The 57,483-nt window shown below is 63.9% G+C and carries 49 protein-coding genes and 2 pseudogenes (1 of these 51 only partly in view); 36 read left to right on the forward strand and 15 right to left on the reverse strand.

Annotated elements, in window-relative coordinates:
- The 4 genes and pseudogenes from E1N52_RS35300 to E1N52_RS35315 all read left to right on the forward strand — a co-directional run.
- A pseudogene (locus E1N52_RS35300) lies at positions 1–287 on the forward strand (hopanoid biosynthesis associated radical SAM protein HpnJ); the annotation flags it as partial.
- Complete coding sequence (hpnI, locus tag E1N52_RS35305) at positions 287–1,552, forward strand: bacteriohopanetetrol glucosamine biosynthesis glycosyltransferase HpnI (protein ID WP_425468191.1); 1,266 nt, start codon at positions 287–289, stop codon at positions 1,550–1,552. The pseudogene E1N52_RS35300 and the gene hpnI, both read left to right, overlap by 1 nt.
- A 59-nt stretch (positions 1,553–1,611) precedes the next feature.
- On the forward strand, positions 1,612–2,622 hold the full coding sequence (locus E1N52_RS35310; protein ID WP_133188553.1) for a lysylphosphatidylglycerol synthase domain-containing protein: 1,011 nt from the start codon (positions 1,612–1,614) through the stop codon (positions 2,620–2,622).
- Between the two features lie 77 nt (positions 2,623–2,699).
- Positions 2,700–3,563, forward strand: coding sequence for a YopT-type cysteine protease domain-containing protein (locus tag E1N52_RS35315; RefSeq protein WP_133188555.1), 864 nt, complete (start codon positions 2,700–2,702; stop codon positions 3,561–3,563).
- 31 nt (positions 3,564–3,594) lie between these two features.
- Here E1N52_RS35315 and E1N52_RS35320 read toward each other — a convergent pair whose 3' ends face one another.
- Positions 3,595–4,281 carry a hypothetical protein gene (locus E1N52_RS35320; RefSeq protein WP_133188557.1) on the reverse strand — a complete coding sequence of 229 codons (687 nt, stop codon included), beginning with the start codon at positions 4,279–4,281 and terminating at the stop codon, positions 3,595–3,597.
- 184 nt (positions 4,282–4,465) lie between these two features.
- Between E1N52_RS35320 and E1N52_RS35325 the strand changes: the two genes are divergently transcribed.
- From E1N52_RS35325 to tagF, 15 genes are all read left to right on the forward strand, one after another.
- Positions 4,466–4,969, forward strand: a complete 504-nt coding sequence (locus E1N52_RS35325; protein WP_133188559.1) for a DUF3455 domain-containing protein — start codon at positions 4,466–4,468, stop codon at positions 4,967–4,969.
- Positions 4,970–5,051: 82 nt separating this feature from the next.
- The gene (gene tssA / locus E1N52_RS35330; protein ID WP_133188561.1) at positions 5,052–6,101 is read left to right on the forward strand and encodes a type VI secretion system protein TssA; all 1,050 of its coding nucleotides are present in this window, start codon (positions 5,052–5,054) and stop codon (positions 6,099–6,101) included.
- Positions 6,102–6,144: 43 nt separating this feature from the next.
- Positions 6,145–6,660 carry a type VI secretion system contractile sheath small subunit gene (gene tssB, locus E1N52_RS35335; RefSeq protein WP_133188563.1) on the forward strand — a complete coding sequence of 172 codons (516 nt, stop codon included), beginning with the start codon at positions 6,145–6,147 and terminating at the stop codon, positions 6,658–6,660.
- A 10-nt stretch (positions 6,661–6,670) separates the two neighbouring features.
- Entirely contained in the window at positions 6,671–8,185 is a 1,515-nt protein-coding gene (gene tssC, locus E1N52_RS35340) for a type VI secretion system contractile sheath large subunit (RefSeq protein ID WP_133188565.1), read from the forward strand.
- A gap of 50 nt (positions 8,186–8,235) precedes the next feature.
- Positions 8,236–8,727 carry an Hcp family type VI secretion system effector gene (locus tag E1N52_RS35345; protein WP_133188567.1) on the forward strand — a complete coding sequence of 164 codons (492 nt, stop codon included), beginning with the start codon at positions 8,236–8,238 and terminating at the stop codon, positions 8,725–8,727.
- A 7-nt stretch (positions 8,728–8,734) separates the two neighbouring features.
- On the forward strand, positions 8,735–9,244 hold the full coding sequence (gene tssE / locus E1N52_RS35350) for a type VI secretion system baseplate subunit TssE (protein ID WP_133188569.1): 510 nt from the start codon (positions 8,735–8,737) through the stop codon (positions 9,242–9,244).
- A complete protein-coding gene (gene tssF, locus E1N52_RS35355; protein WP_133188571.1) occupies positions 9,241–11,091 on the forward strand; it encodes a type VI secretion system baseplate subunit TssF in 1,851 nt (616 codons plus the stop codon). Before tssE ends, tssF begins: the two co-directional genes overlap by 4 nt.
- Complete coding sequence (gene tssG / locus E1N52_RS35360; protein ID WP_133188573.1) at positions 11,076–12,092, forward strand: type VI secretion system baseplate subunit TssG; 1,017 nt, start codon at positions 11,076–11,078, stop codon at positions 12,090–12,092. The genes tssF and tssG overlap by 16 nt, the downstream gene beginning before the upstream one ends.
- Positions 12,093–12,096: 4 nt before the next feature.
- On the forward strand, positions 12,097–14,700 hold the full coding sequence (gene tssH, locus E1N52_RS35365) for a type VI secretion system ATPase TssH (protein WP_133188575.1): 2,604 nt from the start codon (positions 12,097–12,099) through the stop codon (positions 14,698–14,700).
- Positions 14,687–16,672 carry a type VI secretion system Vgr family protein gene (locus tag E1N52_RS35370; RefSeq protein ID WP_133188577.1) on the forward strand — a complete coding sequence of 662 codons (1,986 nt, stop codon included), beginning with the start codon at positions 14,687–14,689 and terminating at the stop codon, positions 16,670–16,672. Before tssH ends, E1N52_RS35370 begins: the two co-directional genes overlap by 14 nt.
- Positions 16,669–18,030, forward strand: a complete 1,362-nt coding sequence (tagH, locus tag E1N52_RS35375) for a type VI secretion system-associated FHA domain protein TagH (protein ID WP_133188579.1) — start codon at positions 16,669–16,671, stop codon at positions 18,028–18,030. The genes E1N52_RS35370 and tagH overlap by 4 nt, the downstream gene beginning before the upstream one ends.
- Before the next feature lie 8 nt (positions 18,031–18,038).
- Positions 18,039–19,373 carry a type VI secretion system baseplate subunit TssK gene (gene tssK, locus E1N52_RS35380; RefSeq protein WP_133188581.1) on the forward strand — a complete coding sequence of 445 codons (1,335 nt, stop codon included), beginning with the start codon at positions 18,039–18,041 and terminating at the stop codon, positions 19,371–19,373.
- A gap of 25 nt (positions 19,374–19,398) precedes the next feature.
- Positions 19,399–20,751: a type VI secretion system protein TssL, long form gene (gene tssL, locus E1N52_RS35385; protein WP_133188583.1), complete on the forward strand. Its 1,353-nt coding sequence runs from the start codon at positions 19,399–19,401 to the stop codon at positions 20,749–20,751.
- The gene (gene tssM / locus E1N52_RS35390; RefSeq protein WP_133188585.1) at positions 20,748–24,272 is read left to right on the forward strand and encodes a type VI secretion system membrane subunit TssM; all 3,525 of its coding nucleotides are present in this window, start codon (positions 20,748–20,750) and stop codon (positions 24,270–24,272) included. Before tssL ends, tssM begins: the two co-directional genes overlap by 4 nt.
- Positions 24,269–24,829 carry a type VI secretion system-associated protein TagF gene (tagF, locus tag E1N52_RS35395; protein ID WP_133188587.1) on the forward strand — a complete coding sequence of 187 codons (561 nt, stop codon included), beginning with the start codon at positions 24,269–24,271 and terminating at the stop codon, positions 24,827–24,829. Before tssM ends, tagF begins: the two co-directional genes overlap by 4 nt.
- Here the strand turns inward: tagF and E1N52_RS35400 are convergent.
- The 6 genes from E1N52_RS35400 to E1N52_RS35425 all read right to left on the reverse strand — a co-directional run bounded on the left by E1N52_RS35400 (position 24,826) and on the right by E1N52_RS35425 (position 30,726).
- A complete protein-coding gene (locus E1N52_RS35400; RefSeq protein WP_133188589.1) occupies positions 24,826–26,163 on the reverse strand; it encodes a serine/threonine-protein kinase in 1,338 nt (445 codons plus the stop codon). The genes tagF and E1N52_RS35400 overlap by 4 nt on opposite strands.
- 3 nt (positions 26,164–26,166) lie before the next feature.
- Entirely contained in the window at positions 26,167–27,060 is an 894-nt protein-coding gene (locus tag E1N52_RS35405; protein WP_133188591.1) for a c-type heme family protein, read from the reverse strand.
- A 19-nt stretch (positions 27,061–27,079) separates the two neighbouring features.
- Positions 27,080–27,916: a hypothetical protein gene (locus E1N52_RS35410; RefSeq protein WP_133188593.1), complete on the reverse strand. Its 837-nt coding sequence runs from the start codon at positions 27,914–27,916 to the stop codon at positions 27,080–27,082.
- Between the two features lie 72 nt (positions 27,917–27,988).
- Positions 27,989–28,939: an anti-sigma factor gene (locus E1N52_RS35415; RefSeq protein WP_133188595.1), complete on the reverse strand. Its 951-nt coding sequence runs from the start codon at positions 28,937–28,939 to the stop codon at positions 27,989–27,991.
- A complete protein-coding gene (locus E1N52_RS35420; RefSeq protein ID WP_133188597.1) occupies positions 28,936–29,481 on the reverse strand; it encodes an RNA polymerase sigma factor in 546 nt (181 codons plus the stop codon). The genes E1N52_RS35415 and E1N52_RS35420 overlap by 4 nt, the downstream gene beginning before the upstream one ends.
- A 174-nt stretch (positions 29,482–29,655) precedes the next feature.
- Entirely contained in the window at positions 29,656–30,726 is a 1,071-nt protein-coding gene (locus tag E1N52_RS35425) for a catalase family peroxidase (RefSeq protein ID WP_133188599.1), read from the reverse strand.
- Between the two features lie 394 nt (positions 30,727–31,120).
- Here E1N52_RS35425 and E1N52_RS35430 point away from each other — a divergent pair, with 394 nt between their 5' ends.
- The 9 genes from E1N52_RS35430 (at position 31,121) to E1N52_RS35470 (ending at position 39,534) form a co-directional block, all read left to right on the forward strand.
- Entirely contained in the window at positions 31,121–31,615 is a 495-nt protein-coding gene (locus tag E1N52_RS35430; protein ID WP_133188601.1) for a DUF3331 domain-containing protein, read from the forward strand.
- Positions 31,616–31,946: 331 nt separating this feature from the next.
- The gene (locus E1N52_RS35435) at positions 31,947–32,618 is read left to right on the forward strand and encodes a response regulator transcription factor (RefSeq protein ID WP_133188603.1); all 672 of its coding nucleotides are present in this window, start codon (positions 31,947–31,949) and stop codon (positions 32,616–32,618) included.
- A 125-nt stretch (positions 32,619–32,743) separates the two neighbouring features.
- On the forward strand, positions 32,744–33,211 hold the full coding sequence (locus tag E1N52_RS35440; RefSeq protein ID WP_133188605.1) for a RidA family protein: 468 nt from the start codon (positions 32,744–32,746) through the stop codon (positions 33,209–33,211).
- 233 nt (positions 33,212–33,444) lie between these two features.
- Positions 33,445–35,682 (forward strand): PAS domain-containing protein, encoded by a 2,238-nt coding sequence (locus tag E1N52_RS35445; RefSeq protein WP_133188607.1) that lies wholly within the window; start codon positions 33,445–33,447, stop codon positions 35,680–35,682.
- Between the two features lie 146 nt (positions 35,683–35,828).
- Positions 35,829–36,560 (forward strand): response regulator transcription factor, encoded by a 732-nt coding sequence (locus E1N52_RS35450; protein ID WP_133188609.1) that lies wholly within the window; start codon positions 35,829–35,831, stop codon positions 36,558–36,560.
- Positions 36,561–36,702: 142 nt separating this feature from the next.
- Positions 36,703–37,062, forward strand: a complete 360-nt coding sequence (locus E1N52_RS35455; RefSeq protein ID WP_133188651.1) for a response regulator transcription factor — start codon at positions 36,703–36,705, stop codon at positions 37,060–37,062.
- Between the two features lie 77 nt (positions 37,063–37,139).
- On the forward strand, positions 37,140–37,787 hold the full coding sequence (locus tag E1N52_RS35460; protein WP_133188611.1) for a response regulator transcription factor: 648 nt from the start codon (positions 37,140–37,142) through the stop codon (positions 37,785–37,787).
- Between the two features lie 128 nt (positions 37,788–37,915).
- Positions 37,916–38,929 (forward strand): alpha/beta fold hydrolase, encoded by a 1,014-nt coding sequence (locus E1N52_RS35465; RefSeq protein WP_133188613.1) that lies wholly within the window; start codon positions 37,916–37,918, stop codon positions 38,927–38,929.
- A gap of 239 nt (positions 38,930–39,168) precedes the next feature.
- Complete coding sequence (locus E1N52_RS35470) at positions 39,169–39,534, forward strand: cupin domain-containing protein (RefSeq protein WP_246089347.1); 366 nt, start codon at positions 39,169–39,171, stop codon at positions 39,532–39,534.
- A gap of 30 nt (positions 39,535–39,564) precedes the next feature.
- Here E1N52_RS35470 and E1N52_RS35475 read toward each other — a convergent pair whose 3' ends face one another.
- The gene (locus E1N52_RS35475; RefSeq protein ID WP_133188617.1) at positions 39,565–40,767 is read right to left on the reverse strand and encodes a cytochrome P450; all 1,203 of its coding nucleotides are present in this window, start codon (positions 40,765–40,767) and stop codon (positions 39,565–39,567) included.
- A gap of 160 nt (positions 40,768–40,927) precedes the next feature.
- Here E1N52_RS35475 and E1N52_RS45035 point away from each other — a divergent pair.
- Positions 40,928–41,026 (forward strand): annotated as a pseudogene (locus E1N52_RS45035) (DNA-binding response regulator); the annotation flags it as partial.
- 58 nt (positions 41,027–41,084) lie between these two features.
- On the opposite strand, the gene E1N52_RS35485 reads toward E1N52_RS45035, so the two are convergent.
- Both E1N52_RS35485 and E1N52_RS35490 read right to left on the reverse strand, forming a co-directional pair.
- Positions 41,085–41,414, reverse strand: a complete 330-nt coding sequence (locus E1N52_RS35485) for a DUF4148 domain-containing protein (RefSeq protein ID WP_133188619.1) — start codon at positions 41,412–41,414, stop codon at positions 41,085–41,087.
- Positions 41,415–41,620: 206 nt separating this feature from the next.
- Complete coding sequence (locus E1N52_RS35490; protein ID WP_133188621.1) at positions 41,621–42,412, reverse strand: response regulator; 792 nt, start codon at positions 42,410–42,412, stop codon at positions 41,621–41,623.
- 334 nt (positions 42,413–42,746) lie between these two features.
- Between E1N52_RS35490 and E1N52_RS35495 the strand changes: the two genes are divergently transcribed.
- Together E1N52_RS35495 and E1N52_RS35500 are read left to right on the forward strand one after the other, a co-directional pair.
- Positions 42,747–44,027 carry an epoxide hydrolase family protein gene (locus E1N52_RS35495; RefSeq protein ID WP_133188623.1) on the forward strand — a complete coding sequence of 427 codons (1,281 nt, stop codon included), beginning with the start codon at positions 42,747–42,749 and terminating at the stop codon, positions 44,025–44,027.
- Positions 44,028–44,281: 254 nt separating this feature from the next.
- Positions 44,282–45,325 carry a sensor histidine kinase gene (locus E1N52_RS35500; RefSeq protein WP_133188625.1) on the forward strand — a complete coding sequence of 348 codons (1,044 nt, stop codon included), beginning with the start codon at positions 44,282–44,284 and terminating at the stop codon, positions 45,323–45,325.
- Positions 45,326–45,372: 47 nt separating this feature from the next.
- On the opposite strand, the gene E1N52_RS35505 is transcribed toward E1N52_RS35500, so the two are convergent.
- The 3 genes from E1N52_RS35505 to E1N52_RS35515 all read right to left on the reverse strand — a co-directional run bounded on the left by E1N52_RS35505 (position 45,373) and on the right by E1N52_RS35515 (position 47,530).
- On the reverse strand, positions 45,373–45,822 hold the full coding sequence (locus E1N52_RS35505) for a universal stress protein (protein WP_246089348.1): 450 nt from the start codon (positions 45,820–45,822) through the stop codon (positions 45,373–45,375).
- Between the two features lie 230 nt (positions 45,823–46,052).
- Complete coding sequence (locus E1N52_RS35510; RefSeq protein WP_133188627.1) at positions 46,053–46,982, reverse strand: anti-sigma factor family protein; 930 nt, start codon at positions 46,980–46,982, stop codon at positions 46,053–46,055.
- Positions 46,979–47,530 (reverse strand): RNA polymerase sigma factor, encoded by a 552-nt coding sequence (locus E1N52_RS35515; protein ID WP_133188655.1) that lies wholly within the window; start codon positions 47,528–47,530, stop codon positions 46,979–46,981. The genes E1N52_RS35510 and E1N52_RS35515 overlap by 4 nt, the downstream gene beginning before the upstream one ends.
- A 371-nt stretch (positions 47,531–47,901) precedes the next feature.
- Here E1N52_RS35515 and E1N52_RS35520 point away from each other — a divergent pair, with 371 nt between their 5' ends.
- Positions 47,902–49,170: a condensation domain-containing protein gene (locus E1N52_RS35520; protein ID WP_133188629.1), complete on the forward strand. Its 1,269-nt coding sequence runs from the start codon at positions 47,902–47,904 to the stop codon at positions 49,168–49,170.
- A 71-nt stretch (positions 49,171–49,241) separates the two neighbouring features.
- Here the strand turns inward: E1N52_RS35520 and E1N52_RS35525 are convergent, their stop codons facing one another.
- Positions 49,242–49,604 (reverse strand): BON domain-containing protein, encoded by a 363-nt coding sequence (locus E1N52_RS35525; protein ID WP_133188631.1) that lies wholly within the window; start codon positions 49,602–49,604, stop codon positions 49,242–49,244.
- 163 nt (positions 49,605–49,767) lie between these two features.
- Positions 49,768–50,142 (reverse strand): response regulator transcription factor, encoded by a 375-nt coding sequence (locus E1N52_RS35530; RefSeq protein ID WP_133188633.1) that lies wholly within the window; start codon positions 50,140–50,142, stop codon positions 49,768–49,770.
- 281 nt (positions 50,143–50,423) lie between these two features.
- Between E1N52_RS35530 and E1N52_RS35535 the strand changes: the two genes are divergently transcribed.
- The 4 genes in view from E1N52_RS35535 to E1N52_RS35550 are tightly spaced (at most 44 nt apart) and all read left to right on the forward strand, a layout consistent with a single transcriptional unit that may run on beyond the window.
- Positions 50,424–50,621 (forward strand): cupin domain-containing protein, encoded by a 198-nt coding sequence (locus E1N52_RS35535; RefSeq protein WP_133188635.1) that lies wholly within the window; start codon positions 50,424–50,426, stop codon positions 50,619–50,621.
- 44 nt (positions 50,622–50,665) lie between these two features.
- Positions 50,666–51,352: a response regulator transcription factor gene (locus tag E1N52_RS35540; RefSeq protein ID WP_246089349.1), complete on the forward strand. Its 687-nt coding sequence runs from the start codon at positions 50,666–50,668 to the stop codon at positions 51,350–51,352.
- 44 nt (positions 51,353–51,396) lie between these two features.
- Entirely contained in the window at positions 51,397–52,053 is a 657-nt protein-coding gene (locus E1N52_RS35545; RefSeq protein WP_133188637.1) for a response regulator transcription factor, read from the forward strand.
- 42 nt (positions 52,054–52,095) lie between these two features.
- Positions 52,096–57,483, forward strand: partial view of a trifunctional serine/threonine-protein kinase/ATP-binding protein/sensor histidine kinase gene (locus E1N52_RS35550; protein WP_165979513.1) — the 5' portion only. It continues 639 nt past the right edge of the window; only the first 5,388 of its 6,027 coding nucleotides appear in the window; its start codon is at positions 52,096–52,098; its stop codon lies beyond the right edge, outside the window.

Below are 57,483 nucleotides of genomic sequence, written 5' to 3' on the forward strand. Positions count from 1 at the left end.
CGGGCACGACGCTGTACAAGCAGGCCGTGGAAAACGGCTGGATGGAAGAGAACAAGACCATCAACCTGGTGAGCAAGGAAGGCGTGCAGCTCGCGGCGATCGGTTATGCGCATCTGTCGCGTGACGAGATCTATCACCACCTGGAGCAGTTCTATCGCCAGTTCTATTTCCGGCCGTCGAAGATCTGGGAGATCGTGCGCGAGATGCTCACGAGCTGGGACATGATGAAGCGGCGTCTGCGCGAAGGCGTGGAGTTCTTCCGCTTCCTGCGCGCACACGAGGCATGATGGACCGCTCGCACGCGACGGGGCGAACGGGCGCCATCGTTGCGATGGCCGTGACGGTGCTTGCCGTTGCTTCTGCGGCAATCGAAGTCATGCGTGTTGAATTGCCCGGGTTCTCGCATCTGCTTTTCGATGCGCTCGCGGTCCTGAGCGGTCTTTGCGCCGTGGTCGGCATCATCTATACCTGCACGGCGAGCGTGCTGGTCGGCCGGTTCTTCGCGCGCGAGGTGCCGACGCCGCGGCACTTTCCGGCCATCACGCTCGCGAAGCCGCTGCACGGCGATGAATGGCACCTCGAGGAGCACCTCGCCAGCTTTTTCGAGCAGGACTACCCCGGACAAGTCCAGTATCTCTTCGGCGTTCACGATGCGCGTGACGAAGCGCTCAATGCGATCGAGCGGCTACGCACACGTTATCCCGATGCACACATCACCGTCGTCGCCGATTCGCGCCTATACGGTCCCAACCGCAAGATCGCGAATCTCGTGAACATGCTCGAACAGGCCGAGCACGACGTGCTGTGCTTCGCCGATAGCGACGTGCTCGTCGACAAGAACTATCTGCGCCAGGTGGTCGGGGCGCTGCAGCAACCGGGCGTCGGCCTCGTGAGCGCGGTTTATCGGGGCCTGTGCGCGCCCGGATTCTGGCCGCGCGTGGCGTCGGCCTTGACCAACTATCATTTCCTGCCCGGCGTCGTCACGGGGCTCGCCATCGGCCGCGCGCGGCCGTGCTTTGGCCAGTCCATCGCCATGACGCGTGAAATGCTCGACCGCATCGGCGGTCTGGCGCAATTCGCGCATCACCTCGCCGAAGACCATGCAATTGGTGAAGCCGTGCGCCGCGCCGGTGCGGAAGTGTCTATTCCGCCCATTCTCGTGCGACACGCGTGTGTGGAGAATACGTTCGCGAAGCTCTTTGCGCACGAATTGCGCTGGAGCCGGACCGTTCGCGCGGCGGACCGTTCGGGACATCTGGGCGCCGTGCTGATGCATCCGTTCGCGCTCGCCATGCTTGCCGTGGCGTTGTCCGGCGGCGCAGCTCCCGCGTGGATACTGGCCGCCGTGGCGCTGTGCGCGCGGGCGTGGCTGATCTGGAGGACCGATCGCGCGACCGGCGACAAGTCCAGCGGACTGTTATGCTTACCCCTTTGGGAAATGGTCCAGTTCGCGATCTATGTCGCGAGCTTTTGTTCGTCTGGCGTCGTTTGGCGCGGCACGCGCTTTCGCGTCGACAGGAATGGCATGCTTTCGCCAGTCCACGAGACCTGAGCGTCACAGTAGATGGGGGGCACAATGAGACGGGAGCATCCACTAGAGAGCACCCGCAGATGAAGCACATGGGACGTATCGCCGCCCTGGTCGGTCTCGCGATCGCCGTGTGGCTCGTATGGCGCGAGCATCCCGCAGCGGTGCTGCAACTGTTGCGCGGCGCGGGCATGGGCCTCGTGCTGGCGGCGGCCGTGCATATCATGCCGATGTGCGCGAATGCGTGGGACTGGCGCAGCCTGATTCGCGCGGCGCAGCGTCCGTCGTTCACGACGATGCTCAAACTCGTGTGGATTCGCGAGTCGATCAACGGCTTGCTGCCGGTCGCGCGCGTGGGCGGGGAACTCGTTTCGTTCCGGCTGCTTGGCCGTGCGGGCGTACGGCCGGCCACGGCGGTGGCGAGCCTCATCGCCGACATGCAACTCACGCTGATCAGTCAGGTGCTGTTTGCGTTGCTCGCAGCCGGCTATCTGCTCGAACATTCCTCTTCCGATACCGCGCGGATCGTGGGGCGGCTCGCATGGGGCCTGGCGGGCTTCATCCCGCTGCTCGTGCTGTTTGCACTCGTGCAGCATGCGCGGCCGTTCGAGCGCGCGGCACGCACGCTCAACCGCGTGACGAGCGGCAAGGTCGTCGATCTCGTGGGCAAGTCCGCGCGCGTCGATTTATCCCTCAAGCTGATCTGGCGGCAGACCGGCGTGATCGTGCGCTACGTGCTCGTCTGGCAAACGCTGCAATGCCTCGGCTACGCGCTCGAGATCTGGATCGCGTTGCGCGTGCTCGGCACGGACGCGACCTTCGTGCAGGCGTTCGTGATCGAAGCCCTGATCCAGATGCTGAGCAGCATCGCGTTTCTCGTGCCAGCCGGCCTTGGCGTGCAGGAGGGCGGCTTCGTCGTGATCGGTGGACTGCTGGGGTTCGACGCGCCCACATGCCTCGCGCTCGCGGGCGCAAGACGCGTGCGCGATCTGATGTTCTATTTGCCCGGCCTGCTTGCCTGGCAGGCGGCCGAGTATGGCTGGCCGTCACGACGCCGCACAGAAGGTACGGCCACGCGCGCCCGCACGGAATAATCCCGGAAGTGACCTGTTATTGAATACAGGTCGCTTCACATTGCTCTATTGTCGGCAATTGCCCGAAAGGTCTCGACATGGCAAGGGATTTCAGCGCGCTGAACAAGCACGCTCATCGCGAATACAAATTCGTTCAGGCCGATTCATATCGTCAGGTCAGCGAGACCTACGGGACAGCTATGGATGGCGGGGTGTGCATGGGCGTCGTGTTGAATTGGGTCAAGGAGAAGTTGTCGACCTCGAGGGGACCGCTTCGTCCTGATGGTCCCCTGCGTAATCCGGCCGTCAAGCATTTTTCAAATCCACTCAATCCCCTTTCTCGCATTCGCAACGGCATCTCCCCGCCCACGGATTCCGTGCTGGGGAAACTCATGGGCAAGCAAGCCGGGCAACCACGCGGCAGAAAGAGCGGGGCGCGCAACGAAGCGGCCATGCTGGAGGGCGCGAAGACCCACGAGAATTACCGCTACAAGACCACTGACGAGTTGGTCGCTGAGCTCAAGCTCGATCAGGGCGGATATACGCCAGAAGAAAAAACGCGCAAGGTAAAGCATGTCGAGCAGAATGCTGGCACAAACCGCCCGCAGGAGAGTTTCGTAGCCGAGCGCGTGGACGACGCCACGATTGCCGGAGCCGGGGAGCAGTTACCCAAGGGCAATGCAATCGTGCTCGATTTGAAGCAAGAGGCTGGTGGTCTCGGGCACGCCGTTGCGTTTTACAAGAGCCGGGGAGGCACGCTCTATTTTTTCGACCCGAACGCCGGCGTGTACGAGATATCTCGTCCGTACGAGAAACACGTTCTGGGATTCGTGCAGGCGTGGCTCGATGTCTACACGAAGGACCAGGACCAGAACGGCGTGCCGGCTCCAACAAACTGGAAGACGAAGGATGAGCACCGCTGGTATTCGGTTTATACGCGCACTACCCCCACGGAAGACTAACGCCTGAAAGAACCCGGAGCCCTCGCGGGCATTAACCGTGACTCGTGCGCAATTGAAAGCGCCAACGCTCGAGGTTCGAGAGTTCATCCACGGTCTTCTTCTCGATGTCGCCGCGAATCAGGTGATGAATCGTGAGCCGACCCTGCTGCGTCTCCAGGATCTGCACTAGCCGTGCGCGCTCCTGCTGGCCCTTGAAGCCCAGATCGAAATAGATGACGCGGCGACGCGTATCCCCGATGACGAGGCTCAAGCCACCCCCGCCGCCCGACCCGCCAAGGACACCCATTTGGGGAATATCCCGTATGTGGAGATTCCAGCTGAAGCCATTGCGCGCGATCCACTTCTTTGCATCCTCCTCGCGCTTCGTGGCCATGAGCGCAGCGGGCGGATGGTTGGTCACATCGGTCGCGATCGTATAGCGCGACCTGTGCCAATTCCTGAAGGTATTCGACTCCCGATTGTGCGCATACATGTTTCTCTCGATTTTGCCTTCGAAGTCCCATTGCTGCGTCACGGTGTCGAACCTGAACCATTCGATGCACTCGTTCCACTCCAGTTGGGGGCATTCGATGTCATCGGCCATGAGCTTGCCGAGCATGGGCGCCTTTACCTCGGCGCGAAACGTCAGGTCGAATTGATGACCGGCGGTGGCAGTGGAAGAGCGCCCGCCAATGGGTTTGATCCGCTCCACGGGCACAGCAAGATTGGAAATCGTCATGCGGGCTTTCATGGCTCACCTCTGTGCAATTCGGGATGCAGCGATAACAGCTGAACGTTTCCAGATATTCCCTCCCATGCCCGGCGACAGGCTGCAAAAAACAAATGGAATAGTTCTCCTCGCCGGGCTGTTGTGGAAGAGCGGATCGAACTGGATCGACCCGTTGGGCTAAAGGAGCTTCTCCATGAATCACCTCTCACGCGGGAAGCATATTGCGATTGGGGCTGGGCTGATTTCGATGATGAGTGGGCCTTCCGCGCAGGCCGAATCGATCGATGTGCCTGGCGTGCAGCCGTTCCTGAAAACGACCGCAGCGGGGGTGCAGATCTACGTCTGCGAGTACGGTGCGGATCACACGCTCGACTGGGTCTTCCGGCAGCCGCGCGCCACGCTCTACGACGCGCACGGCGCCGAGGTGATCGAGCATTCGGCCGGCCCGTCGTGGCAAGCGCGCGATGGCAGCCGCATCGAGGGAAAGGTCGTCGCGCAGGAACCCAGCGATACGCCCGGCAGCGTGCCGCAACTGCTGCTCGAGGCGCACTCCGCCGGATCACCGGGCATGCTCGCATCTGTGCGCTACGTGCAGCGGGTCAGGACGGTTGGCGGCGTGAAGCCGGCCGCGCCGTGCACAGTCGAGCACGAGTCGGGTAGCTCGCCTTATATCGCGACTTACATCTTTTATAAGTAAGAAGACAGATCATAGGACGGTCTCTCTGGAACGGTACGCCGTCAATTAATTCGGAATGCGAATTTAAAACAGTCAAAGCGCCATGCCCATCGAATTCATCACGCATCAGGACTGGACCGAGTGGCTCGAACCCCTCACGCAAGCACAGCCGTGCGGCCCAGACCTCGAATATGACGCGCAATTTCGCGAACTCGAGGAAGCGGTCAGCGGACGTCCGGAAGCCGAGTATGGCGACACGCTCGTGGCTGCGGTCCCGCCCGACTGGGAAGCCGCCGACGCGCTTGGCACCGCATTGATGGCCCGCACGCGAGACCTTCGCGTGGTGATGCATCTGGCGCGAGCGCGCTGGGTTCGCGAAGGCATTACCGGTCTCGCGGACGGCCTCGTCTTGACCGCCGCACTGCTGGAACGCCACTGGGAGCACGTGCATCCGCAACTCGACACCAGCGACGGCGACGACGCGACGGCCCGGATCAACGCGCTTGCCGCGTGGACGGAGGCCGGCGGCGTGCTCGCCGGTCTCATGGATAGCCCGCTGCTGCAAGGCCGCTCTCCGGTCACGCTGCGCGAGTGGTCGTATGCGAATGGCGAAGCCGTCGCGCCAGAAGGGCACACGATGATGAGTCTCACGGCGATCGAAGCGTCGATCGCCGTGTCGCCCGATGCGGCGCGCAGCGCGAAGAAGGCGTTCGATGCCGCACACCACGGCGTCCGCGCAATCGAAGCGACGCTTGCCGAACGGATAGGCGCCACCCAATCGCTCGATTTCGCTTCGTTGAAGGCATTGCTGGAGCGCGCCTCGACGCTGCTTGCAACGGGCGTGGGCGAGCACCCGGACGATGCGCAAGTGCATTACGCAGACGAGCCCGGTGTCGCGTCGCCTGCCGCCGCCATCGGCAACGCATCCTCCAGCGCGATCAGCAACCGCGCCGACGTGGCCGCCACGCTGCAGCGGATCTGCGCCTGGTACGCGCAACACGAACCTGCGAGCCCGGTGCCGTTACTGCTCGAAAGGGCGCGCGGCCTCGTCGAGAAGTCTTTTGTCGATCTTTTGAAGGACCTCGCACCAGAAGGGCTCGCGCAACTTACCCAGGTGGTCGGTACGGCTGCCGTCGAAACGCCGGTGGAATGATCCAAGCCGCACTGCAACGCAGTTCAACCAGGAGAACGGTCAAATGGCCAAGGAGAGCAGTCAGAAGTTCATTGCGCGCAATCGGGCGCCGCGCGTGCAGATCGAGTACGACGTGGAAGTGTACGGCTCGGAAAGGAAGGTCAACTTGCCCTTCGTGATGGGCGTGCTGTCCGATCTCTCGGGGCAGCCGCAGGAAGCGCTGCCGCCCGTTGCGGAACGCAAGTTTCTGGAGATCGACATCGACAACTTCGACGAACGGCTGCGCTCCATGAAGCCGCGCGTCGCGATGCAGGTCGACAACACGCTGACCGGCGAGGGCAAGATCGGCGTGGACATGACCTTCTCGAGCATGGACGACTTCGAGCCGGCCGCGATCGCGCGCAACGTCGAACCGCTCGCAAGGCTGCTTGAAACGCGCAGTCAGTTGCAGAACCTGCTGACCTATATGGACGGCAAGACCGACGCGGAAAAGCTCGTCGCCCGCTTGCTCGAAGACCCTGCGCTGATGAATGCGCTCGCCGCCGCGCCGAAGCCCGAGGGCGCGCCCGACTCCGAATAGAGGACCCAAGATGGCAGACACCCAACTCGATCCATCCGCGTTCGCGCAGCCGGAAAGGCAAGAAGCCGACGCGGCGAGCCCTTCCGGCGAGTTTCAACAACTCCTGCAGAAGGCATTCCGGCCGCGCACGGAGAAAGCACGCGAAGCGGTGGAAAGCGCCGTGCGCACGCTCGCGGAGCAGGCGCTGCTCGACACGCACCGCGTGTCCGACGATGCACTCGCGACCATCGAAGCGCTGATCGCGCGCATCGACGAAAAGCTGAGCGCGCAGATCAACGTGATCCTGCATGCAGAGCCGTTCCAGCAGCTCGAAAGCGCGTGGCGGGGGCTCCACTACCTCGTCACCAACACCGAGAGCGACGAGAGCCTCAAGCTGCGCGTGATGAACATTTCGAAGGCCGACCTGCACCGGTCGCTGCGCAAGTACAAGGGCGTGGCGTGGGACCAGAGCCCGCTCTTCAAGCGGCTTTACGAGGAAGAGTACGGCCAGTTCGGCGGTGAGCCTTACGGCGCCTTGGTGGCCGATTACTACTTCGACAACAGCGGCCCCGACGTCGATTTCCTCACGCAGATGGGCAAGATTTCCGCTGCCGCGCATGCACCGTTCATCGCCGGCGCGGACCCCGCCGTCATGCTGATGGACTCGTGGCAGGAGCTTGCGAATCCGCGCGATCTCACGAAAATCTTTCAAACGCCCGAGCACGCCGCATGGCGCTCGCTTCGCGATTCCGAGGACTCTCGCTATATCGGCCTCGCCATGCCGCGCTTCCTCGCGCGCACGCCCTATGGCGCGAAAACGAGCCCCGTGGAGGAATTCGATTTCGAGGAAGACACCGCGGGCGCGGACGCGTCGAAGTACGCGTGGGCCAATGCGGCCTACGCGATGGCCGTGAACATCAATCGCTCGTTCAAGACCTGGGGATGGTGCTCGCGCATTCGCGGCATCGAGTCGGGCGGGGTGGTGGAGGATCTGCCGGTCCACGCATTTCCGACCGACGACGGCGGCGTCGACATGAAGTGCCCGACGGAAATCGCCATCAGCGACCGCCGCGAAGCCGAACTGGCGAAGAACGGCTTCATGCCGCTCGTCCACAAGAAGAATTCGGATATCGCGGCATTCATTGGCGCGCAGTCGCTCAACAAGCCGATCGAATACGAAGACCCGGACGCCACGGCGAACGCGAACCTCGCCGCGCGCCTGCCTTATCTGTTCGCCTGCAGCCGTTTCGCGCACTACCTCAAGTGCATTGCGCGCGACAAGCTCGGCAGCTTCAAGGAGAAGGACGACATGCAGCGTTGGCTGCAGGACTGGATTCTTCAGTACGTGGACGGCGACCCCGCCAACTCGTCGGAAGAGACCAAGTCGCGCCGGCCGCTCGCGGCGGCGGAAGTCGTGGTCGAGGAAGTGGAGGGCAATCCGGGCTATTACACCTCCAAGTTTTACCTGCGTCCGCATTATCAGCTCGAAGGCCTGACCGTCTCGTTGCGGCTCGTTTCGCGGCTGCCGTCGACCAAAGCGGCCTGAACCGCCACGGTTTTTCAAACCTGTACGAACCCGATCAATAAGGAATCCAAATGGCAGTCGATATTTTTCTGAAACTTGGCACGGTCACGGGCGAGTCGCTGGATCAGACTCACAAGGACGAAATCGACGTGCTCTCGTGGAGCTGGAGCATGGATCAGTCCGGCACGATGCATCTCGGCACGGGCGGTGGCGGCGGCAAGGTCGACGTGCACGATCTTTCGATCACCAAGTACACGGATCACGCCACGCCGGCCATCATGACCGCGTGCGTAACGGGCAAGCACTTCCCCACCGGAAAACTCACCGTGCGCAAGGCGGGCGGCAACAAACCGTTGGAGTACTACACGATCGACCTCGACAAAGTGCTCGTCACGAACTACGCGACAGGCGGATCGGACGGCGAAGACCGCTTCACCGAAACGGTGACGCTCAACTTCGAGAAATTCCACGTGACCTACCAGCAGCAGGATCCGACCACTGGCTCGGCGCTCGGCGGCGTGGTCGAGTGCAAGTGGAACATTCCGGCCAGCGCAACGGCGTAAGTGGATCATGCGCACGAGAAACGCCGAGCGCGTGCAGCCCTCGCTGCTGGAGCGGCTGACCGACCACGCGCCCGAAGCGACGAGCGAAGTCCGCGAGCATCGGGCCAGTTCGGCGCGTGCGCAGCGCTTGAGCGTCATGCGCGATATCGGCTGGCTCCTCAATGCGCGGGGCATCGCGTCGGCGCAGGAGATCGCGCGCTTTCCGTGCGTGGCCGACTCGGTGCTCAACTTCGGTTTCGCGGAGCTGGCGGGCAAGAGCGCGTCGGACGTGGAGCTAAGCCGGATCGAACGGCTAATTGCCGAGGCGATCGGCGCGTTCGAGCCGCGCATCGTGCGCGGCACCTTGCGCGTGCGCGCCATTCAGTCCGGTGGGGTGGATATCGCACACAACGCGCTGGCGTTCATCGTCGAAGGCGATCTCCATGCGCACCCTGTACCCGAGCGGCTTTATTTGCGCACGGAACTCGATCTGGAAGCCGGCAAGGCAAACGTGTACGAAGAGGTGACGCCCAGATGAACCCCGACTTCCTCCAGTACTACAGCCGCGAATTGCAGCATGTTCGTGAGATGGGCGGCGAATTCGCCAAGGCGTTTCCGAAGATCGCGGGGCGGCTGGGCCTTGAAGGTTTCGACTGCGCCGATCCCTATGTGGAGCGCTTGCTCGAAGGATTCGGCTTTCTGGCCGCGCGCGTGCAGATGAAGATCGATGCGGAGTTTCCGCGCTTCACGCAGCATCTCGCCGAATTGGTGTATCCGCACTATCTCGCGCCGACGCCCGCGATGACCGTCGTGCAACTGCAGCCCGACAAGACTCACCCCGCGCTTGCGGACGGTGTTGCCGTGCCGCGCGGTACGGCCCTGCAGGGCCGGTTCGATGGCGAGCGTGCGACGCGCTGCGAGTTCCGCACGGCGCACGCGCTCACTTTGTCCCCGCTCGAACTGGTGGAGGCGCGGCTATTCACTCACACCGGCGCGCTGCCCGGCGTCGCGGCCGTGCCGCGCGGCGTGAAGGCAGGCTTGCGCCTCAAGTTGCGCGCGCTCGGCGAGCGCACCATCGGCGATCTGACGATCGATCATCTGCCCATCTACCTGCGCGGCAGCGACGGCACGGCGGCGAAACTTTATGAACTGCTGGTCGGCTCGACGCTTGGCATTGCGACACCCGGTGGCGTGCTGCCGCCTTCGTCGCTGCGCCCGCTCGGCTTCTCCGACGAAGAGGCCCTGCTGCCCGTGAGCGATCAATCGTTTCCCGGCTATCGGCTGCTGCAGGAATATTTCGCATTTGCCCAGCGCTTCATGTTCGTCGGCATCGATGGATTGCGCTCGCATTTCGCACGCTGCGAAAGCGACGAAATCGAGCTTGTGGTACTGCTTTCGAAGGGCGATACCACACTCGAACAACGGGTCGACCACGAAAACTTCGCGCTGCATTGCACGCCCGCGATCAATCTATTTGCGCGCCGCGCGGATCGTATCGCGGTGACGGGTGAGCAGTTCGAGCATCACGTGGTGGTGGACCGCACGCGTCCGCGCGACTTCGAAGTCTATCGCGTGCAAAGCGTAACGGGCCATCGCTCGGGCGGCGGTGCGCCGATCGAGTTTCAGCCGTTCTACCGAATGCGCGATCTGAGCGCAGGCGACCCCGACACGGCGTTTTATCAGGTGCGGCGCGAGAAGCGTCTGCCGTCCGCCCGCGAGCAGGAGCGCGGCACGCGTTCGTCGTATTCGGGCAGCGAAACCTATATCGCGCTAGTGGATACGCACGAAGCGCCGTATCCCGGCGATCTGCATCAACTCGGCGTGAGTGTGTTGTGCACCAACCGCGACCTCACGCTGACTCTGCCGCTCGGGCGCGGCGAAACCGACTTCACCCTGGAGCTGGAAGCGCCGGTGTCCGGCGTGCGCTGTGTCGCCGGGCCGAGCCGCCCATTGCCTTCCTATGCGCAAGGTGCAGTGGCGTGGCGTCTCTTGAGTCACCTGTCGCTCAACTATGCGTCCCTCGTGGACGACGCGAACGGGAGCGGCGCGCGCGCCATGCGTGACCTGCTCGCGCTTTACGCGGCCGAAGGCGACGGCGCGGCCGCGCGGCAGATCGAAGGTCTGCGCTCCATCGGCTCGCGCGCAGTCACGCGCCGCTTGCCGTCGCGCGGGCCGATCGTGTTCGGCCGCGGCCTCGCGCTCGATGTGCTGCTCGACGAGAGCGGTTTCGAAGGTGCGAGCGCGTTTCTGTTCGGCGCGGTGCTCGCGCGCTTTTTCGAGCAATACGTGTCGATGAATTCGTTTACCGAAACCTGTGTGTCCTCGACCACTCGCGGTGAAATCATGTGCTGGGCGCCGGGGAGCGGGCAATGCCGGACGCTGTGATGCTGTTCGAGCGCTTCTCCGCCGATGCGAACCGCTTCGATTTCTTTCAGGCCGTGCGGCTCGTGGAATGTGCGCATAGCGGGTTGCCGCGCGTGGGCGCTTCGCTGCGCCCGCGCGACGACGCAGTGCGATTCGGTCAGGAACCCGAATTGATCTTCTTTCCGACTGCGTTACGCCATTTTGCCAACAAGCAGGACGCCGCGCCGAAGCTCGCCGTGAACTTCTTCGGTTTGCTCGGCCCGAATGGCCCGATGCCGACACATCTCACCGAATACGTGCGTCACCGCGCGCGTAACGCGGGCGATCCGACTTTTGCGCGTTTTCTCGATGTGTTTCATCACCGCATGGCGTCGCTGTTCTATCGCGCGTGGGCCACGGCGCAGCCGGTGGTCAGTCTCGATCGGGACGACAACGACCGATTCTCCGCTTACGTGGGCACCGTGTTCGGGCTCAACGAAGCGGCGCTGCACAACCGCGACAGCGTTCCTGATTTCGCCAAGCTGCATTTCGCGGGGCTGCTTGCGGCGCCCACGCGCCACGCAGCGGGTTTGCGGATCGTGCTGTCGCGCTTCTTTGGCTTGCCAGTGGAAGTCGTGCAGAACGTGGGGCACTGGATGAAGCTGCCCGACGCTGCGCTGACGCACCTCGGCGCACGCGATGAAAACGCTCGCATGGGTGTCGGCACGATGCTCGGAGGCCGCGTGTTCGATCGGCAGCACAAGTTTCGCGTCGTGCTCGGACCGCTTTCGCTGGGCGATTACGAGCGCTTCCTGCCGGGCGGTACGAGCCTCGCACGGCTCGCCGACTGGGTGCGTCTGTACGTGCACGATCCGCTCGAATGGGACGTGAACCTGCAATTGCGGCGCGCACAGGTGCCGCGTCTCGCGTTGGGGCGCAAGCAGCGCCTCGGCTACACGACGTGGCTGCACGCGCGCGCGGCCACGGCCGACGCGGCGCAACTGAAGCTTCGTCCGTTGATCCCATTTCATGCAAAGGACTAGTGCAATGGCAGACATCAGCCGCGCCGTCATGTTCGGCAAACTCGACAAGCTCAGCTTCGGCGCGATGGAGAGCGCGACCACGTTCTGCCGTTTGCGCGGCAATGCGTATGTCGAGCTTGCGCACTGGCTGCATCAGATGCTGCAGTTGCCCGATTCGGACCTGCATCACGTCATCCGGCACGCCCACATCGAGGCCGCCGCGCTCGCGCGCGATCTGACCGATGCGCTCGACCGGCTGCCGCGCGGGGCGGCCTCGGTCAGCGATATTTCATCGCAGCTGGAAGAGGCCGTGGAGCGCGGCTGGGTCTATGCCTCGCTGCTTTTCGACGCGCAGAAGGTGCGCAGCGCGCATGTGCTCGTCGGCGTGTTGCAGACGCCCGTGCTGCGCAACGCATTGCGCGGTATTTCGCGCGAGTTCGATCGCGTAAAGCTGGATGACCTCGTCGCCAACTTCGCCGATGTGCTCGACGGTTCGCCGGAAGCATCGACGCAGGCGCCTGTCGTGACGCAGGAGCCCGACACGCCGCATCGCACCGACGACGCGTTGCAGCGCTTCACCGTCGATCTCACGGCCCAGGCGCGTGAGGGCCGGCTCGATCCCGTGGTGGGCCGCGATGCGGAGATTCGCCAGGTCGTCGACATCCTGATGCGGCGCAGGCAGAACAATCCGATCCTCACCGGCGAGGCGGGCGTCGGCAAGACGGCCGTGGTCGAAGGCCTCGCACTGCGCATCGCGGCGGGCGACGTGCCGCCCGCGCTGCGCGACGTGAGCCTGCGGGCGCTCGACATCGCACTGCTGCAAGCCGGAGCGGGCGTGAAGGGCGAATTCGAAGCGCGTTTGCGCCAGGTGCTGGAAGCCGTGCAAGCGGCGTTCCATCCCATCATCCTTTTCATCGACGAGGCGCACACGCTGATCGGCGCAGGCGGCGCGGCGGGCACCGGCGACGCGGCGAATCTGCTCAAGCCCGCGCTTGCACGCGGCAGCGTGCGCACCATCGCAGCGACGACGTGGTCGGAGTACCGCAGGCACATCGAGAAAGATCCGGCGCTCACGCGGCGCTTTCAGGTCGTGCAGGTCCACGAGCCCGAGGAGGCGCGCGCCGTGACGATGATGCGGGGACTCGCTGCCGCGCTGGAAACGCATCACGGCGTGCAGGTGCTCGACGAGGCGATCGAGGCGGCGGTGAAGCTCTCGCATCGCTATCTTCCCGCGCGGCAGTTGCCGGACAAGTCGGTGAGCCTGCTCGATACAGCGTGCGCACGCGTTGCGGTGAGCCAGCACGCCAAGCCGCCCGCAGTCGACGACGCGCAACGGCGCATCGATGCGCTCAACACGGAGTTGGAGGTGATCGGGCGCGAGGCGGCGATCGGCGTCGATACGGCGGCACGTCGCGAAGCCGCGGCGGCGGCATTGCAAACCGAAACCGCGCGCCTTGCCGATCTGCACGCGCGCTGGAATGTGGAGCGCGAGATGGTCGAAGACATCCTCGCGCGCCGCCAGGCGTTGCGGGAAGGCGCCCCGGACGCCGATCTGGCCGCGTTGCGCGAACGCCAGGCGCAACTCGCCGAGCATCAGGGCGACGCGCCGCTCGTGCTGCCGGGCGTGGACCGTCACGCGGTGGCCGCGGTCGTGCAGGACTGGACCGGCGTGCCCGTGCTCAACATGCTGAAGAACGAGATCGGCAACGTGTTGCGGCTGAACGAGGTGCTCGACCGCCGCATCATCGGCCAGCAGCATGCCACGCAAATGATCGCGCGGCGCGTGCAGACTTCGCGCGCCGGCCTTGACGATCCGAATAAGCCGGTTGGCGTGTTCCTGCTCGCGGGCACTTCGGGCGTGGGTAAGACCGAGACGGCGCTCGCGCTTGCCGAGGCGCTCTATGGCGGTGAGCAGAACCTCATCACCATCAATATGAGCGAGTATCAGGAAGCGCACACGGTGTCGCTGCTCAAGGGCGCGCCGCCGGGCTACGTGGGCTTCGGCGAAGGCGGCGTGCTGACCGAAGCGGTGCGCCGGCGGCCGCACAGCGTCGTGCTGCTCGACGAAGTGGAGAAGGCGCATCCCGACGTGCACGAGCTGTTCTTCCAGGTCTTCGACAAAGGCCGGATGGACGACAGCGAAGGCCGTTCCATCGATTTCCGCAATACGCTCATTCTGCTCACGACCAATGCGGGCACCGAATGCATTGCGCAGTTGTGCCGCGATCCACGAACGAGCCCGCCGATGGAGGTGATTGAACGCGAGCTCCACACGCAATTGCTGGAGACGTTCCCGGCCGCGTTGCTCGGACGCATGGTGACCATTCCGTATTACCCGCTCTCCAATGAGATGCTGGGCGCCATCATCCGGCTGCAACTCGGCCGCGTGGCTGAGCGTGTGACGCTCACGCACGGCGTGCCGTTCACCTATGACGAGAGCGTGGTGACGCAAATCGCACGGCGTTGCACGCGCATGGAAAGCGGCGGCCGCATGATCGACGCGATCCTCACCAACAGCGTGCTGCCGCGCATCAGCACGGAGTTCCTTTCGCGCGTGATGGACGGAAGAACGCTTGAGCGTGTGCACGTGAGCGTCGAGGGCGAGGAGTTCAGCTATGCCTTCGACTAGTCGCCATGTGCGTATGACCTGTGCGGCGCTCGGCGACGACGCGGTGTTTCTGCGCATGTCGGCGAGCGAGGCGCTGGGACGCCTGAGCCGCTTCGAGATCGCGTTCCTGAGCCTGCACAACGATATCGACCCGGGCACGGTGCTCGGGCAGAACCTTTCTGTGACGCTCGATTATCCAGCGGGCGGGTCGCGCGAGTTCAACGGCATCGTCACGACGCTGCGTCTGCTCGCACCCGGCGACACCACGAAAAATCGCATGGCGCGCTATGAGGCGGTCGTGCATCCGCGCCTGTGGCTGCTCACGCGCGCCTCGCACCGGCGCTTCTTTCATCAGCGCACGGCGCCGCAAATCGTGGCGCAAGTGCTGGAGTCGTACGACATCGACTTTCGCAACGCATGCACGGCGAGCTACCCGGCGCTCGACCATTGCGTGCAGTACCGCGAAACGGATTTCGACTTCGTGAGCCGCCTCATGGAGCGCGAAGGCATGCATTACTTCTTCGAGCACACAGGCGGCAAGCATACGCTCGTGCTGGCCGATTCCGGCGCGGAGCATCGTCCCATCGCGCACTATGAGTCGGTGCCGTTTCAGGGCTGGGACACGCCTGAACCCGACGAAGAATGCGTATACCGCTGGCATGCGGGCGCGACGCTCGAAACGGGGCGCTACGAAGTCAACGACTACGACTTCGAAAAGGCCTCGGTGAGCAACAGCGAAGGGCTCGTTTCGCGCGCGACACGCAGCGCACCCTACGATCCGCCGCGCTATTTGATGCAGGAGCATCTGAGCGGGCATCTGAAAGCGGGCGACGGCGAGCGCCTGGCGCGCGTCAACGTGGAGATCCATCAAACGCAGAACGACGCAATGGAAGGGCGCACCACCTCACGCGGCATCGCAGCGGGCGGCTTGTTCCGGCTGCGCGATCATCCGGGCGGCGCGCAGAACCGTCAGTATCTCGTGATCGAGAATCAGGCCGAAATCGTATCGGATGCCTATGTATCCACGAGCGACCCCAAGCAGCCGATGTTCGATTGCCGTTTCACTGCGATTCGCAGCGACAACACGTTCCGTTCGCCGCGCATCACGCCCGTTCCTCACACTGCGGGCCCGCAGACGGCGGTCGTGATCGGGCCGCCGGGCGAGGAGATTCTCACGGACAAATACGGACGCGTGAAAGTGCAGTTTCACTGGGAGCAGCTTTCGCAGGCAGGGGGCACGGATCGGCTCGATCGCTGCTGGGTGCGCGTGGCGCAGGGCTGGGCGAACCGGCGCTGGGGGGCGATGTGCCTGCCGCGCATCGGCCAGGAGGTGCTGGTGGATTTCATCGAAGGCGATCCCGACCGGCCTGTGATCGTCGGTGCGGTCTACAACTCGACCAATATGCCGCCGTACGACCTGCCCGCGCAAAGCGCGGTGTCCACGCTCAAGAGCCAGTCGACGAAGGGCGGCAACGGCTACAACGAAGTTCGTCTCGACGACCGCAAGGGCGGCGAACAGATGTTCTTTCACGCCGAGCGCGATCACGAAACGTGGGTCAAGCACGACGCGCTGATGAACGTCACCGGCGAACGGCATCTGTGCATCGGCGGCGAGGAGTTTCGCGAGACACGCGGCGCGCGTAACGATTCGGTGCTGGGCAGCAGCACGTCGCGCGTAGTTGGCCCCGTTTCGGTGGCCAGCATGACGACGCACGAGCAGTTCGTGGGCGAGGCGTATTCGCTCGACGCGGGCGCAGCCGTGCATATCAAGGCGGGCGCGGCGGTGGAAATCGAGGCGAGCGCGACCATCGCGCTGCGTGCGGGGGCGTCGTACATCCTCATCGGTCCGGAAACGATCGAGATGTCGAGCTTCCCGATTCCGCTCGGCCCGGGCGTGCCGCCGGTGCCGCTCTCCGTGCCCCCCGCGCCGCCACGGCCACCCCGCGACGCCGACGACGGCACGAGCAAGATACGCAATCAGGAGGCCCCGTGAGATTGACGCTGACTGTTGAGGGCGGCGAAGCCGGTAAGCACGCCGCGCCACGCACGATGGAGATCGACGATCGCGCAACGATTGGCCGCGCGCCGGAAAGTACGCTGGTGCTGAGCGACGCGCAGCGCGGTATTTCGCGCATGCAGGCGAGCATCGAGCGTCGTGACGGCATATATGTGCTGGTCGATGCCGGCAGCAATCCGACACTGCTGAACGGCGAGGCGCTGAACGGCGCGCACGAGGCGGTGTTGTCGCATGGCGACCAGATCCGGATTGGCGCTTATACGCTCGCGGTTTCCATCGAAAAGGACGAGGAAAGCCGGGCGCCATTCGATCAAACGCTGATGACCCAACCCACGCCGCCTGCACAGCCACTCGCAGCGAGCCTGCCGGGCACGCCGGAGTTCGAGGCGCCGCCGAGCGCGCCGCTCATCCCCGACGACTGGGACGCACCACGCGCTGCCGCTGCGCCGCAGCCTGTGCGCGACGAAGCGCCGTTCACGCCCGACCCGCTCGCCGCGACGCCATTGCTGCGCGAACCGGGCCATTTCGGCGGCGAATCGAATCGGGCGCTAATGGAGGTGCTGGGCTCCGCCGACCCGTTACGCGACGCTCCCGCGCCGGCGCAGCGCGAACCGGCCGCGCCGTCACGCAGTTTCGAGCATGTGTCGCCGGAAAAAGCCGTGGCTGCGATTCCGGCGCACCGGTTGGACGAGTCGCGTGCGGCGGCACCGGAGACGCGCCCCGCGGCTTCGCGCGCGGACGACTCGGCAGTGCTGGACGCATTGCTGGAGGGGCTCGGCATCGCCCCTGCCGATGTCGCCCACCTGAGCGCGCAGGAAATCGCGCGCCTCGCCGGTGCGCTGTTGCGCGAAGCCACCCAGGGCACGATGAGCGTGCTGCGCTCGCGCGCGATGGCGCGTCGCGAGGCCCGCATGGCGATGACGATGATCGAGGCGCGCGACAACAACCCGCTCAAGTTCTTTCCCGACGCGGACCGCGCCTTGACGCAAATGCTGGGCGCGCGCGGGCGCGGCTATCTCGCGCCGGACGAAGCCTTGCGCGCCGCGTACCGCGATATCCAGGCGCACGAACTCGCACTCGTCGCCGGCATGCGCGCCGCGTTCGACGACGCCATGGCGCGCCTCGACCCCGACGCGATCGAGGGCTCGCTCGACGCGCCCTCCGGCCTCGAGGCGCTCGTCGGCAATCGCCGGGCGCGCCTGTGGCTGCGCTTCGTGAAGACGTGGGAGCACGTGTCGCGCGACGCGGGCGACGATTTCCAGCAGCGCTTCGGCGAACCGTTCGGCCGGGCCTATCAGGCGCAGCTCGACGCGCTGCAATTTCCCAAGGATTGAGTCACAGCATGTACTGGAACAACAAAGTCATCTGGTCGGAGGGCATGTTCCTTCAGCCGCAGCATCTCCAGCAGCACGACCGGCACGTCGAGGCGCTGCTCTCGGGGCGCGTGAACGGCCTGCGCGCCTACGGCTGGGGGTTTACGACGCTGGAGATCGACGAGGCGCTGCTCAAGCTCGGCAAACTGGCGTTGCGCGCGGCGGCAGGCGTGCTGCCAGACGGCACGCCGTTCAACCTGCCCGCAGACGACGATCTGCCCGAGCCGCTCGATATCCCCGAAAACGCCGCGAACGTGACCGTCATGCTCGCGCTGCCGGTGCGCCGCGCCGGCGCGCCCGAATCGGGCGGCGACGGGCACGCCGACGATCTCGCGCGTTACGGCGCGGGGGACTTCGAAGTGCACGACAGCAACGACGCCGACGCGCCCAGCACGTTGCTGCAGATCGGCAAGCTGCGTCTGCGTCTCGCGCTCGCGCCCGACGTTGCCAACGCGCATGCATGCGCGGGCGTGGTGCACGTGATCGAGCGCCGCAGCGACGGCCGCGTCGTGCTCGACGACGACTATTGCGCGCCGTGCCTCGACTATCGCGTGGCGGGGCGCCTTGCGCGTTTCTCGACCGAGCTGGGCGGGCTCCTTCAACAGCGCGGTGAAGCGCTCGCCGGGCGTCTCGCACAACCCGACGGCGCGGGTATGGCCGAAATCGCGGATTTCCTGCTGCTGCAGATCGTCAATCGCGCGCAGCCGCTCGTCACTCACTTCAATGCCATGGATGGTTTGCATCCCGAAGCGTTCTATCAGTCGTGCATCGCGCTGGCGGGCGAGCTTGCCACGTTCAGCCAGGCTGGGCGGCGGCCACCGACGTTCGCGGCATACCGGCACGACCGGCTCAAGGAGACCTTCGAACCTGTGATCGACGCGCTGCGGCTCGCGCTTTCGCACGTCGCCGATCCGCAGGTCGTGGCGATTGCGCTCGAAGAACGCAAATATGGTTTGCGTGTGGCGCGGGTCGCGGACCGCACGCTCTTTGCCGGCGCGACCTTCGTGCTTGCGGTGCGGGCGCAGGTGCCGGCCGGCACGCTGATCTCCGCGTTCACAAGCCAGGTGAAGATCGGCAGCATCGAGAAGATCCGCGATCTCGTGAACTTGCAGTTGCCAGGCATCGCGTTGCGCGCGCTGGCGGTCGCGCCGCGCCAGTTGCCGTTCCACGCGGGCTACAGCTATTTCGAACTCGACGACCAGAACGAAGCATGGGCGACGCTTGCCGCTTCGGCGGGCATGGCGCTGCACGTGGCGGGCGAGTTCCCCGGGCTCGCCATGGAACTCTGGGCCATCCGTCATTGAAGCCATGCGTGGAGGAACTCTTTCCATGACCGATAACACGAACGCACCGCTCGACGATGCGGACTATCTCGACGCTGCGCGCACGATCCGCATGCCGATGCCGGGGCGCAAGCGCGAACGCTCGGCCGGCGCCGAAGCGCAGGCCACGCCGCAGCCCAAGCCGCAAGCCGCCGAGCCGGCACTCACACCGCTCGATGCCTCGATCGCCGGGCGCAACCCGCTGCTGCGGGCGGCCAATCCGCTGCTGGAACTGGCGCTGCCGCTGCGCCGCCTGCCGAGCCACCCGGATCTCGACACGCTGCGCGCGCAACTGATCCAGATGGTGCGCCGCTTCGAGGCCGACGGCCGAGCCTTCGGCGTGCCCGACACGCAGCTCGGCCCGGCGCGATATTGCCTGTGCACCTTCATCGACGAGGCCATTGCAGCGACGCCGTGGGGCGCAGGGGTCTGGGGCCGCAGGAGCCTGCTCGTGACGTTTCACAACGAGGCTTCGGGCGGCGAGCGGCTCTTCGTCATCCTGCAGCGGCTCGCGCAAACACCCGCTGCCGACATCGACCTGCTCGAACTGATCTACGTGATCCTCGCGCTTGGCTTCGACGGGCGCTACCGGCTCATCGAAGGCGGCAAGCGGCAGCTCGACGAGATTCGCGAACGCCTCGAACAGATGATCCGCGCGCAACGCGGCCCCGTCGAGCGCGCGCTGTCGCCGCACTGGCAGCCCGCTGAGCACGCGCGCGAGCGGACGCTGGGTTTCGTGCCGCTGTGGGTCGCGCTGGCGTTCGCAGCCCTCGTGTTGATGGCCACGAGCCTCGTGCTCGGGCTGCGTATCAACGCGTTCTCCGACCCGGTGTTCGAGGCGATACGCGGCATTCGCGTGGCACCTGCGCCCGTACTCGCGGCAAAGATGCAGGCCGCGCCGAAGTTCGCGTCGGCGCTCGATGGCTTTCTCGCGCCGGAGATCGCGCAAGGGTTGGTCACGGTGGGCGAATCGGGGGACCGCACGACCGTGACCATCAACAACAGCGCCGAAGGCACGCAAATCTTCGCGTCCGGCAGCGCCGAACTCGACCCGCATTTTGTGCCGCTCGTGCAGCGCATCGGCGAGGCGCTGGCGGACAAGCCGGGCAATGTCGTCGTGATCGGGCACACGGACGACCAGCGCATCGTGTCGGCGCGCTTTCCCTCCAACGTCGCGCTCTCGCAGGCGCGTGCGGAGACGGTGCGCGCGATTCTCGCCGCGCACCTCGCGGACCCTGCGCGCGTGAGCGCCGAAGGCCGCGGCGATACCGAGCCGGTCGCATCGAACGAAACCGCTGCGGGCCGCGCGCGCAACCGCCGCGTAACCATCGCCATTCTTGCGCCGGGAGCCGCGCCATGAAGTGGATTCAGTGGTTCAGAAAGCCCGCTGTCGTCACGTTTGCGGGCGTACTGGCGCTTTGTGCGCTGGTCTGGTTCGAAGGGCCGCTCGTGGCGTTCAACGGCACGGCGCCGCTCGAGAGCAGCGCCAGGCGTTGGAGTGTGATCGCGCTCATCCTCGCGTGCTGGGCGCTTTATTGGGGCATCCGTTTTGCAAAAGCGCGCATCGCCAGTTCGACGTTCGTGCAGAGCCTCGTTGCGGATGCACTCGACCCGGCGAAGCACGCACCCGACCCCGCGCGCAAGGCGGCCGACGCCGACGTCGCGGCACTGCGCACGCGCTTCGAAGCGGCGCTGAAGACACTGCGCGATTCGCGCGCGCCTGCCGGCGGCGCGCGCGGCATGCGGCGCATGTTCGCGTGGTTCGCCCCTCGCCGCGAAACGCTCTACGACTTGCCGTGGTATCTCTTCGTCGGCGCGCCAGGCGCGGGTAAGACGACTGCGCTTGCGCACTCGGGGCTGCGCTTCCCGCTCGCGGACCGGCTTGGCGCGCAGGCGGTGGGCGGCGTGGGCGGCACGCGCAACTGCGACTGGTGGTTCACGGACCACGCCGTGTTGCTCGACACGGCGGGCCGCTTCACCACGCAAGACAGCCACGAGCAGGCCGATCGCGGCGCATGGCTCGGCTTTCTCGGGCTGCTGCGCAAGTACCGGCCGCGCCGTCCGCTCGACGGCGTGATGGCCGTGGTTTCGGCCGCCGATCTGCTGCAACAGTCCGACGCCGAGCGTGCCACCTATGCCGCCGCAATCCGCGAGCGTCTTTCCGAACTGAACCAGCAACTCGGTGTGCACTTGCCGGTGTATGTCGTCGTGACGAAAACCGACATGCTTGCAGGCTTCTCCGAGTATTTCGACGACTTCGGGCGCGACGAGCGCGAGCAGGTGTGGGGTATGACGTTCCCGCTCGCATCGGAGAACGAGGCGGGCGAAGGCAGTGCGCCGCTCGCGCGGTTCTCCGAAGAGTTCGGCTTGCTGCACGCGCAACTGCAAGGCCGCGTGCTGCAACGGATGCAGCAGGAAACCGACCCGCGGCGTCGCGCGCTGATCTATGCCTTCCCGCAGCAGTTCGCGGGCATCGAGCGCGCGTTGCGGCGGTTTCTCGAAGAGGCATTCGGCGAGTCTCGTTTCGCTCGCGCGCCGTCGCTGCGCGGCGTGTACTTCACGAGCGGCACGCAGAGCGGACGTCCACTCGACCGCATGATGAGCGCGATGGCCGCATCGCTCGGCTTGAGCCGCGAGGTGGTGATGGCGGACGCCTCGAGCGGCCGCGCGTATTTCGTCAAGCGGCTGCTGCGCGACGTGATCTTCGCCGAACAGGGCATCGCGGGCAGCGATCCGCGCGCGGTGCGGCGACGCACGCGCTTTCAGCAGGCGGCGATCGCAGGCATCGCCGTGTTGCTGGCGGCGGGACTGATCGCCCTGATCGCGAGCGATCGCGCAAATCGCCGCTTCGTCGATGAAAGCCGTCAGCAGATCGCCGCGCTCGCCGAGCTTGCGAAGAAAACCAGTGCGGGCGACAGTCCGCTTGCGGTCCTGCCGCTGCTCGACGCCGCGCGCGATTTGCCCGGCGGCGAAGCGGAGCGCGCTTCGCGTGACACGCTGTGGTGGGCGGGCCTGGGCCTCGATCAGCGCCAGAAGCTCGGTCTCGAAGCGCAGCGTCTGTATCAGCGCCTGCTGCGGCAGACCTTGCTGCCGATCGTCGTGCAACGCATGGAGGACGAGCTTCGCCGCGGCAGCACGGAAGACCCCGCCACGCTCTATGAAGCCCTGCGCGCGTACCTGATGCTGGGCGACCCGACGCATTTCGACCCGGACGCGTTGCAGGTCTGGGCGCTGCGTACCTGGCGCACGGGTTCGATGAAAGACGCGAGCGACGCGCAGCGCGCCGACATCGAGCAGCATTTGCAGGCCTTGTTCCGACGTGGCGAGTTCGATGCGAACTTGCCGCTCGATCAGAACCTGATCGCGCAGGCGCGCGCCGTGCTCAATCGCGTGCCGCTCGCGCAGCGCCTGGATGGCCGTATCGACCAGCAACTCGCGCAACTGCGCCTGCCGGATTTCAGCGTGGCGAAAGCGGCGGGGCCGAGCGGGCAGATCGTGTTCGTGAGAAAGAGCGGTGCGCCGCTCACGCAAGGTATAGAGGGCGCCTACACGCGTGCGGGCTTCGAGGCGTTCGTGCGCTTGCGCGAAGAGGCGCTCGCCAATCTGTCGAAGGACGACTGGGTGCTCGGCGCGGGCCAGACGCATACGGATGCGCAAAGCACCGACGCATTGCGCGCGGCGCTCACGCGGCTCTACAGCGAGGAGGCGATCCGCCAGTGGGACGCGTTGCTTGCCGATATCGCCGTCGTGCCGTTCAGCGCGCCGGATCAGGGCGCGCGCATCGCGAACCTGCTCGGCTCGGCGACTTCGCCGTTGCGCGCGCTGATTCAGGCCGTCGCGCGCGAAACGACCTTCACGCCGCCTGCCGCCGCACCCGGCAAGCTCGACGCGCTCGAAAAGCGCATAGGCGCGGGGGCGGAGCAGCCTGCCGCGCCGACACCCGTCGATACGCATTTTCAGGCGCTGCACGATCTAGCGGGCGCGGCGCTGGACGAGTACATCAACGCGCTCAAGGACGCAGCAGCGACGCTGCAGGCGGAAGACACGGCGCGCAGGCAGGCGCTGCCGCCGCCCGCCACGGGGCCGCTCGACCGCCTGAAGCTGCTCTCGCAGAACGCGCCCGCACCGCTCGCGGCGGTGCTGCAAGGCGTAGCGGGCAATGCTGATACCGTGCAGATCCAGGGCCAGCGTGCGCAACTGCAAACGCTTTGGGCCACGACCGTCGCGCCCGCGTGCAAGCAGGCGCTCGACGGCCGTTACCCGCTCGTGAGGACCTCGACGCGCGACGCCGCGCCCGACGACTTCGCGCGCGTGCTGGCGCCTGGCGGCTTGATCGACGCGTTCTTCCAGAAGAATCTGCAGAATCGGGTGGATACGTCCGGCGCGGTGTGGAAGTGGCGGCCCGAAGCGAAAGCCCTCGGCATGTCCGACGACGTGCCGGTGGCGTTCCAGCGTGCGGCGACGTTGCGGGACGCTTTGTTTCGCGATGGCGGCCGCGACGTTTCCGTGCATTTCTCGGCGAAGGTGGTTTCGCTCGATCCTTCGCTGAAGCGCTTCGTGCTCGATATCGACGGTACCCAACTGAGCGCGACGAGTGATGCGCCCAACGCCACCGCCGCATTCCAGTGGCCGAGCGGGAAGGGCACGGGGCAGGCGCATGTCGAACTCGATCCCGCGACGACGACGCCGCCTCGCGCGGACGGACCCTGGGCGCTGTTCCATCTGCTCGACGCCGCGCGTATCGAGCAGGCCGGACAGGCCGATCATTTCAACGCGACGTTCGACGACGGCAAGGTCAAGCTCGCGCTGGTCGCCGGCAGCGTGGAGAATCCGTTGCGCGCGGGCGTGCTCACTGGCTTTCGTTGTCCGGCCTCGCTATGAACGCAGCATCTCGAATCGACGCCGGTTTTTACGGCAAGGTCCGCACGCACGGCGATTTCGTCGGGCGCGGCCTTTCCGCCGCTTTCGTCGGCCGTTGGGACGCGTGGCTGCAACGCGGTCTGCTGGCCGCGCGCGAACGCCATGCCGGAGGCTGGCTCGATCGCTATCTGGAGATGCCCGTGTGGCGCTTTTCGGCTCCGCCCTCCGTGATCGACGACTGCGCGTGCACCGGCGTGCTCATGCCAGGCATCGACGCCGTGGGGCGCTATTTTCCATTCGTGATCGCGCGGCAGATCGAAGGCGCAGCGCGTGCCGTCGATTCGCGCTGGCACGTCGAGGCATGTGCGCTTGCCCTCTCGACGCTGGCGCCTTCGTTTTCGCTAACGGCGTTCGAGTCGAAACTTGCTACGCTGCACGAGCAGCCAGTCGCGTTGGCATCGTGCGAAGGCGTCAGCATGTGGTGGACTCAGGAGGATGGCGCAACGCATCGACACGAGGGGGCGCTCGATGCGAGCTTGTTCCTGGATCTGCTCGAAGCCTATGACATCGCACGCTAGTCGCTGTCGACATCCCATTCGCGGCGCAGCGTTTCGCGGTGCGGCTCCGGCACCGCGTCGAGCAGTTGCGTGTGGAAGGTGCGCAGATCGGTGGCGCGGGCGGCGGCGCGGCGCGCCACGATACGGGCGATGGGGCCCAGCAGCGTCGAGAGGCGCGAGGCGGCTTCGTTCACGCTTTCGGCGCTGACTGTCTGCGGGCCGATCGTGCGCGGCGCGCCCGCGCCTACCGGAATCAATAGCGAATCGAAGTCGCGTCGCGCATCGTCGTTGGGCAAGTGGGCGCTCAGGCGTTCGCGCAGCGTATCGATGTTCGTCGCCCCTACGCACGCTCGCCGTACCAGCAGCGACGCCACGGGCCCGACATGGCTCGCCAGGCGCTTCTCCAGATGCGCGACGAGTTCTGGATCGAGCTGGGTCTGCATTGGCGGCGCGGGAAACGGCGATTCGAGAGCCGCCTGCACAAGCACGGTTCGTTCGGCATCCTCATGGACGTCGGCAGCGAGTGCCGCAAGCAGCGTATCGCGCCATTCGCGGGCACCGGCGTAGCGCCCTTGTGGGCGCTTCTCCATGCCTTTCATCACCAGTTCGTCAACGTAGGCAGGCAAGCCGGGTACGAGCGCCGAAGGGGGAGGTGGCATCTCATCGAGAATCTTGTGCATCACGGCGCCCGGCGTTCCCGTGAACGGGCATATGCCGGTGAGCATTTCGTAGAGCACGACTGCGGCGCTAAAGAGATCGGAGCGTGCGTCGACGGCGTCGCCCGTGAACTGCTCCGGCGACATATAGCTCGGCGTGCCGAGCAGCGTGCCGGTTTGCGTGAGCGTTGACGTGTCGAGCTGCGCGATGCCGAAGTCCGTGACCTTGCATTCGCCGCGCGGCGAGATGAGCAGATTGGCGGGCTTGACGTCGCGGTGAACGATGCCTGCGCCATGCGCGTAGTCGAGCGCGTCGAGCAGTTGCGCGAACCAGCGTAGGGCGGCCAGCGGATTCATCCGCGTACCCGCGCGCGCGTGCTGCGCGAGATGCGCAGCGAGGGTTTCGCCGCGCACATATTCCATCGTGATGAAAGCGGTGTCGCCCGTTTCGCCATAGTCGTACACCGCAACGATGTGCGGATGGGCGAGACGCCCCGCGGCGCGCGCTTCGTTCAGAAAGCGCGCGGTGAGTTCGTGATCCGCTTCGCCGCCCGCAGGCCGCTGAATAGTCTTGAGCGCCACCTTGCGCTCGATGCGCGGGTCGAACGCCAGATACACCACGCCCATTGCGCCGCGCCCGAGCACGCGCTCGATCACGTAGCGGTCGAAGGTCGCGGGGATGTCGGCGGAGTGGGACATCGCTTACGTCTGCTCTTCGTCGAGAATGCGGAACGCTTCGATGAGGCTGGTCCGCATGCGTCCGAAGGACACCGCAAGCGATGCGATTTCGTCCGATCCGCCCGTTGGCAGCGTGGTCGCATCGAGCTTACCGAGGCTCATTTCGTCGGCGGCGCGTGACAGCGCACGAATGGGACGCGTGATCAGCATGTGCATCATCACGTTCATGACGATCAGCACGACCGCGAACACGGCGGAGAGCGAAAGCATGAACGTGCGCCAGACGGCTCGCCCGCGCGCAATGGGCTGCGCCATCGGCACGGAGACGAACTCCGCGCCGATCACCTCGTTCATGGTCCAGCCGAAGCCGTTCGAGCTGCCGTACTTCTCGATCATCGTCGCGGGCGCGGCGTTCGGCGTGCTATGGCACTGCATGCAGGCAGTGTCGGTAATGCTGCTGGGCCGCGCGAGGAAGAACGAACGGCCGCCTGGCGCTTCGCGCTGGCCGGTCAGTTCCTTGAGTTCCGGATGATCGTGCAGATGCCGAATGACATCGGTCTCCCAGTCGGTCGGGCGGTCGCGCGGATTGGTCGGGTTGAGCATCGTGGCGTTGTACGAGAAGTTCGGGAAGTCCTTTCCCAGCAGTTTGAGCATTTCGATGGCCGAAAACGCGGGGATCGATTCGGGCACGAAGCTGTACTTGATTTGCGTGGCGAGCAGCGGCGTGACGTGCGCCGCGGTGTAGCTCTGCATCGACGATGCGGCGCTCGCGAGGATATTGGCGTCGTGCGCGGTTTCTTCGAGCGCCTGCTTTTGCAGCAGACGGTCGGAGACCACGCCGATCACCACCAGCGCGATCGCGAAGATGATCAGGAATACCAGGTTGAATTTGACGCTGAGCGAGAGTCCGGGCTTCATGGCAGTGAAGGGTCGAGCCTTATGGATAGCGCACGTTGTGAACGCCCGGGCGCGCCGGCGGATAGAGCAGGGCGCGCCAGTCGGGCAGGGTGTTCAGATGCGCTTGAACATCGTGGCGAAATGCACGATCGGTCAGACGCGAGCGAAAGCGTGCTGGGAAGCTCTTGCGCGCGGGCAGCTTGCTGTCCAGCCACGGCGCGATGTCGTCGTAAGTCGCGGCGTGCGAGGGCGGCGCAATGTGTGCGGGCCTGGCGACGGCGAGCGGCTGCAAGGCGTCGCGAAACGCGACCGGCATGTTCTTGACGAAAGCGTTGGTGGGGCGTGCCGATATTTGCACATGGCCAGTGCTGTCGAAGCTCGCGAAGCGGCCGTTTGATATCGACGTGGGCGGCTTTGCAGCGAAGGTCTGTGTGCCGGTTTCGCTGAATACGTTGACCGTTTGCGCGTTCTCGGGCGCTGCGATGATCGCTGCCGCGCTCGCTCCAATATCGAGCGCTCCCGGTTCCATGTCCACGCGCACCTGGGCACAGGGCGCGCTTGCGCACGCGGCAGCCGCGATCTTCAGCCAGCCGCTGAGCAAGGCGACATGTCCGTCGGCCATGAGCATCGCGCGAGTCTGCGGACCAAGCGCGACGAGCGTGCCGTGCTCGTCCTGCAGATGCGCAACGCCATCGCGCGATTCGAGTAGGTCCCCGTCGCGCAGGGTGTCGCCCGTTGTTGCCGAGGTCACGCTCGCGCCGCGCACGACGCCGACGGGTGCATCGGTGCTCGCGAGCCGCCAGGCGGCCTGCGCGGGCGACGCGAGCGCCGCCGCGATGACGACGCCCGCTGCCCAGATGTGCAATCGATGAATCATGCCGAGCCATTGATCGAGGGTTCCTCAACACAACAGCCCGGCGGCGATATTATTCCGCGCCGGCCTTGGCGCTTATCCGTTATGCGGCGGTACGGCTTCCTGCGCCTCGCTGAATAGCGCGGCCGTATCGAGGTTGGAGATGCGCTTGCCGAGCGCGGCGAGATCGACATCGCCCGCCTGCCCGATGAGCGCGTAAGTCAGCTCGTTCTGCCGCCATGTGGTGACGCCCATCGAATCGACGGTGCGCGAGGCGACCGCTTCGTCCGGGCGCGCGTCCTTCATCACGCACAACGCGATGGGCGGCCCGCTGCGCGGCAGATAAACGATCTGCACGAGCGGCTTGTTGCGAAAGCGCAGGCGCTGCACCGACTTGAAGGTGAGCCCGGCGCTGCTCAGGTCGGGCACGCGCAGCGCGAGACGGTCGTCGCGGCGAATGTCTTCGACGACCCGGGCGGCGAGTGCGGGATCGTCCTGGCGGTACGCGACGGTTTCCCGCGTATAGAGCTTCTGGTAGCTGACGGCCGCCTTCACCCACGGCGACAGGTCCGATGCGCTCGCGAGCTGCGAGGAGCCGGAGCCCTGACCGCCAGCCCCGGACAGCGAGTCGAAGCGCACGAACTGGCCGGCCACGAACGCGCCTACCACGCAGGCTGCCGCGAGCCAGACCGGCACGCGGCGCAGGCGCGATTTCACGGGCGCGGAAGGTTGTTGTTCCGAGGCGGGCATTGCCGCATCGTTCGCGCTCGCCGAAGGCTGCGCGGGTTTCGCGGGTTCTGCGCTTTGCGCGGCTTGCGCGGTTTGCGCGCGTACCATTTCGTCGATGCCAAGGCGCAGCGATTCGGGCACGCGCGGCAGCGTTTGCTGGGCGAAGGCACCGGCGAAATCGACCTGAGAGGCGCGCAACAGCGTGACCTTCTTGCGCGCCTCGGCGGACTCGCGCAACTGCGCTTCGATGGCGGCGCGCTCGTCGGGCGACAGGCGGCCGTCCACATAGGCGAGTAACAGTGCGTCGTCGGCAATCATGCGAGTGAGTCCTTCTGCTGCGGAGCGGGCGGCGCCTTGGGCGCTGCACCGTTGAACATGGCGCCGACCGATTGCCGCGCTCGCGAGAGCCGGCTCATCACGGTGCCTATGGGTACCTTGAGCACGTCGGCGGCCTGCTGGTACGTCAAGCCTTCGACCGCGACGAGCAGCATCACCACGCGCTGGGCTTCGGGCAGGCGCTCGACCGCCTCGATGATCTGGCTGTGCATGAGTTGCGTTTCGGGGCCATTATCAACGGGATCTGGGAGATTTTCGAGGAAATCGTCATCCCATTCGAAGCTCGCGCGCTTGCGCACGCTGCGGGCTCGCAGTTCGTTGATCCATGTGGAATGCATGATGGAGTACATCCAGCTCAGGGGGGCCGTGTCGGGTTGGAGCTGATGTGCGCGCTCGAGCGCGCGCAGGCAGGCGCGCTGCACGAGATCTTCGGCATCGTGCTGGTCCCCGGACAGGCGCAGCGCAAACGCCCACAGCCGCGGAATCATGGCGGGAAGCATGCCCGGTAAGTCTGTACCGCTCATCGAAGGTTTTTCTCCACGATCCCCGTTCAATCCGGACTGGCGCGCGCTTCGCGGTCGTGTTCGACCGTCTGCCAGGGGGCGCACGGCTCGAGCCATTTTGGTGAACTTGAAACCAAACGCCTGGCCGGCGCGCTTTATTCCATGCTTTCGTTTGGGTTGCGCTCGCGGCGGCCTTCATCGGCCTTTCAGGGCCGCGAGCGCTTCTTCGCTCGTGCGCCGGTCGAACGACACCGCGTAAGCGGCGGCCCGTGCGGCGAGCAGCGGGTCATCAGAGGGCGCAATGCCCGCCGGCAGCACCGTCGGGTCGAAATTGATATCGCGGCAGGGGCCGTCGATCTGCGACTGCGCATGCTCGATCACGATCGTACCCGCATCGACGCGATGCTGCTCGCGTTCGGCGGGCCAGGCGCGTGTGGCGTCGTCCACCGGGTCGCCCGCATCCGCGGGCGTCAGCATGAGGTGCCAGCGCACTGGACCCGATTTCAATTGCACTTCCAGGTCGTGCGCGAGAAAGTCGGGGTCTTTCGCGTGCGGATTCTCGGTGTCCAGCGGCGCGTAAGACGCATCGGGCACGACACTCCAGCGCACGAACCGCATGTTGCCGCTTGCGTTGGTGAAGCGAAACGCATCGATGCTGTAGTAGCGCGCATTGTAGAACGCGGAAGCCGGCGGGTGTGCTGCGAGCCAGTCGCGCAGCGCGTTGGTTTCGGGGTGGTTCGCAAAGAACGCGTCGAGTCTGGCGGCGTCGGGGCGGCCCGTGCGCCTGTCGCGCTGCATTGCCTCTTGCAGTTCGTAGACCGCTTGCGGCGTGCGCACCGCGAATACGGGTGCGGAATTCATGCCGGTGCGCCATTGCTCGCCGTTGCGCATCGCGAAAAGCAACGCAAAGCTGCGCACGGTCGTGTCCGCGTCGTCTTCAGCGGGATTGCCGCCGGGCGCGGAGAAGCGGCCAATCAACGGCGTGCGGCCGCGCTCGAATACGCTCGCGCGAGAAAGCGCCGTGCCGTTGCCGTTGCTGTCGAAATAGCCGCTCACGCAGATGCCTTTAGCATGGTTGCGGCGAAATCCGGGATGCTTGCCGGCGCTGCGTTCGAATGCGTCGATGAGCCGGTTGGGCGTGAGCGCGGCCTGGCCGGGCCAGTGTATCCAGCCCGCGGCCCATGCGAACGCCGCGGCAGAGGCCGCGAGCGTGAGCGCGATGAATGCGTATCTGACAAGAAGTTGCGAAAACGAAAGACGGTACATAAATCGGCGCAGGGGCCTCGCGCAGCTGTCGATGAATTGACAGGCCCTCTAAGAATCTCGTGCGTTGCCGTCGAGCGGCGAGGCAAACATGGTAATCCGCTTGCCGCTTTTCAGTGTGTACTGAATCTCGAACGTATACCTGCGTATAAGGTCGCCATCCCAAAGCGTCTATCGGTCTATGCGTGGGAAGAATACCGGCCAGCAGTAATTCTCCTTAAGCTTCTGTCATCCGAAATCAGTGGACCCAATAGACAAGACGTTCCGGCTTCGGGCGACAGGGCACGCGTGACATGCACGCTCATCCAGAACATGGGAGTTAGCCGTGGTGAGATTGGACTCGTGGAGGTCGACATACGCGGGAGGCGCACTCGATGGTGGCGGCGCTGGCGAGAGCATGCGCCTCGCGCAGCCCCGTGGCGCCGGTGAAACCGACAATGAAACAGAGGCTCCGGACGATGATGTAACCGCCGTAGCGCAAGACTGTCCGCGCAATCCGTGGGCGCACGTGGTCTCGGGCCTGCTTGCCTCGCCGGCTTCGAGGACGAGCGTTTCGCGCCGCGCGCCGGCTGTGCGCACGCGAAGCGATTTGCGGGCCGCGGATCACAGCACCTACGCAAGCTGCACGGTGACGATAGAAGAGCGCCTCGCCAATTCGTCCTTCACGCTCTCGTGGAGCGACCCGACGCGCTGCAGTTACCGCGAGCAGGTCTGGAAGCGCGCAATCGCCAGAAGGTCGGGCATCTGTGTGCTGTCGGGGCAGCCCATCAAGCGGGGCGATGCGGTTTTCCGGCCGCTGGCGCGGCGCTACAAGGTCCCTTTGAATTCGGGGGCGATGATATTGGCCGTGTCGCTGGATGCGTGGGACGCCCGCCTGGCCGACCCCGAATAGCAGGAATAGCCACGTATGGCGCCGCAAAGACACTCAATTGCGGCGCTTAAACTCATTATCTGGGATTTCCCGATCCCTTTCGGCTTCTCCCGCCAAACGCTCGGGCCGCATCGACGCGGCCAGACTCCCCAATACCAAAGTACTAGAGCCTTGCAAGAACGCGCGATGTAAGCTTCAGGGGCGCGGCGTTGCAAGGCTTGCGCAATCTATGCGCGGCCCGCCTGCGGCCGGCGCCAGGACGGGTGAGTCAGGCATTGGCGTCCCAGTGGTATTGGGCGGCGTCTGTGATGGTTCAATTCGCACAACGTAACACTGCAGAACGCTATCGTAGATGCTCAACACCGTGACCGCCTGGTCGGCTGCCCCCTGCGCCAGTACCCCTGCCGGCGTCGTCTATATCGTGGATGACGACGATTCGGTGCGCAGCGCACTAGCGAGCCTGCTGCGCTCGATCGACCTGGACGTCCACGCCTTTCACTCCGCCGAAGCGTTCCTCGCGGCGCCGAAGAGCCCGGGGCCGTCGTGTCTCGTGCTCGACGTCCGTTTGCGCGGTCAAAGCGGCCTGGCGCTGCAGAAGTCACTTCGAACGCAGGAACGCTCGGCTATGCCGGTCGTCTTCATGACGGGCTACGGCGACATCGCCATGACGGTCGAGGCGATGAAGGCGGGCGCAATCGACTTCCTCACCAAGCCCTTTCGCGATCAGGACATGATCGACGCCGTGGTTGCCGCGCTGCAGCGCGACGCACAACGTCTCGAAGCGGACAGCTCGCTCGTGCAGGCGCGCGAGCGCTGGGACGTACTGACGCCGCGCGAGCGGGAGGTGCTGGTCCACGTCGCGGCGGGGCTGATGAACAAGCAGATCGCGTCGAGAATGTGCATTGCGGAGGTCACGGTCAAGATCCACCGGGGTCAGGCCATGCGAAAAATGAACGTGCGCTCCGTTGCCGAACTGGTGCGCAAAATCGTTGCGCTCGGTGTCGAGCCATCGGGGCTGAGTTAATACCAGGGTTTAGATTTCCCCAATCTTTTGAATACGATCATCACCCCATGATCTAGCGTTTGTTTCGCGCCTTTGCGGTTATCTTTTGCACTCCCTCATGAAATAACCCAATTGGAGAGAGTGCAATGGAAACGCGTGACGTCTACGAGACGATCAAGACCATGGGCATCGAGTTGCCGCAGGTCAGTTCCCCGGCCGCGGCCTACACCATGAGCGTTCGCAGCGGCGGCACGGTCTATCTGGCGGGCCATCTTCCGCGCGATGCCGGCGCGATCGTGACCGGCAAGCTGGGCGCCACGCTGAGCACCGAAGAGGGCCGCGAGGCCGCGCGCAAGATCGCTGTCGATCTACTCGCAACACTGCACGCGAAAGTCGGCAATCTCAATCTTGTCAAGCAGATCGTGAAGCTCACGAGCTTCGTCAATTCGGCGGCGGGATTTTCCGAGCAGCATCTCGTGACGAACGGCGCTTCGGAATTGCTCGCCAAGGTGTTTGGCGAGGCGGGCGTGCACGCGCGCTCGGCGGTGGGCGTCGCGGAGTTGCCGCTCAATGCCTGCGTCGAGATCGAATTGATCGTCGAAATCGCCGACTGAGCAGTCAGTCCATTGCGAAGGCGATGCTGCGCTGGGCAGCGTGGCATCGATCCGATGCGTTCGCAACGAAATCACGCGCCTTTACAAAAGCAAAGCGCGGTTGCGACACCTGTTTTCGCATGCAATAATCGCAAAATTCTCTGGTCAGACCGGACAACTCACGGAAAACGCACCTGAGTGCGGGCATTGGCGCATGTCTGAAGCTCTGACGCCTGCTCACGATTATCAGAAAAATGATGGGATTGGCCCTTGATGCCGGCATCGTGCTGGATGCGTTGTCCGTTGTTGCGTGGACTGCGCTGCCTGACGGCCGGGTCGACTTCGTCAACCGAAAATGGTCCGAATATACGGGCCTTGGCCTCGCAGCGTCATCCGGTTCGCAGTGGCAGGAAGCGGTAAGCCGCGACGACCTGCCGGAATTGCTCGAGCGTCGCTGCGCCATCCTCGCTTCCGGGGAACCCGGGCGAATCACGGCGCGTCTGCGTCGTTGCGACGGTCAGCAGCGCTGGTTCGACATTCAACTCAACCCGATTCGCGACGCCGCCGGCCAAATCGTTCGCTGGTGCGGGACGTGCAACGATATCGACGACTTGCGGCGCGCCGAAGATGCGCTCGATCGGCGAGCTCTCGACCTGCAATTGATCGTCGATAGCATTCCCGTGCCTGTCACGGTGACCTCGCCGACGGGCGAAGTCGAAGGTCAAAACCAGCTCACGCTCGATTATTTCGGCAAGTCGTTCGAGGAACTCAAGGCCTGGCGCAGCCACGAAATCGTTCATCCCGACGATCTCGACGCGGCGATCGCAGCGCAGGAAGCCTCGCTTGCAAGCGGCAAAACGTACAACGTCGAGAGCCGCCATCGTCGCGCAGACGGCGTGTACCGCTGGGTCAACGTGCGCGGATTTCCGCTGCGCGATGGCGCCGGCAGCATTCTGCGCTGGTTTCTCCTGTGCATCGATATCGAAGACAGGAAGCGAGCCGAACTCACGCTCGCGGAGAGCGAGCGCCACCTCAACGAGACCATTAACGCGCTACCCGCGCTCGTTTGGTCGGCGCGCCCGGACGGCACCGGCGAGTTTTATAACCAGTTCTACCTCGATTATCTCGGGCGAACGCTCTCGCAGGTGCAGGACCACGAGTGGACCAAGGCGGTTCATCCCGATGATCTTCCGGGGCTCATGGCCGCATGGACCGATATTATGGCGAGCCGCATGCCGGGTGCCGCGGAAGCGCGCATGCAGCGCTACGACGGCCACTACCGATGGTTTCTGTTTCGCACGAGTCCATTGCGGGACCAGGATGGAAACGTCGTCAAATGGTATGGCGTCAATATCGATATCGACGATCGCAAGCGCGCGGAGGAAGAACTGCGGCGCAGCGAGGCGTTCCTCGCCGAAGGTCAGGCGCTGGCCAGAATGGGCAACTTTTCATGGGATGCCGATACGGATGAGATCGCCTGGTCGGAGCAGATTTACCACATCTTCGATTTCGAACCGGGCACGCCCGTTACGCTGGAACGTATCGCCGGGCGCGCTCACCCGGAAGATCTCGGCTTCGTCGCACAGTTCATCGAGCAGGGGCGGCGCGGCGAAAGCGATATCGAATGCCAGCACCGGCTATTGATGCCGGACCAGAGCGTCAAGCATCTGCATTTGATCGCGCACCGCACGACGGACCGCCCCGGCCGCAAGGAATATAGCGGCACCGCGCTCGACATCAGCCAGCGCCGCAGTTCGGAAGAGGCGCTCGACAAGGCGCGCGCGGAGCTTTCGCATGTCGCGAGGGTAATGAGCCTTGGCGCGTTGACGGCTTCGATTGCCCATGAGGTCAACCAGCCGCTTGCGGGTATCGTGACCAACGCGAGCACCTGCCTGCGCATGCTGGCGGCCGTGCCTCCCAATATCGAAGGCGCGCAGGAAACGGCGCGGCGCACGATCCGCGACGGCAACCGCGCCGCCGACGTCATCACGCGACTGCGCGCGCTCTTCACGAGGCGCAGCGCCACGATCGAACCGGTCGATCTCGGCCACACCGCGCGGGACATCATTGCCCTCATGCAGAGCGACCTCGACCGCGCACGCGTGGTCGTGCGCATGGAGTTCGCGGACGGCCTGCCTTTTGCGGGCTGCGACCGCGTACAGGTGCAGCAGGTCATCATGAATTTGCTGCGCAATGCTGCGGAAGCCATGAGTTCGGTGGACGACCGGCCCCGGCGCGTGACGCTGACAACCGAAGCCGGGTCGGACGAAACGGTCCGCTTCGTCGTGCGTGACTCGGGAATCGGCTTTGACCCGCAAGATGCGGAGCGGCTTTTCGATGCCTTTTATACGACGAGGCAAGACGGCATGGGCATTGGTCTTGCCATTAGCCGGTCGATCATCGAAAGCCTGAACGGGCGCCTTTGGGCAGAGATTCCGGTGGATGGTCCCGGCGCGATCTTCTCGTTCTCGCTTCCCGTGTACGGCGCGTAAATGAGGCGCACGCGCCCCTCGCACGGCGCGTATACATACCTCCGTATGATGGACGAGTGCGACGGCATCGGGCATCGTGCGGTGTTTGCTCCGATGGCGTCTGGCGCCTTTGCGGGTATCGGCGACGGATATTAGCGAGGCATGCCATGCAAAGACCTGGCGAAACTCAACGACAGATGGCCGCGAACGTCTCGCATGCGCTTCCTGTCGTGTACGTGGTGGACGACGACGTGTCCGTGCGCGAATCGCTCGAATTGCTGATTCGCAGCGCGGGATGGCAGCCGCAGGTGTTTGGCGCCGCGCACTCATTTCTCGCTCACCCTCGCGTTTGCGGGCCAAGCTGCCTGTTGCTCGATGTTTCGCTGCCGGATCTGCACGGTCTGGATTTGCAGCGGCAAATCGTGGCCGACCGTGCGGACATGCCGATCATTTTCATTACGGGCTATCCCGACGTACCCGTGACGGTGCGAGCCATGAAAGCCGGCGCCATTGAATTCTTCACCAAGCCGTTCGACGGCGAAGCGCTGCTGGACGCGATTCGCGACGGCATCGAGCGCAGCCGCGCGACAATCGACGAGGAGAGCGAAAACCGCGTGCTCCAGGCTCGCTATGCCGCGCTCACGCCTCGCGAGCGGGAAGTGATGACGCTCGTGGTGTGCGGTTTGCTCAACAAGCAGGTGGCGGCAGAACTCGGCATCAGCGAGATCACAGTCAAGGGGCACCGTGGCAGGCTGATGGAGAAAATGGAGGCGGGTTCGTTGCCGGAACTCGTGATCATGGCCTCGAAGGTTTGCCCGCAGGCTCAGGCTGCGTGGCAGCCAGGCGGGGTGCTTGCGAGGGGCCGGCGGTCGGCGGCCGACGCTTCACAGCGGCTTTGACGCGGGGCGTGGCGGGTTTCTGCCGCCCTGCGGACAGATTATTTATTCGAGTGATACCAAGGTATCGTAGTTTCGCCAACCGGCTTCGTGCATTCTCAGCGAGCGGGGTAGCGGTCTCAACGAGACTTGATTGCGGGCAATCATGCTGGTAACGTTGGTCGATGATGACGAAGCAGTGCGGGAGTCGCTTCCAGATCTGGTAAGAGTGTTCGGATATGCCGCGAGCGTGTTCTCATCTGCAGAGGCTTTTCTCGCGTCCGAAGTTGTCGATCAAACCCAATGTCTGGTCCTCGACATCAACATGCCCGGTATGGGCGGCCTGGGGCTCTTTCGCGAGTTGAAGCGTCTTGGCAAGAATGTGCCGGTCGTTTTCATTACCGCTCACAAAGACGCAGCGGTTCGCGACCGCCTGATCGCGCAGGGCGCGTGCGATTGCCTGTTCAAGCCCTTTAGCGATACTGCACTTCTCGCGGCGCTCAAGACGGCGCTCGGCGAGAACTGAACGCGTTTCAGTGCTTCGGGGCGATAAAGAGGAATAACGTGCCTCAAAGTAGAGCAGGTGGAGCAGGTCAGGGCGTCATGCCGTCGAACGGTTCGCAAGCCGAGCCCATTGTGTTCGTCATCGACGACGACATTTCCATTCGCGAATCGCTGGAACTATTGCTGCGCAGCGCAGGGCTGCCCGCGCACATATTCGCTTGCGCCGAAGATTTTCTCGCTCACCCGCGCGTTTTCGCGCCCAGCTGTCTGGTTCTGGACGTATCGCTGCCGCAAGTCACTGGTCTGGAACTGCAGCAGCGCATCGCCGCCGAGCGGCCCGACATGCCGATCATCTTCATCACAGGGCACGGAGACGTGCCCATGACGGTAAAAGCCATGAAGGCCGGCGCGGTCGAATTCCTGACCAAACCGTTCAACGACGAGACTTTGCTTCAGGCCATTCGCGACGCCATCGAGCGAAGCCGCGAAGCCCTCGACAGCCACATGGAACTGCGCGCGCTTCACGACAGCTATACGACGCTCACGCCGCGCGAGCGCGAAGTCATGGCGCTGGTGGTTTCGGGTTTGCTCAACAAGCAGATAGGCGGCGAACTCGGTATCAGCGAGATTACCGTGAAGATGCACCGCGGCAAGGTCATGCAAAAGATGAACGCGGATTCGCTGCCGGAACTCGTCAATATGGCGGCAAGACTCCGCTTGCCGGCGCAGCGCGATCGCAAGCGCTAGTCATGCATCGCGCAGAATATACCTGCGTATAGTGCGCTAAACCGATGTCGGTATAGGGCCGTTTCTGCCGCGATGGTAAAACCCACATGAATCTTCACTTGACTTCGATTGTCAGGAGAATAGGGATCATGTCGGAACAGATCAACGAACGTCGTCGGCGTATTCTGGGAACGGGCCTCGCGGGCGCTGCGCTCGTGGGTACGGGCTTGAGCGAACTGGCACGCGCGCAGTCTGCGCCAGCGGCCGCATTCGGCGAGACTCATCAGGTTCAAGCCAATGGCTTGAGCATCGGCTACGTCGATGCCGGGCCGAAGAACGGGCCGCCCGTCGTGCTGCTTCATGGCTGGCCCTACGATATCTATGCCTTCGCCGAGGTCACGCCGATACTGGTGGCGGCGGGGCATCGCGTGCTCGTGCCGTATTTACGCGGCTATGGCTCGACGCGCTTCCTCTCAGCCGATACGCCGCGCAACGGGCAGCAAGCCGTTGTCGCCGTCGATATCGTCGCGTTCATGGACGCACTGAAGATCAAGCAGGCGGTGATCGGCGGGTTCGATTGGGGCGCGCGCACGGCCAATATCGTCGCGGCGCTGTGGCCAGAACGCTGCAAGGCGCTCGTTTCCGTGAGTGGTTATCTGATCGGCAGCCAGGCCGCCAACGCGAAGCCGCTGCCGCCGCAGGCCGAGCTGGCCTGGTGGTATCAGTTCTATTTCTCCACGGCGCGCGGCGTGGCGGGCTACGAGCAGAACCGCCACGATTTCAACAAGCTGATCTGGCGCCTCGCTTCGCCGCAATGGCATTTCGACGATCCCACTTACGATCGCACGGCGGCTTCCTTCGAGAATCCCGATCATGTCGCGGTGGTGATCCGCAACTATCGGTGGCGGCTGGGTCTCGCGCAAGGCGAGGCGAAATACGACGACATCGAAAAGAAGCTGGCACTGTCGCCCACGATCTCGGTGCCCACCATCACGATGGAGGGGGACGCCAACGGCGCGCCGCATCCGCAGCCGGCGGCTTACGCCGGGAAGTTCACGGGCAAATACCAGCATCGCGACATCAGCGGCGGGATTGGCCACAATCTGCCGCAAGAAGCGCCCAAGGCGTTTGCGGATGCCATGCTGCAGGTTCAGCATCTGTAGAGACCGTTGAAGGCTATTTACAATCTGCGTCTGCATCACTACCCTGGGTTGAGAAGTGCGCGCGTGGCGTGGCTGCTCAATGAACTCGAGCAGCCGAAGATCTCGAAGCGATCCGCGGCAAATTCAACGGATGATTCATGTTAATGACTAAGGCTCGTCGATCCGCTCTCGCTGCGGCGCTGGCGGTTTGCTCGCTTGGATGCCCATACGCGCAGGCGCAAACGCAAACGACCAAACCCGTGAAGTTTTCGAAAGCCGATCTCGGCGGCGCCGTATTCAACCGCAAGGACGCACAGAAGTCGGTCGAAGGTGGAACGCAGATGACCGACGTGGTCGGCTTTACGTCGCCGGACAAGGCCTATCAAACCGGTGTCTTCAAGTCGGGGCCGTCACACGAGGTCATCAAAGGACCGCAAGGGCTCGCATACACCGAGTTTCTGTATTTTCTTTCGGGCGGCGTGAAGCTCACATCGTCGGACGGCTCGGTGCTGAATGTTGGCACTGGCGAAGCCGTGACGCTTCCGAAGGGATGGACGGGCCAATTCGACACAGAGGGCTATACGAAGCTATACGTGACGTATAGCCCCGACGACGCGAAGCAATAAGACCCTGCACGCGGCAATGGCGCGTCGGAATCAACGCGTGTACACGCGCAAGGACGTCACGCCGCGCAGATTGTTGCGCCGATGCCAGGCCAGCCCGTCCAGATCCACAGGGCGGATTGCGGGGAAGCGGGCAAGCAGGGACCGCATCGCGACATCCAGTTCGAGTGCGGCGAGCCGCGCGCCCAGGCAATAGTGAATGCCCGCGCCGAACGCGACCGAAGGCGTGCTCGCGTTGCGCGCGAAGTCCAACGTGTCGGGCGAGGGGAATGCGGAAGGATCGCGGTTGGCCGATCCGATCAGCATGAACACCAGGGAGCCGCGCGCGAGCGAGACCTCTCCAGGCGAAATGTCTTCGAGCGCCGTACGGACCAGCATTTGCACCGCACCGTCGTAACGCATGCACTCCGCGATCGCCTGCGGCAACAGTTTCGGGTCCTGCTTCAACGCCTCCATCTGCTGCGGATGGCGAAAGAGCGCGATCATCATGTTGCCGATCATGTTCGAAGTCGTTTCGTGGCCGGCAATGAACAGCAGCACGGCATTCGATACGACTTCTTCGTCGGTGAGCCGCACACCTTCATCTTCCACGCTGAGCATGGCGGAAATCAGATCGTCGCCGGGCTGTGCGCGGCGCTGCTCGATTACGCCGTGAAAGTAGCGCTCGAGCGTGAGCGCGGCTTCGTCGGCTGCGTGCAAGCCGTTTTGGTCGAGCGGCGCAAGATCGAATGCCGCGACGAGCTGGCTCGCCGCGCCGCCCAGGGCGGTCGCGTCAGCAACGGGGACATCGAGCAGCCGGCAGATGATCCGCACCGGCAAGGGGAACGCGTAGTCGCTGACCAGATCGAACTCGGCGCGCGAGCCCACGGATTCGAGCAGTTCATGCGTCGTCGCCTCGACAATCGACGTCAGCTTCTCGATGCCGCGCGCGTTGAACGTCTTCATCAGCAAGGCTCGCAGCCGCGTATGCGCAGGCGGATTCATCATCAGCAAGGTCCGGCTCAGCGACTGGAAAACCGGTTGCGCGGTCGCCGCCTCGCCATAGCGCGCGGCCACGCTTTGCAGATAGGTCTTGCCCATGCGCGGGTCGCGCAGCAAGGCGTCGATGATCTCGAAGCGCCCCGTCACGAACGCTTTGGGCCCCACCGGCAAAATCGCCCCTGCTGCACGAATCTTTTCGTAGAAGGGGTAAGGATTGGCGAAGAAGGCGGGCGAGGAGAAGTCGGAAAATTGCATGGGCGTGCGAGACAGTTAGGCGTGAGCGACAGGTTTCGCTTACAGCACCTTGACGAGTGTGTGGAGCGTGCGGTCGGCAGGCGTCGCGATGCCTGCGATGATACCGCGCCGCACGATCGCGGGCACTATGCTGCGAAAACTGGAAGCCGTTCGTGTCTACCCCAACCGCGTGCTCACGCGCGGCCAACTCAACAACCTCACACAGGGGCGTCAGGCCGATCTACTGGACCGTTCGATCGACCTGCCGGCGAGCCGTATCAGCAGTGCTTGCACGTCGTGGCGCGGCTTCCATATCCGATGGGCACGCGCGGCGTTGATCAGGAGTGCGCGTAGATCGGCTCGAGACCGACGACGTCCTGCTGCGGAGCCGGCGTTTGCGCCGTTTCGTTGCGCGAACCCGATGCCGTCCCGCTGGCCGGTGCGCCGCCGTATGCCGCGTTTTGCTGAGCGTTGAGGCGCATCTGGGCGGCTTCGATATTCTTCGGGTATTGCGTGGTGTCGCTGGCCGGGTTGTAGCCCGCCTGTTGCAGCTGCACCAGCTCCGCGCGAACAGACGCCCGTGTGACCGGCGTGTCCGGCGATTGTGCGAAGGCGAGTGCGGGTGCGGCGACGAGAGCCGAGACGAAGAGGGCGCGAACGAGCTTCATGACTTTTCTCCACAAGGTCAGGTTTATCGGGGGAAATCCAGGCAGCGGTTTTGAATCGCCGTTGCATGAAGTCATTAGAACCCGCGCACGTATCGGGCTTGTTTCCAGAAACAGGCGGTTTGTAAGCCGTTGTTTCGTCTTGCGCGCTCGATACATTGGGCTACAAAAGTCCCGGACGCCGAAGCCGCGCCACGATGCCGTGGCCGCTAGAAACAGAGCGCTTCGCTTTCTACGCAGGCGCGGCTCGCCTGCACGGCTTCGCGCGCGTCGTGGTGAACCGTCACTGGCGTGGAAAGAATGTAGCCCTCGTTGCGCAGCGTCTTGATGTAACGGGCCGCGCGCGCCGTGTCGTTGAGCTTCTGCCTGAGCCGGCTCACCAGCAAATCGATCGACCGGTCGAACGGATCGGCATTGCGCCGCTGCGTGAGATTGAGCAACTGGTCGCGTGTCAATACGCGTTGCGCATGATCGAGAAACACGCGCAGCAAGCGATATTCTGCGCCGCTGAGCGTGACGACCGTGTCGTCGGATTCGAGCAGATGGCGCGCGGTGGTGTCGAGGCGCCACTCCCCGAAGCCAAGCACCGGTGTGTCGTCCACGGGCTGCAGGTCGGGCGGCAGCATGCGCGTGCGGCGTAGCACGGCCCGGATGCGGGCGAGCAGTTCGCGCGCCTGAAATGGCTTGGCCATATAGTCGTCGGCGCCCATTTCGAGCCCGACGATGCGGTCGGTGACATCGCAGCGCGCCGAAAGCATCACGACGGGCAGCGCGCGATGGCGACTCTCGCGCAACGCGCGGTAGAGTGCGAGCCCGTCTTCGCCGGGCAGAATCAGGTCGAGCAGAATGAGGTCGGGTGTATGCCTTCCCAGATACTCATGCATCTCCCTTCCGTTACACGCGGTCGTGACCTGCATGCCGTTTCGCTCGAGATAACCGGCAACCAGTTCGCGTATGCCGCGGTCGTCGTCGACAACCAGTATGTGATCGATTTTTTCCATGATCGTCATAAGCGGGACAGCGGCGCTTATTTGCCGCTGCCAGCAGCGTAATCGGAAGCCGGCGATCGGACCATGCCATTCTGGATTGAGGCGACAGATGATTAAGGATAGGGGGCCACATACCTTCGTATATCGATATTCCGGCCCTAACGAGAATATAGATGAATAAAGACGTTTATGCGCGACCTACGAAACATTACATAGTCGACAAACTCGAGATACATTGCCTGCCTTTAATGAGGGGCGACTTCCGGAAACGATCGTCAGCGTGAAGGCCACGCGTTGCCGAATCGCCGCGTCCATTTGACTCTCCCTTATGAACAGGATGCCAGCAATGTCTTCAAACGATTTTTCCCCGACGCGACGCAGCCTGCTCGCCGCAACGGCGGCGGTTGGCGCGCTTGCGCTCTTTCCCAAAGCGATTTACGCCGACACGCAAACCGCGAAAATCCGTCCATTCAAGGCGAATATTCCGGAAGCCGCGCTGGTCGATTTGCGGCGGCGTCTCGCGAATACGCGGTGGCCCGGAAAGGAAACCGTGGCCGACGAATCTCAAGGCGTTCGCCTCGCGCGCATGCAACAACTCGTCCAGTATTGGGGCAGCGATTATGACTGGCGCAAAGGCGAGGCGAAACTCAATGAATTTCCCATGTTCGTCACGGAAATAGACGGGCTGGATATTCAGTTCATTCATGTGCGCTCGCGCCACGAGAATGCGCTGCCGATGATCATGACGCACGGTTGGCCCGGCTCGATTCTCGAACTGACCAAGGCCATCAAACCGCTGACCGATCCCACCGCCTTTGGCGGGAGCGCCGACGACGCCTTCCATGTGGTCGTGCCGTCCTTGCCGGGTTTCGGCTTTTCGGGCAAGCCGACGACGCCGGGCTGGGGCTCCGATCATATCGCGCGGGCGTGGGGCGAACTGATGGCGCGCCTTGGCTACACACGCTTCGTTTCCCAAGGCGGGGATTGCGGCTCGGTCGTCTCGCACCGCATGGCCATGCAGCACGTAAAGGGCTTGATCGGCATTCACGTGAACATGCCGGCAACCGTGCCGCCGGATATTGCGCGGCTGCTGGCGCTGGGCGAGCCCGCGCCCGCGAACCTCTCGCCGGACGAGAAACGCGCGTACGAAAAGCTGAATGTTTTCTATCGCGACAACTGCGGCTATTCGGCGATGATGGTGACGCGCCCTCAGACAGTGGGCTACGCCCTGGCCGATTCGCCGGTGGGCCAGGCGGCCTGGATGTACGACAAAATCTCCCAATGGACCTATAGCGGCGGCGTGCCCGAGCGCTCGCTGACTCGCGACGAAATACTCGACGATATTTCGCTCTACTGGCTTACCGACAGCGCAACGTCGTCGGCCCAGATTTACTGGGAGGATCACTCGAACAACTTCAACGCGGTGGATATCAGCTTGCCGGCAGCTATTACCGTGTTTCCAGGCGAGATTTATCAGGCGCCGCGCAGTTGGGCCGAGCGTAGTTATCACAATCTCGTCTACTTCAACACGGTCGACAAGGGCGGCCACTTCGCGGCCTGGGAAGAACCGCTGCTGTTCGCGCAGGAGGTTCGCGCCGGATTCAGACCGATGCGCAAGCTCGCATAAAATTCGCCGTGTCCCGCACGCTGAACTTTTTCAGCGTGCGGGGCGCGAGACCTGCGGCTTTACCCATCCGTAGGCTTGAACATATACGTTCATATAATGGCGCCGTGCGTGTGGGGTGCCCTATTCTGGCGCTGCCGGGCAGGGCGCACTACAAAACAGATGTTTCCGGACAAGATACCGGCTGTCTGTCAAATGCGCGTTCCCCTGTGGTGCAAAGCGGCCCAGTAAGGCCCGGCCAGTACAGGAGAACGAATATGAACGCGCACGCTATCGACTCATCGAATACCTCTAACGCTTCCTTGCACACAAACGCCGGGCGCGCATCGCCGCCTGAAGGCGCGAGGCAGTCTTTCGAGGCGTGGTTGCGGCCTATATGGGTGCTGCTTGCGGCGGCCTGCGCCTACGCTTCATACGCAACGCATGACGTGCCGTGGGCGGTGCTTGCGCGCGCCGGCTTGCCCCTGGTGCTGCCCGCCATGCTCGTAGCGGCGCTCGCGGCATTGAAGTTCGTCGAACTGCACGCGTACGTCCAACGCATGGAGGCCATGGCCGAGCGCAGCCTCGGCGAAGGCGCTGACGCGGTCCTGCCAGAAGACATGGGGCCCGCTGCCATTGCGCGTCTCGCTCGCGCGTTCAATGTGTGTGTGCACCATCGCGCGCGGCGCCAGGCCGAACTGCTTCATGTGCTTGCCGCCTATGCGCACGATTTGCGCACGCCGCTCACGCGCATGGCAATGCGTTCCGAACTTGTCGAGGACGCGTCGGTGCGCGACGCGCTCGCCCGCGATCTTGCAGAGATGACCGAGCTGGTCGACGGCAGTCTTTCCTGCGCGCGCATGCAATGCAGCGCCCAGGAGCCCATGCGGTCCGTCGATGCGGACAGCTTGCTCGGCGCGCTGATTGACGACTATCGCGACGCCGGACGCACCGTCGAACTCGAGGGGCGAGTGGGCCGTCCCGTGGTGACGTGCCCGCATGCGCTGCGTCGCGTGCTGGTGAATCTCATCGATAACGCGCTGCGCTACGGCGTGGATGTCCGCTTGAGCGTAAGGGTCGAGGCGCAGCGTCTCGTGCTGGCCGTTCTTGATTCGGGGCCGGGAATCGCTCCGGCCCGCCTGGAAGCCGTCTTCGCCGCGTGGTACCGCGCGCCCGAAACGGCGGCATCGGCTTCGGGATCGGGTCTCGGGCTCGCCATTGCGCGACGCCTCACGCTCGCGATGCACGGCGAACTCGAACTCGAAAATCGGCGCACAGGCGGCCTGGAAGCGCGCCTCACGCTTCCGCTCGTGGCAACGTGAGGCTGGCAGGTCGAATCGTCGGTCCATCGACGCTGTGTTACGCATGACTAAGCAGATGCCAGCGTGACGGTCACGATGGTCGTTCCGCATAAACGCTCGGCGAGATCCGCATGAGCGGGACGCTCGCTCCACCACCGTGAGCGCCTCGCTCGCGCGCGGTGACCGAGCACGATGAGGTCGGGGTTGAACGTTTGCGCGTGGCGCGCCACGACATCGGCGATGCGCCCGTATTTTACGTAGCCGTTCGCGGCAATGCCGATATTGGCCAGTTGCATGACGGCATCGCTCAGCGTGTTGCGCGCGATTTCCTCGAGGTGGGTATAGGCAACGTCGGTAAGCAGACCGCCGGAGGTCGCGTTCACCGCTTCGGCATCGACAACGGCGACCACGTCGACGGCTGCGGAAAAGGCGAGCGAGAGCTGCGAGCAGCGTTGCAGAGCGGCCTGGGCCTCGCTCGTGCCGTCATACACGAGCAACATGCGGGAAAAGGAAGACATGATGTGCCGATAACGTAACGGAGCCGCTGGCGGCGCCTGACTGAACATGAAAGTCGGCCAGCACATTCGCCCCCGGAGGGCGAGTTGTCTGGCCGCGCAATCAGAACAGTCCGTTATCGGTGTTTATTCCCAACGGTGTACTGGGTCGCGTTACGCCGCGATGGCCCGTCGGAAAAATCATATTCCGCCATAGTTCGGAATACGGAATAACAACGAATTCATTAAGTCATTCAACCAGCGGCGCTGCCGTGCGGGGCAACCTGACCCACGGTTTCTTCTGCCTGTCCTTTGGCAATCTGTTTGCCGATTGCCAGCAGCTGATCGTCGTCGAGCGACGCAATCAACGCGTAGCTGAGGTTGGCGCGGCGCCACGTCAAAACGTTCATGCTCTCGACACGCTCATGTGTCATGTTTGCGTCCGGTTTTTCGTCCTTCATGACGCACAAGGCCACGGGCAATCCCGCTTTGGGCAGGTACACGATCTGCACGAGCGGCCGGTCGTGAAAACGCAGGCGCTGAATGCGCGTGAACGTGAGCCCCGCCGGGCGCAGGTCGGGCACGTGGATCGGTACGCCATCGACGCTGTGAATCTGCGCGATCACCTGCGAGGCCACTTCCGGCGTGAGTGCGTCGAAGGCTACGGTGTCGCGCGTGTAAAGCTGCTGATAGTTCACCGCCGCCGCGACCCACGGCGAGACTTTCGCGGCCGCAGCGTGCAATGCGCTGGCGCTTGCTCCGTGGTCGTTGCGAGCCCAATCTGTCGCGTAGCGCAACACCAGCGCGCAGCTTAGTGCGCCCGCCGCGAACGTCATCGCGAGGCCCGGCAGCGATAAGTTCAGAGGAAAGCGAAAAGGCAAGCGCGAAAAGAATCGCGAAAAGCCCGCAGGTTCAGCAGCGCTGCGTCGAGTGCTGGCCGAAGCCTCTGGCACCTCGGAATACGCGCGGCTGAGCTGGGCGATCGTGCGCGTGAGCCGCTCGGGAACGGGCGGCAGCTTCTGGTGCGCAAAAGCATGCCGATACCGTAGCGCCGAGGCCGCGTATAGCTCAACGCGTTCCGCAACCTCGGGCGACGCGCTGATCGTCTTCTCCACGTCCTCGCGCTCGCGCGGCGTGAGTTCGCCGTCGACATAAGCCATGAGCAGGATGTCATCCATAGTCATGCCCCAATTTCCTTGCTGTTCGCCGCGCCTTTCGCGCACTTTTCTTTTTTCGGGTCGTTGAACAGGGCGCCAATTGCCTGGCGTGCCCGCGAAAGCCGGCTCATGATCGTGCCGATCGGCACGTCCAGCACCTCAGCCGCTTCACTGTAGCTTAACCCTTCTACCGCAACGAGCAGCATGACAGTGCGCTGTGCCTCGGGTAATTGCTGAACGGCGCGGATGATTTGCCCGTTCATGGCCTGTTCTTCAGGCGTCGTTGCAGAGGGATCGGGAACGGTTTCCAGGAAACCGTCATCCCATTCCATGCCCGAACGGTTGCGCACGTTGCGGGCCCGCAGTTCGTTGAGCCACGTGGACTGAACGATGGAGAACATCCAGCTGAGTGGCGCCGTTCCGGGTTCGAGTTGATGCGCACGTTCGAGTGCGCGCACGCACGCGCGCTGCACGAGATCTTCGGCATCGTGCTGATCGCCCGAAATGCGCAGCGCGAATGCCCACAAGCGTGGAAGCATGGCGGGCAGCAGCGCGGACAATTCGGCGACAGTCATCGTCTCGGTAGATTTCATTTTTCGACGATAGGGTTAGACGGCAAAACCGTCGCCTTGACCAGAACACCTGGCAGGCGAAGAAAATTCCGTACGCGCCAACTATTTCCAGCTGTCTTCATCTTCAAGACGAGCCGGCCACGACGCGGGCAGGAGACACAACGAATTAAAACCAGAGAAGGTATCTGTCATATGTCTGGCGAATCGACTATTGAAAATCTTTGTATCAATGCCGGAAACCAGACAAATTGCGACACAAATCGTCGTACTGAATTGCGCATCCAAGATGGAATGCGCAGCGCTCCACAGGTGTTCTGGGTGAGGAAGCGATTGCGTTCAACGTTTCCCTCCCTTTCGAAGAACACGGAATTCAGATGCGAAATCAGCAAACGGATATCGAAAACAACCTGAAACAGGCGCCCGACCTGGTGCGGACGCTTGGCGCTACCGAACGATTGTTCTGGCTGCTCGACCGCAATCGCGCGATTCATTTCGCACTGGTCGCGCAAATCGACCGCGTATTCGCGCCCGACGCCTGGCACGCGGCGTTGCTTGCGCTCCAGAAGCGGCATCCCTTGCTCTCTGCGCGTATCGTCGCCGACGGTGAGGGGGTTCCCGCCTTTTATCGTGATCCCGACGCACGGATTCCCTTGCGCGTAGTGGAGCATGCGCGGGCGTCGTGGGAAGTCGAGGCGGCAAGGGAAATGAACATGCCGTTCGACTGGTCGACTGCACCGCTTGTGCGCGCAACCTTGTTGCAGGGCGAAAGCGGCTCGACCATCATCCTCGCCGCCCATCACTCGGTGCTGGACGGCATGGGCGGCGCCTATGTGATGGAGGACTTGCTGAGCGCGCTCGCGGGTGGCTCGCTCATGAGCCTGCCCCTCGTGCAGCCGCTCGAAAGCCTGCTGAGAGCGAAAATGGCCACAACCACCGTATCCGGCGCGATGGCGCCGGCGCCCGAACCCAAGATATTCCGCGCGGCTGCGGGCGCGCGCGCCGAGGTCGCCGCGCTGGCGCTCGGCGCGCAGCTCACGCGCGCCGTTGTGGAGCGCTCGCGCATCGAGCGCACGACGGTGCATGGCGCGGTCGCGGCGGCGGTTCATGAAGCGGGGCGGCGCTTGTCGCGGGTGTGGCGCGAGCGGCCCGTGCGTACTGTGTCGCCGATCGACGTGCGCCGAACCGTGGGCGGCATGGGCCAGGCCAACGGCGTGTACATCACGCAGACCGTGACAGTGGACGATCGTCCGCGCGGCGCGCCGTTCTGGCATGCGGCCCGCGAGGTCAAGGCATCGCTGGCGCCCGCGCAAACGCTCGCTGCGGTCGTGCAGGAAACGAAAGCGCTGGATGCGTTCATGTCGTCGAATCCGTCCGTTGAAGATACAGCGGGTTTTCTTTCGCACATGCTGGCGTTCGACGTGCTGCTCTCGAACCTGGGCCGCGAGCCGGTCGCTTCCACGTACGACGGCTTCGCACTAAAGGCGCTGTGGGGGCCGATCGTGAGTTCGGGGTTCGCGGACGACCAGGTCGTGGGCGTCTGTACACAAGGGGGCGTGCTCCGTCTTACGCAGGCGAGCTACACTGTCATGCCCGGACTGCTCGACGAAGTGAGCGCCGTGCTGAGCGAGGCCGTTGCCGTTTGATTCAACGACCAGGGTAATCCAGAAGTGCGCCGGCGTGGCCGGCGCACCCGATTACGGTGAAACCGCTTGCATCAGGGCGCTGCGTAGAGCGTCAGCTTGGTCGCGACCGACTGCACGCCCGGCACTTTCGATGCGACGTCCTGAGCGACCTGGTCCTGCGATTCGTCGAGAATCGTACCGGCCAGAATGATCTTGCCCGTACGCGTATTGGCGAACACGGCGATGTCCGTGTCGTTCAGGTCGCGGTTCTTGTAGAGGGCTTCGTGAACCTTCTTCGCCAACGCGTGGTTGGCGGCGCGGTCGGCATGCATTTGCGCGCGGATCTGCTGCTTGGTGAGCGCGGGCGTGTCGTCGGTCGTCGTGGTTTGTGCGAGGGCGGCGGAAGAGAGCAGCACGGCGAATACGGCCGTAAGCGCCTTGGAACGAAGCGTCATGGAATCACCTGTTGACGTTGAGAGAACGAGGAGTTGTCAATGCGGGTCTTGCCCGGTGGGAAGCATAGACCGCAGGTCGTCCTGGCTCTATCAGACGTTGGGTGGCTCTCACCCTATACGAATGTCAACGGTGTCCTATACCGCGGGATACGGCGATGACGATTTACGCGGCGGTAGCGGCTGCCGCGGCAACGGCGGCGGCGAGGTCCCTGGCCCGGACGGGCTTGATGAGGAATGCGCTTGCACCATTGTCCAGCGCCTGGCTCTCGAGTTCGGGCATGGGGTAGGCCGTGATGAAAATCGTGGGTATGCGAATACCGGCGCCAATCAGGCGCAAAAACATGTCGACGCCGGTCATGCCGGGCATCTGGACGTCCGAAATGATGCAGTGCGGATGGCGGGCGCCAGCGGCAGCCAGCAGATCCGTGCCGGATTCGAATGTCACGACATCGTAATCGAGTGAGCGTAGCAAGCTGGAGAGGCCGGAGCGGACCGAAGGGTCGTCGTCAACCACCCAGATGACTAGTGGCGTACACAATGAATATCTCCGGTGGCGTGCTGGAAGGCAAGATGGCTGTGATTCGTCGCGTGTACGCGGCCCAAGCTTACAGGAGACCTCCAGCCGCCGGAATCATACGGAGGTATAGATAGGGTTTGCCGCAATCCGTAGGTAAGATGCAAAGGGGATTTGAGGGTTCACCCACCGCACGACCTCTCGCACAGCAGACAACGTTCACAAAATAGTTGCGCAATCGCGCGTCTTGCGCGCGGCATTCCCTTTGGTTTGACGCCTGAAATCAGCAACCGGTGGAGTCTGGCATGTACCAAATCGAGAGCGATCGTGGCGAGCGCAGGTCCGTGTATTTCGAAAATATGATTGACGCAAACGTCAATACGTTCTGTTTTGACGCGGGCGACAGTTTCTACTTCGAAGCGGCACTGCCGCATCGGTATTTTTCCAAGGCCACCGAGGCAAAGGCTCTCATGATCGTTGCGAATCAGGACGCCAGGCGATGAGCGGCGGTGTAAATGGATCGATGTCGCCGTTCAGGTTTGATGCAATGAACCATGCGAACAGCGCGAATCGCGTGTGCGCGGAACCTGCTGCGTCGAAGGTTTTTGTCGTCGACGACGACGAAAAGCTCAGGGAAGGACTCAAGAGCCTGCTTGAATCGGTAGGGTTTCATGTCGAAACCTTCCCGTCGACGGCGCTATTTTGCCAGCGCGTGCAGGCCGACGTTCCGAGCTGTCTGATACTCGACGTGCGTTTGAAAGGCGAGAGCGGACTCGAGTTTCAGGAATGGGCGGCGGAAAATGAAATCGTCATGCCGATTGTCTTCATGAGCGGCTATGGCGATATCGAAATGTCGGTGCGCGCCATGAAGGGCGGCGCCATTAATTTTCTGACCAAGCCGTTTCGCGAGCAGGACATGATCGAGTCCGTGACCGAGGCGTTGCAGCGCGATGCGGCGCGTTTGCTGAAGCTGAATCAGTCGAGCACGCTCAGAGAGCAGTTTTCGACCTTGACGCCGCGCGAGCGCGATATCGCCATGCTCGTTGCGGCGGGATATATGAACAAGGCGGCCGCGAGCAAGCTGGAACTCAGCGAGATGACCGTGAAGATTTACCGCGCGAGAGCGATGAAGAAGCTCGCCGTGCGCACGACGGCGGAACTGGTGCGGAAAGTCCGGTCGCTGCAGATCGAAGGCGATGCCGGGGCGACGGACGATCCGCTTGCCCGCGATTGAAGAATCCGGCGGAAATAACGTGCATGGCTGCATGGGGAACGGTAATGGAGAAGAACGCAGTTCGTATTGCGCCAGCGGTCGAAGGCTCGGTGGTCTATGTGATCGACGACGACGAGTCGATCTGCGCGGCGCTTTCCAGCCTGTTGCGCTCGTCCGGTTTCGCAACCCGTACCTTTACGCGAATCGACGAATTTCTGCTGGCGCCGAAAGAGGATGTGCCGGGCTGCCTGCTGCTCGACGTGCGGCTACGCGGCGAGAGCGGCCTGACGTTTCAGCAAAGTGCGCACCGCTACGAGGTGGACATGCCCATTGTCTTTATGACGGCGCACGGCGACATCGAAATGTCGGTGCGGGCCATGAAGGCGGGGGCGATCGACTTTCTCACCAAGCCCGTTCGCGAGCAGCGCGTAATCGACGCCGTTTCGACGGCCATCGCGCGCCATGCCGCGTGGCGCGAACGCGCCCGCTCGGAGGCGACGCTGCGCGCGCGCTACGACCAGTTGACGGCGCGCGAGCGAGAAGTCGTGTCGTATGTGGTGGAAGGTTTGCTGAACAAGCAAATTGCGGGCGAATTGAATCTGAGCGAAATCACGATCAAGATTCACCGCAGCTCGGCCATGCGCAAGCTCGAAGCACAGTCGGTGGCCGATCTCGTGAGGAAGATGGAGGTCATCAGCGCCGCGGAGCAAGCGCGCAATTGACGGCTCGCCAGCGAGGCAGGCGCGACAAGGATGGGGAGAGGTATGGCAGCTAGAGCGGGCCGGCATGCGACCGCCGATATCCCGGGTTGGGAGGTGACGGGCGCCGCGGAAACTCACGGGTGCATCGTCTGTGCGGAGCGGCTGCATCGCGAAGACGACCTGGTGATGTACCGCGTGATCACCGACGCGAGCGAGCAGCCGCTCATCGTGAAGGCGCCGTTCGAGGAGCGCGCGTCGCGCGAACTCCTCGCTTCGTTCGAGAAAGAATACAGCCTGCGCGAGTCGATCGACACTCAGTGGGGCATTCGCCCGCGCGAGTTGTTTCGTTCGGGCGGCCAGTTTCTCCTCACGCTGCACAATTGCGAGGGCGTGTCGCTCGGCGGCGAGATCGCGCTCGGCCGCTCGCCGCAGCGCTTTCTTGCGCTCGCCGTGTCGCTCGCTTCGGCGCTCAAGGGCATGCATGCCAACGGGCTCGTTCATCACAACCTGAGCCCCGCCAATCTGTTTGCGGACTGGGAACAGCGCGTGTGGATCACGGGCTTCGGCAGCGCTTGCGGTTTCGAGGGCAATTACGCGGGTGGCGGTGAACTCGGCCTCGTGCCCATGACCCAGCTCCCTTATCTCGCGCCCGAGCGCACCAGTGCTGTGAGCCAGCGCAGCGATCCGCGCAGCGACTTGTATTCGCTCGGCGTGCTGCTCTATCAGCTACTGTCCGGGCAGATGCCGTACGAGGCGCGCGAGCGCGACGAATGGATCTATTCGCATCTCGTGAGCACGCCGCGGTCGCTGCGCAATCTCGTTCCCGGAATCCGTCCCGAGATCGAATTCGTCATCAACAAGCTGCTGGCCAAAGCCGCCGACGACCGGTATCAAAGCGCCGCGGGCGTCGAGGCCGATCTGCAGCTTTGCCTCGATGAAATGACCCAGGGCACAGGGGTTTCGCCCGCGCTGCTCGGCCGGGGTGACCGTCAACCGCAAGCCGTGTTTCCCGTGCGTACGTACGGGCGGCAGCGCGAACTCGAACAGCTGCACGGCGCGCTGGAGCGTGTGCGCCAGACCGGCGACGCCATGGCGGTGATCGTCGAGGGCGAGCCGGGCGTCGGCAAGACGTTTTTCATCGAGGAATTCAAGCGCAATATCGGTTCGGCAGGCGTTCATTTCACGCTCGGTAAGTTCGATCAGTACAACGACAACGTGCCGTACGCGGCTTTTGTCCAGGTGCTACGCGGGCTCGTGCGTCCGCTCTTGCGGCAGACCGGCCCGGAAGTCGCACTATGGAAAGGCCGCTTCGAGGACGCCGTGGGGAAGGCCGGGCGACTGATCGTGAATCTGGTGCCGGAGATCGGCGCCATGGTGGGACCGCAGCCCGCCATCGAAGCACTGCCGCCGCAAGAGGCGACCAACCGTTTTCTGCTGGTCGTCAAGCGCTTTCTCATGCTGTTTTCGGACAAGCAGCGGCCGCTCGTGCTCTTTCTGGACGACGTGCAATGGCTCGATTCCGGCACGCTCGAACTCATCGATGGGCTGGCTTCGGATGCCGAACTAAAAAATCTTCTGCTGGTGCTCGCGCATCGCAGCATCGAGCTGGGCCGCTCGCGCGTGGCGAGCGAACGCCTCAGCGGCATTCTGTTCGGCCGAAAGGTGACCGAAAAAATCGGCCTGTTGCCGCTCACGCTCGCGGACGTCGTGATGCTGATCGCCGAGACACTGGTCGAGCCGCCCGAGGCCGTCGCGCCGCTCGCTTCGGTGATCTTCGAAAGGACGGGCGGCAATCCTTTCTTCACGATCGAATTCCTGCGCGAGCTGATTCAGGACCGGCTCATCGTGCCGGATGCGTACAGCGTGGGCTGGACGTGGGACATCGACAAGATTCGCGACAAGGGCTACACCGACAATGTGGTGGATCTGCTCACGCTGCGTCTCACGCGCCTGAACGACGAGACCAAGCATGTCCTGGCGTTCTTTGCCTGCGTAGGGGGCACGGCGCGGGTCGGCGCGCTGGCCCGCGTGCTCGGCACCGACAGCCGCCGCGTGCTGGCGACGATGCGGGAAGCCGAGACGGCGGGCCTCGTCTCGCGCAAGGGAGAGGCCTACCGCTTCGCGCACGACCGCGTGCAGGAGGCCGCGTATGCGATGCTGGGCGAAACCGCGCGTGAACTCGCGCACGCGCAGATCGGCACCAATCTGCTGTTCGCCATGCCAACGGCCCCGAGCACGGCGGAAGTATTCGAGGTGGTCGGGCATTTGAACCGCTCGCAGCGCATCCTTTCACAAGCGGACCGCGCGCGGCTTGCCGAACTCGACGTGCAGGCGGGAAACGCGGCCAAGGCGGCAGCCGCATGGAGTTCCGCGCGCGAGTATTTCGCTCAGGCGGAAAAGCTCATCGTGCAGTATGGCGTGAGCGAGGCGCGTATCGACGTATTCCGGCTACTGCTCGACATGGCCGAATGCGAGTCCCTCACGGGCGATTTCGGCCAGGCGCTCGAAACGGCGCACAAGGCGTTCAACCGCGCGGGCGGCCTGCTCAAACGCGCCGCCGCGTTGCGCATGGAGATCCGCATTCACCAGGCGTCGGGCGATTACCGGCGTGCGATCGACACGACGCTCATGGCGCTGGCGCTGCTGAACGTCGAGGTGCAGGGCGAAGGGATCGACGATGCGCTGGTCGCGCAAAAGCTCGCGGAGTTGCGTGAACTGTGCCCACCGCATCAGGTGGCGGCGCTCCTCACGCGCGGTTGCCTCGAAGACCCCATGCACGATGCCGTGATCGGCCTCATCATCGATGCGATTCCGAGTGCGTATATCGGCGTGCAGAAACTGTTCCCGATACTCGTGCTCAAGGCAGCCGAATTGTGCCTGACGCACGGCAACACACGTCTGGCAGGCTATGTCTACGCCATCTACGCGTTGCTGCTGGTCGGGACCACGCGCGAATTCGATCTCGCACTGCGCTTTTCCGAACTTGCGCTTGCCGTGAACGAGCGTTATGGCGAATCGCGTCTGACCGGCACGCTGCAGCACCTGCACGGCGACCACATCCTGATCTGGCGGCGTCCGTTTCGCGCGGCGATTCCCGTGCTCAGCCGCGCGATGAGCCAGTGCGTGGAAGCGGGCGACTTCATCTACGCCGGCTATATCGCGTTCGAGAGCATCTGGCAGGCCTATGAGCGCGGCGAGCACCTCAACGAGGTGACCAGCCTGTGCCGCGAGAATCTGCGTTTTGCGAACGAGCTGCGCAACAAGCCCATCTCCGTCACGATCGAACTCGAATTGATGTTCCTGCTGAGCTTGCAGGGCGTCGATGCGGCGGATCAAGGCATGGCTTCTACGCATGAAGCGCTCGTCGCAGTCGTGCGCGAGAGCCAGTTTGGCTGCGGTATCGCCTTTGCGGCGATCATGGAAATGAAGCTGGACTTTCTGCACAGCCGCTTCGCCTCCACCGTTGTACGCGCGCGCGAGATCGAGCCGCTGCTGGGCGCGGTGATGGCAATGCCGATCGAGGTGACCTACTACTTTCTTCGCGCGCTTGCGCTCATGCGCGTGATCGACGAAGTGCGGCAAGAAGCTGGACAGGAAGCCGCGCGCGAATTGATGGAGCGCGAACTCATCGACGCCATCGACCGGCTCAAGTCATGGGCACAAAGCGCGCCAGAAAACTTCGGCAGCCGCTATACGCTCGTCACGGCCGAATATGCGCGGCTCGTGGGCGATTACGTCCAGGCAGAGCAGGAATACGAGCGTGCCATCGAACTGGCGCGTGAGAACGGGCAGCCGCATTACGAGGCGATGGCGCGCGAATGCTCGGCGCACTTCTATCTGCAACGCGGTCTGACTGCGGTTTCCCACGCGTGCCTGCGCTCGGCTCGGGACGCCTACGCGCGCTGGGGCGCCGACGCCAAGGTGCGCAGTTTGGAGCAGGCGTTTCATCACCTGCGTGATTCCGCGTCCACGGCGCTCAACTCGGGCGGCCATGCCGCGCCACTGGGCACGGTCGATGTCGCGGCGATGGTTCAACTGTCCCAGGCCGTTTCCAGTGAAATCGACCTCGACAAGCTGGTGCAGGCGTTCATGCAAATTGCGGTGCGCCACAGCGGCGCGCAGCGTGCGCTGCTCATTCTGTGGTCGGGCGAGAGCTTTCGCATCGTGGCGGAGGCCGGCTTCGCGCAGAACGGCATCACGGTGGAGGCACGCGACATGGGCCTGTGTGAGACCGTGGCGCCGCTTACCGTCATTCGGCATGTCATGAGGGTTCAAGAGAACGTCGTCATCGACGACGGCGCGGAGCCGAACGATTTCTGCGACGACCGCTACCTCAGTACAGGCCGCTGCCGCTCGCTTCTCTGCCTGCCGCTGTTGCGGCACGGGGGGCTGGTCGGCGTGCTGTACATGGAGAACGGTGTCACCCCATACGTGTTCGATGTCGCGCGCATCAACCTGATGAACATGCTGGCGACCCAGGCCGCCATTTCCATCGAGAACGCGAGACTCTATTCCGCGCTCAAGCGCGAGAACGTCGAGCGCCGCCAGACCGAAGCGCGGCTCAGACGCAGCGAGGCGTTCCTCGAAGAGGGCCAGCGTATCAGCAAGACGGGCACCTTCATCTGGAACACGATCACGAACGAGTTGCTGTGGTCGCGTGAGAACTACGCGTTGTGGGGCGTGGATTTCACCTGCGAGCGGCCGACGATCGAGATGTGTCTTGCACGCGTGCACGTCGACGATCATCTGCGCTTCAAGGAAGTCTTCGTGAAAGCGATTAGCGAAGACGCGACCCATAGCTTCGAATTTTCGACCGTGCAGGACGACGGCAGTTTGCGCCGCCTGCAGGTAATCTTCCGCCCGTGGTCGAGCGACGAGAGCGGCGCGCGCGAGTACATCGGCGCGACGATCGACATTACGGACCGGCGCGCCTATGAAGACGCCTTGCGGCGCGGCGAGATGTATCTCTCCGAAGCGCAGCGGCTCAGCAATATCGGCAGTATTGGCTGGAATGTCGAGTCGCGCGACATGACGTGTTCCGCGCAAACCTACCGGATCCTCGAAATGGACGAGCCCGCACGGCCGCACATGGATCTCATGCTGGAGCGCATTCATCCCGACGACGTCGATCAGGTGAGGCGCGCGCTGCGCGAAGCGGAGGAAGGCGCGTCGATCATCGAGGCCGAGTATCGCGTGCGCGTGGAGACGGGTGCGGTGAAGTACCTGCGCATGATGGCGAGGCCGATCGAATCCGCCAGCCGCGCCGTGGAATACGTCGGGGCTCTTGCCGACATGACCGAAATTCACCAGGCGCAAAACGCGTTGCTGCGTGCACAGGCGGAACTCACGCACGTCACGCGCGTGTCGACGCTCGGTGAGCTGACGGCCTCGCTCGCGCACGATCTAAAACAGCCGCTGATGGCGATCATCACGCATGGCGAGGCGGGGATG

It is taken from the genome of Paraburkholderia guartelaensis (genome assembly GCF_004353905.1).
GTDB lineage: Bacteria > Pseudomonadota > Gammaproteobacteria > Burkholderiales > Burkholderiaceae > Paraburkholderia > Paraburkholderia guartelaensis.

Bases quoted from the DNA above. Each gene is read 5' to 3' on its own strand.
- E1N52_RS35505 (WP_246089348.1), bottom strand. From the start codon at position 45,822: ATGTCTTCCTTTTCCCGCATGTTGCTCGTGTATGACGGCACGAGCGAG.
- tssM (WP_133188585.1), top strand. From the start codon at position 20,748: ATGAAGTGGATTCAGTGGTTCAGAAAGCCCGCTGTCGTCACGTTTGCG.
- E1N52_RS35495 (WP_133188623.1), top strand. From the start codon at position 42,747: ATGTCTTCAAACGATTTTTCCCCGACGCGACGCAGCCTGCTCGCCGCA.
- E1N52_RS35435 (WP_133188603.1), top strand. From the start codon at position 31,947: ATGCTCAACACCGTGACCGCCTGGTCGGCTGCCCCCTGCGCCAGTACC.
- E1N52_RS35525 (WP_133188631.1), bottom strand. From the start codon at position 49,604: ATGACGCTTCGTTCCAAGGCGCTTACGGCCGTATTCGCCGTGCTGCTC.
- E1N52_RS35500 (WP_133188625.1), top strand. From the start codon at position 44,282: ATGAACGCGCACGCTATCGACTCATCGAATACCTCTAACGCTTCCTTG.
- tssA (WP_133188561.1), top strand. From the start codon at position 5,052: ATGCCCATCGAATTCATCACGCATCAGGACTGGACCGAGTGGCTCGAA.
- E1N52_RS35450 (WP_133188609.1), top strand. From the start codon at position 35,829: ATGCAAAGACCTGGCGAAACTCAACGACAGATGGCCGCGAACGTCTCG.
- E1N52_RS35345 (WP_133188567.1), top strand. From the start codon at position 8,236: ATGGCAGTCGATATTTTTCTGAAACTTGGCACGGTCACGGGCGAGTCG.
- E1N52_RS35515 (WP_133188655.1), bottom strand. From the start codon at position 47,530: ATGACTGTCGCCGAATTGTCCGCGCTGCTGCCCGCCATGCTTCCACGC.
- tssK (WP_133188581.1), top strand. From the start codon at position 18,039: ATGTACTGGAACAACAAAGTCATCTGGTCGGAGGGCATGTTCCTTCAG.
- E1N52_RS35455 (WP_133188651.1), top strand. From the start codon at position 36,703: ATGCTGGTAACGTTGGTCGATGATGACGAAGCAGTGCGGGAGTCGCTT.
- hpnI (WP_425468191.1), top strand. From the start codon at position 287: ATGGACCGCTCGCACGCGACGGGGCGAACGGGCGCCATCGTTGCGATG.
- E1N52_RS35465 (WP_133188613.1), top strand. From the start codon at position 37,916: ATGTCGGAACAGATCAACGAACGTCGTCGGCGTATTCTGGGAACGGGC.
- E1N52_RS35400 (WP_133188589.1), bottom strand. From the start codon at position 26,163: ATGTCCCACTCCGCCGACATCCCCGCGACCTTCGACCGCTACGTGATC.
- E1N52_RS35420 (WP_133188597.1), bottom strand. From the start codon at position 29,481: ATGAGCGGTACAGACTTACCGGGCATGCTTCCCGCCATGATTCCGCGG.
- E1N52_RS35410 (WP_133188593.1), bottom strand. From the start codon at position 27,916: ATGATTCATCGATTGCACATCTGGGCAGCGGGCGTCGTCATCGCGGCG.
- E1N52_RS35320 (WP_133188557.1), bottom strand. From the start codon at position 4,281: ATGACGATTTCCAATCTTGCTGTGCCCGTGGAGCGGATCAAACCCATT.
- tssH (WP_133188575.1), top strand. From the start codon at position 12,097: ATGGCAGACATCAGCCGCGCCGTCATGTTCGGCAAACTCGACAAGCTC.
- tssG (WP_133188573.1), top strand. From the start codon at position 11,076: ATGCCGGACGCTGTGATGCTGTTCGAGCGCTTCTCCGCCGATGCGAAC.
- E1N52_RS35405 (WP_133188591.1), bottom strand. From the start codon at position 27,060: ATGAAGCCCGGACTCTCGCTCAGCGTCAAATTCAACCTGGTATTCCTG.
- E1N52_RS35540 (WP_246089349.1), top strand. From the start codon at position 50,666: ATGAACCATGCGAACAGCGCGAATCGCGTGTGCGCGGAACCTGCTGCG.
- tssC (WP_133188565.1), top strand. From the start codon at position 6,671: ATGGCAGACACCCAACTCGATCCATCCGCGTTCGCGCAGCCGGAAAGG.
- tagF (WP_133188587.1), top strand. From the start codon at position 24,269: ATGAACGCAGCATCTCGAATCGACGCCGGTTTTTACGGCAAGGTCCGC.
- E1N52_RS35430 (WP_133188601.1), top strand. From the start codon at position 31,121: ATGCGCCTCGCGCAGCCCCGTGGCGCCGGTGAAACCGACAATGAAACA.
- E1N52_RS35325 (WP_133188559.1), top strand. From the start codon at position 4,466: ATGAATCACCTCTCACGCGGGAAGCATATTGCGATTGGGGCTGGGCTG.
- E1N52_RS35545 (WP_133188637.1), top strand. From the start codon at position 51,397: ATGGAGAAGAACGCAGTTCGTATTGCGCCAGCGGTCGAAGGCTCGGTG.
- E1N52_RS35485 (WP_133188619.1), bottom strand. From the start codon at position 41,414: ATGAAGCTCGTTCGCGCCCTCTTCGTCTCGGCTCTCGTCGCCGCACCC.
- tssB (WP_133188563.1), top strand. From the start codon at position 6,145: ATGGCCAAGGAGAGCAGTCAGAAGTTCATTGCGCGCAATCGGGCGCCG.
- E1N52_RS35440 (WP_133188605.1), top strand. From the start codon at position 32,744: ATGGAAACGCGTGACGTCTACGAGACGATCAAGACCATGGGCATCGAG.
- E1N52_RS35310 (WP_133188553.1), top strand. From the start codon at position 1,612: ATGAAGCACATGGGACGTATCGCCGCCCTGGTCGGTCTCGCGATCGCC.
- tssE (WP_133188569.1), top strand. From the start codon at position 8,735: ATGCGCACGAGAAACGCCGAGCGCGTGCAGCCCTCGCTGCTGGAGCGG.
- tssF (WP_133188571.1), top strand. From the start codon at position 9,241: ATGAACCCCGACTTCCTCCAGTACTACAGCCGCGAATTGCAGCATGTT.
- E1N52_RS35445 (WP_133188607.1), top strand. From the start codon at position 33,445: ATGATGGGATTGGCCCTTGATGCCGGCATCGTGCTGGATGCGTTGTCC.
- E1N52_RS35415 (WP_133188595.1), bottom strand. From the start codon at position 28,939: ATGATTGCCGACGACGCACTGTTACTCGCCTATGTGGACGGCCGCCTG.
- E1N52_RS35510 (WP_133188627.1), bottom strand. From the start codon at position 46,982: ATGACTATGGATGACATCCTGCTCATGGCTTATGTCGACGGCGAACTC.
- E1N52_RS35315 (WP_133188555.1), top strand. From the start codon at position 2,700: ATGGCAAGGGATTTCAGCGCGCTGAACAAGCACGCTCATCGCGAATAC.
- E1N52_RS35370 (WP_133188577.1), top strand. From the start codon at position 14,687: ATGCCTTCGACTAGTCGCCATGTGCGTATGACCTGTGCGGCGCTCGGC.
- E1N52_RS35490 (WP_133188621.1), bottom strand. From the start codon at position 42,412: ATGGAAAAAATCGATCACATACTGGTTGTCGACGACGACCGCGGCATA.
- E1N52_RS35425 (WP_133188599.1), bottom strand. From the start codon at position 30,726: ATGTACCGTCTTTCGTTTTCGCAACTTCTTGTCAGATACGCATTCATC.
- E1N52_RS35460 (WP_133188611.1), top strand. From the start codon at position 37,140: ATGCCGTCGAACGGTTCGCAAGCCGAGCCCATTGTGTTCGTCATCGAC.
- E1N52_RS35520 (WP_133188629.1), top strand. From the start codon at position 47,902: ATGCGAAATCAGCAAACGGATATCGAAAACAACCTGAAACAGGCGCCC.
- tssL (WP_133188583.1), top strand. From the start codon at position 19,399: ATGACCGATAACACGAACGCACCGCTCGACGATGCGGACTATCTCGAC.
- E1N52_RS35535 (WP_133188635.1), top strand. From the start codon at position 50,424: ATGTACCAAATCGAGAGCGATCGTGGCGAGCGCAGGTCCGTGTATTTC.
- E1N52_RS35475 (WP_133188617.1), bottom strand. From the start codon at position 40,767: ATGCAATTTTCCGACTTCTCCTCGCCCGCCTTCTTCGCCAATCCTTAC.